Source organism: Streptomyces sp. NPDC005141 (genome assembly GCF_053599975.1).
Genome location: NZ_JBSFYW010000031.1, coordinates 1 through 57671, shown reverse-complemented (window position 1 = coordinate 57671; position 57671 = coordinate 1). Strand labels below are relative to the sequence as shown.

Genomic DNA, 57671 nt, shown 5'->3' with positions numbered 1-57671 from the left:
CCCTTCCTGCTGAAGGCGATCCTGGACACCGCGATCCCCGAAGGCCGTACGGGCCTGCTGACCCTGCTCGCCCTCGGCATGATCCTGAGCGCCGTCCTGAGCGGCGTCTTCGGCGTCCTGCAGACCTTGATCTCCACGACCGTCGGCCAGCGCGTGATGCACGATCTGCGCACAGCGGTCTACGGCCGCCTTCAGCGCATGTCGCTGGCCTTCTTCACCAGGACGCGCACGGGCGAGGTGCAGTCGCGCATCGCCAACGACATCGGCGGCATGCAGGCGACCGTCACCTCCACCGCCACCTCGCTGGTCTCCAACCTCACCAGTGTGGTCGCCACGATCGTCGCGATGGTGGCCCTGGACTGGCGCCTGACCGTCGTCTCCCTGCTCCTGCTGCCGGTGTTCGTGTGGATCAGCCGCCGGGTCGGCAACGAGCGCAGGAAGATCACCACCCAGCGCCAGAAGCAGATGGCGGCGATGGCCGCCACCGTCACCGAATCGCTCTCCGTCAGCGGCATCCTGCTCGGGCGCACCATGGGCCGGGCCGACTCGCTCACGAAGTCCTTCGCCGAGGAGTCCGAGGGCCTGGTCGACCTCGAAGTGAGGTCGAACATGGCGGGGCGCTGGCGCATGTCCGTCATCGGCATCGTCATGGCCGGCATGCCCGCCGTCATCTACTGGACCGCGGGTGTCGCCCTCCAGCTCGGCGGCCCCTCCATCTCGATCGGCACGCTCGTCGCCTTCGTCTCGCTCCAGCAGGGCCTGTTCCGTCCGACGGTCAGCCTGCTGTCCACCGGTGTGCAGATCCAGACCTCGCTCGCGCTGTTCCAGCGCATCTTCGAGTACCTCGACCTGCCCATCGACATCACCGAGCCCGAAAGCCCCGTCCACCTCGACCAGGTCAAGGGTGAGATCCGCTTCGAGGACGTCGAGTTCCGCTACGACGACAAGGGCGCCCCGATCCTCGACGGCATCGACATCACCGTCCCGGCCGGCGGCAGCCTCGCCGTCGTGGGACCGACCGGCTCCGGCAAGTCCACACTCAGCTATCTGGTGCCGCGGCTGTACGACGTCACGGGCGGGCGCGTGACCCTCGACGGGGTCGACGTCCGCGACCTCGACTTCGACACCCTCGCGCGCGCGGTCGGCGTCGTCTCCCAGGAGACGTACCTCTTCCACGCCTCGGTCGCCGAGAACCTGCGCTTCGCCAAGCCGGACGCCACCGACGAGGAGCTGCACGCGGCGGCGCGGGCGGCCCAGATCCACGACCACATCACGTCGCTGCCCGACGGGTACGACACGGTCGTCGGCGAGCGCGGCCACCGGTTCTCCGGCGGTGAGAAGCAGCGCCTGGCCATCGCCCGCACGATCCTGCGCGACCCGCCCGTGCTCATCCTCGACGAGGCGACCAGCGCCCTGGACACCCGTACGGAGCACGCCGTCCAGGAGGCCATCGACGCCCTGTCGGCCAACCGCACCACGCTCACCATCGCGCACCGGCTGTCCACGATCCGGGGCGCCGACCAGATCGTGGTCCTCGATTCGGGCCGCGCGGTCGAGCGCGGCACGCACGAGGAACTGCTGACGCGGGAGGGGCGCTACGCCGCTCTGGTGCACCGGGACGCCCAACTGGAGCCGACAAGATGACGATATGCCGGGTTTGTAGGCTTTAGCGCGTTACCGTGCCCGTTATGCAGATGAACACTCCGCCACGGAGCACGATTCGACTGACGCGCCGGGGCCGGGTCGCCCTCATCACGACCGGAGCCGTCGTGGCGGCCACCGCCGTGGCGGTGCCGCTGCTGAGCATGGGAATCGAGGACGCGCCCCCGACGTCGCTCGTCATTCCGGAGGGCTGGCGCTCCGGCCAGGTCTACGCGGCCGTCGACAAGGCTCTCCGGGTGCCCGCGGGCACCACCAAGAAGTCCGTCGTCAAAGCCGGCCTCAAGCTCCCGAACGACGCCCGGGGCAACCCCGAGGGCTACCTCTTCCCGGCGACGTATCCGCTCGGCGAGAAGACGACCCCGGAGTCGCTCCTGTCGTTCATGGTCGGCACCGCGAACAAGAAGTTCAACGGAGCGCCGATCGCGGCGGGCGCGCAGCGCAACGCGATGAACGTCTATCAGGCGGTGACCATCGCGAGCATCGTGCAGGCGGAGGCGGCGACCAAGGCGGACATGGGCAAGGTGGCCCGGGTCGTCTTCAACCGCCTGGAGCGCGGTATGCCGTTGCAGATGGACTCCACCATCAACTATGCGCTGAACCGCTCCACCCTGAGGACCAGCCAGGCCGACACGAGGCTCAACAGCCCCTACAACTCGTACCAGCGCATGGGCCTGCCGCCCACACCGATCGCCAATCCCGGTGAGGAGGCGATGCGTGTCGCGATCAATCCGCCCCCGGGCGACTGGCTGTACTTCGTCACGGTCAAGCCGGGCGACACGCGCTTCACGGCCAGCTACGAGGAGCACCAGCGCAACGTCGCCGAGTTCAACCGGTACCACCGGAGCGGGTCTCCCACGGCAGCCACTCCCACGGCGGCCGCTCCCACCGCAGTCACTCCCACGGCGGCCGCTCCCACCGCAGTCACTCCTACGGCGGCCGTTCCGACCGTAGCCGCTCCGACCGCAGCTGCTCCGACCGCAGCTGCTCCGACCGCAGCCCCTTCCACGGCAGCCGCTCCTACCGCAGTCACTCCTACGGCGGCCGCTCCCACCGCAGTCACTCCTACGGCGGCCGCTCCCACCGCAGTCACTCCTACGGCGGCCGCTCCCACCGCAGCCTCTCCCGCGAGTTGAACGCCGGGCAGGGGCATCACGCGGCGATCGGCGCGTCCGCCAGCAGCCGCCTGATCTCCTGTACGGCCGCACGTCCGGCCCGGTTGGCGCCGATGGTGCTCGCCGACGGCCCGTAGCCCACCAGGTGGATCCGCGGGTCGGCGACCACGCGCGTCCCCTCGACGCGGATGCCACCGCCCCGCTCGCGCAGCCGCAGCGGCGCCAGATGGTCGATGGCGGCCCGGAAACCGGTCGCCCACAGGATCACGTCGGCGTCCAGGCGCCGCCCGTCCGCCCACTCCACGCCGTCCGGGGTGATCCGGTCGAACATCGGCCGCCGCTCCAGCACGCCGTCGGCCAGCGCCTGCCGGATCGTGTCGTTCAGCGGCAGCCCGGTGACCGAGACGACACTCCGGGGCGGAAGCCCCTGGCGGACCCGTTCCTCGACGAGCGCGACGGCGGCCCGGCCGAACTCCTCGGTGAAGGGGCCCTCGCGGAACACCGGGGCGCTTCGCGTGACCCAGGTGGTCGCGGAGGCGTGGGCGGCGATCTCCATCAGATGCTGGGTGCCGGAAGCGCCGCCGCCCACGACGACCACGCGCTGCCCGGCGAACTCCTCGGGGCCCGGGTACTGAGCCGTGTGCAACTGCCGTCCGCGGAAGGTCTCCTGGCCCGGATAGCGCGGCCAGAACGGGCGGTCCCAGGTGCCCGTCGCGTTGATCAGCGCCCGGGTCGACCACGTACCGTCGCCGGTCTCCACGAGCAGCCGTCCGCCGGGTCCCTGCCGGACGGCGCTGACATCGACCGGCCTGCGTACCCGCAGGTCGAAGGCGCGCTCGTAGGCGGCGAAGTACTCCGAGACGACCTCGGAGGACGGTCGGGCCGGGTCGGCGCCCGTGAGTTCCATGCCGGGCAGGGAGTGCATCCCATGCACCTTGCCGTACGTCAGCGACGGCCAGCGGAACTGCCAGGCGCCGCCGGGGCGCGGCGCGTGGTCGAGGACGACGAAGTCCCGTCCGGGCTCGAAGCCGGTGCGCCGCAGGTGAAAGGCGCCGGCCAGACCGGCCTGTCCGGCCCCGATGACGACCACATCGACCTCACGCGCGCGTACCCCTGTGTCGTTCACGCTTCTACCAACCGGACCGGTCTCCGGGATCTTCCCGCCGGGCACCCGACTGTGAGCCACCCGACGGGCCCACGTCGGCCGCCGCCCGCGACCGGCCGACCCCGCCGTCGATGTCTCCGCCGGTCAGGAGCACGACTGTCACCGCCGGTCAGGATCACGCCCTGCTGCGCCCGTGGGACCTGTGAGATGTAGGGGTCCCACAGCCTCCGCGCGGCGCCCTGGATCCCGTGCGGAATCCGTCGTATGGGAGAGGATTGAGGCATGTCCGATGCCTTCACCACGCACGTCCTGAACATCTCCTCCGGTTCGTCGGAGGCGGTCGTCGACCTCACCCGCGACTGCGAGGCCTTCCTGCGTGAGGTCGCGGCGGGCCGCGACGGTCTCCTGAACATCTTCGTACCCCACGCCACCGCCGGAATCGCCATCATCGAAACGGGCGCGGGCAGCGACGACGACCTCCTCACCGCGCTGCACTCCCTGCTCCCCGCGGACGACCGCTGGCAACACCGTCACGGCAGCCCCGGTCACGGCCGTGACCACGTCCTCCCCGCCATCGTCCCGCCGCACGCGACCCTGCCGGTGGTCGACGGGAGCCTGGAGCTGGGGACGTGGCAGTCGGTGTGCCTAGTGGACACGAACCGGGACAACCCCCACCGCGAGGTCCGCTTGTCGTTTCTCGGCTAGTCCGGGCGCGACCGGGACCGCGGGGCCGGTTCCGGCTTGGCCGGTTCCCGGTTTCAGGCCGGCTTGCGCCACACGGAGATGTGCTGTGCGGAGTCCTGGGTGAACGGTGCCCCGTTCCAGTCCGCAACGCGCCGTTCCAGTTCGAGCCCCGCGATCCGTGCCATCAGGTCGAGTTCCGCCGGCCACGCGTACCGGTGCCGGGAGGCGTCGCGGCGATAGCGCCCGTCGTCGCCGTCGCGGGTGAGGTGATGCGAGACGAGGATCTGCTCGACCAGGTCGAAGGTGTCGAAGCCGAGGTGCCGTTCGGAGACGTCGAACGGCACCGCGACCTGCCCGGGAGGCAGGAACCGCAGCGGCGGAACACCCAGCTCGACGACGAACCGGCCGCCCGGCGTCAGATGGCGCGCGGCGTTGCGGAAGCACTCGACCTGTTCGTCCTGCGTGAGCAGGTTCGTGATCGTGTTGTAGACGAGATAGACCAGGGCGAACTCGCCGGGGACGACGGTCGTGGCCATGTCCCCGATGGCGACCGGGAGCGTGTTCTCGTCCAGCTTCTGCCGCAGGACCGCGGCCATGTGCTCGGAGAGTTCGATGCCTGCGACCTGCACGCCGCGTTCGCGCAGCGGGACGCCCACGCGTCCGGTTCCGATCGCGAACTCAAGTGCCCTGCCGTCTCCGGCGAGTTCGGCGAGAAAGGCGAGAGCTGGTCCGAGAGCGGCGGCCGAGGAGTTTTCGCTCTCCTCGGCGTCGTAGCGGTCGGCGGTCGCACGGGTCCACAACTCGCTGCTCGTCATGGGAGGCCACTCTGGCGGGCGCGGCGGGCACTGTCGACGCATGTACGCTCCGGCTCAGAGCACATGTCGCCACCGGCACGCCGATCAGGGGAGGGGCGGCCCTCCGGCTGATGGTGGCTCCGTACGGCTACTTCGCCGGGATCTTCTGCTCGAACCAGACGACCTTGCCGCTGCTCAGCCTCGTCGCGCCCCAGCGCAGGGCGAGTTGATTGACCAGGAACAGGCCACGGCCGCCCTCGTCCCCGGGGTCGGCGTGGCGCATCCTGGGCACCTGGGGCGAGTCGTCGGTCACCTCGCAGCGGAGCACATCGGTGCGCAGCAGCCGCAGCGAGAGGGGCCGCGAGGCGAAGCGCACGGCGTTCGTCACGACCTCGCTGACCATGAGTTCCGTCGGGTCGATCAGGGACTCGAGACCCCAGCGGCGCAGGGCCCTGCGGGTCAGCCTGCGAGCCTGTCCCGCGGTCATCGGGTGCGGCGCGAGGTACCAGTACCCGACACTGTCGGGCGGGAAGCCCTCGAACCGGGCGGCGAGCAGGGCGATGTCGTCGTCCCGGGTGCCCGGGGTCAGGGTGCCCAGTACGTGATCGCACAGCACTTCCAGCGAGGCGAGCCCCCGGGCGGTGCCCTGGAGCCGGACCCGCAGCGCCTCGACACCGCTTCCGATGTCCGTGTCGCGGGACTCGACGAGTCCGTCGGTGTACAGGACCAGGGTCGCCCCGGTGGGCGCGGCCATCTCCACCGATTCGAAGACGACGCCGCCGACGCCGATCGGAGCACCGGGCGGGACGGCCAGGACCTCGGCGCGGCCGTCCTCGTACAGCAGCACCGCGGGCGGGTGACCCGCGTTCGCCATCAGCAGGCGGTGGGATATCGGGTCGTAGATCGCGTACAGGCAGGTCGCGATGTGGTCGCTGCCCAGCCGCTGGGCCTGCTCGTCGAGGTGGTGCAGGACCTCGTCGGGCGGCAGATCGAGTCCGGCGAGGGTCTGCACGATGGTACGCAGCTGGCCCATGATCGCGGCGGAGGTCATCGAGTGGCCCATGACGTCGCCGACGATCAGTGCGACGCGGTTGCCGGGGAGCGGGATCGCGTCGTACCAGTCGCCGCCGACCTGGGCGGTCTTCGAGGCGGGCAGGTAGCGGCTGGCGAGCCGGATGCCGGTGGGCTCGGGCAGCGACGACGGGAGCATGGTGTGCTGGAGGGTGTCCGCCACGGCGGCCTCGTGGCCGTACATCACGGCCTTCTGGACCCCGAGCGCGGTGTGCGTCGCGAGCTGTGAGGCGACCAGCAGGTCGTCGCCGGTGAAGACGGGGCGGTCCGTCCCGCGGAGCAGGACGACCGTGCCCATGACGTGATGGCGGCCCTGCAACGGAGCGATGATCAGGCGGTGGCCCGGCGGCGGCTTCACCGGTGGGTCCGTCCCCTCTCCGAGCAGTTCGGCGACGGCGGGCGCGTTGCCCGGCGCGTCACCGAACGCGGGACGCCCGTCCCGCAGCAGTTGCGCGAGCCGGCCGCTGCCGGCCGGTTCGACCCGCTCGGCGACGTCGGGGAGCGGGGGAGCGGGCGGAGACCCGTCGGCCGGCGGCGCAGGCGTGGAGGCCCGGTCCGCGCTGTGCAGCTGGAGGACGATGGGCGCCACCGACTGCTCCGTGCCCAGCGGCAGCGGATCGTCGAGGTGGATGAATATCGCGTCCGCGAACGCGGGCACGGCCGCCTGCCGCAGTTCCCGGAGCGTCTCGTCCAGATCCATCCCGCGGGCGATCCGGCGCGTCGCGACATCGAGGTACCGAAGGCGGTCGGTCTGCGGCACGGCGCCGTCGGTCACCGCGGCAGGTGCGGCGAGGCCCTGCGGCGGGGTGTCCTCGTGGGGGGTGTGGTGCTCGGTCACGCGTTCTGTCCCGTCCAGTGGGTGGCGCGGTCCACGGCTCGGACCGGGCCTCCTCAGTCACACCGTTTGCAGCAGAGGAAGACCTGTTCCTCGGGCGGGACGTCGGCCACCGCGGGGGCGTACGTGTACGAGGTCTCCTTCACGATCTCGAAGCCCGCCGCCTCGATGATCTTGTGCAGGTCCTCCCGCAGATAGCCGGAGACCCTGATCGTGTTCCCGAGGAACGGGATCGAGAAGTTGTCCACATCGGCCTCGACCATCGAGAGGACGAACAGGCCGTCGGGAGCGAGCAGATGACGGACTGTCCGCAGGGCGAGGGGAATCTCCGCGCGCGGCAGCATCAGCAGCGAGAAGAAGGCGGCGACGGCGTCGAAGCGGCCGAGGTCGCTCGGGCCTCCCGGCCGCAGGTCGGCGAGGTCCAGCTGATGGAACGTCGCGTCCGGGACGTATTCGCGCGCGAGCTTCACCATGCCGCCGGAGAGGTCGACGCCGACGACCTCGAACCCGGCGTCCGTCATCTGGCGCGAGGTCGGCACCCCCGTGCCGCAGCCGAGGTCCAGGACCCGTGATCCCTCGGCCAGTGATCCGATCAGCCACTCGCCCGCGGCCACCTGGCCCTCCTTGTGCGGGAAGGCCTCGTCGTAGCGGTCGCCGATGGCGTCGAAGGCCTCGGCCTGGCCGCTGCGATCGAGCCGGACGCTCTCGTAATCAGTCCCGTGATTGCTGTTGATCACGAAAGGAACCTTTCATGGGGCCTGTCGGATTATTCCATAATGCGGATGAAAGCGACCATGACGGGATCTCCGAGCCTTATCGGTCGCTCAGGAGACGTCAATTCGAGACGATAGTCGTTCAGGGTTCGGCGAGATGCCCAAGTGTCCGAAATTGCTCGGTCGGCGGGAGGGCGCCGGTCCCGGCGTCCGGCCGTGACCGGCGCCCGAACTCGCCCTAGCTGCAGGGATGTTGGCGCATCAGGTCGGTGATGACACGACCGGAATCCGTCCCACCGGCACAGGTGGCCGGAGCGGGCCATGAGGACAACTCGCGCCCATGATCGGGGAAACAGTGAAGTGGCTGTCCCCTGAGCGGAGTTGGAGCCCGGACGGCAACGCGCCCGGCTCTCCGCCTCGGGTCCGCACACGATGTACGCGCCAGGGGGACGACGACCACCGCCCCGCCCGGCACACATCCCCACCCCGGTCCTGACAGGGCAGGCCGGCCCGCCTCGCCGTACCGGAACGCCGCATTCGTGGAAGGATCGTGTTCAGTCCCGGGTCCGAGCCAGGAAGGGCCCGCCACGGTCCCGCCCGCCGAAGGCCCGGGCCTTCGGTACGTGCTCGCGTGGACCCGGAGGTTGCTGTGGCAGTACACCGCGTCGGACTGGTCGTCCACCAGGGGCGGACCGCGGCCCGCGACGTCGCCCGCGCCGTACATACCTGGTGCGACGCGCGAGGCATCCGCTGCACCGAGATCGACGTCTGGGCCAAGGACCAGCGGCGTCGCGGCGGGCGTGCGGAAGCGGAAGCGGCCGGCAACCCGGACCTCGTCGTGACGCTCGGCGGAGACGGCACCTTCCTGCGCGGTGCCCGGATCGCCGTCAAGAGCGGCGCCAACGTGCTGGGCGTCGACCTCGGCAAGGTCGGATTCCTCACCGAGGTACCGGCCGCCGACGTCACGCGGGCGTTGCAGACGGTCCACGACGGACATGCCGCCGTCGAGGAACGCATGACGCTGACCATGCGCGCCTCCCGTGCCCTGGAGATCCCCGAGGGCATGGAGGCACTGCTCCAGTACGGACGGGGTGCCGGGCTGCCGCCGCCGCAGGTCAGAGCAGAGACGACGGAGGGGGACGGCTGGGGGGTGGCCCTGGACGTCACGGCTCTGAACGACATCGTCCTGGAGAAGCTGGCCCGGGACCGCCAGGTCAGCGTCGGCGTCTACCTCGCCGGACGGCTGCTCGCCTCCTACTCCGCCGACGCCTTCGCCGTCGCCACCCCCACCGGGTCGACCGCCTACAGCTTCGCCGCCGGCGGTCCCGTGCTCTCCCCGCACATGGACGCCGTCGTCTTCACGCCGATCGCGCCGCACATGACCTTCAACCGCAGCGTGGTCGCCGCGCCGGACGAGCCCGTCGCCCTGCGGGTGCTGCCCCACTCCGGCCAGGCCGCCGTCAGCATCGACGGCCAGCTGCGCGGCGTACTCGACCCCGGCGACTGGATCGGTGTCTTCCGGGCTCCGCAGCGGGTGTGCCTCATCCGGCTGGGGCCCACCGACTTCTACGGCCGGCTGCGTGACCGCTTCCGCCTCACCGACGCCCCCGCCACGGCCGCCGACGGCGAACCCGCCCCCTTCTTCCGCCCCGACACCCCGATCCCACCCGACCTCGCCGAGCTACGCCTGCCGCCTCCTTCGGCGGCTCGCTGACGGTGCGGGGCCGCAACCCGCGCGGGCCCGCACCGCTCGCGCCCGGCTGCCGACGTCGGGCCCGGTCGCGTGGGAGTTCGGGGTTTCCGGGAGATCGTGTCGATCCAGGAGTGTTCCGTTCGACGCACGGGTGAGAGCGGTAACCACGAACCCGAGGAGCACGGTCATGCCCGAGCTGCGCGTACACAACATCACGGTCTCGGTGGACGGCTACGCGGCCGGTCCTCATCAGCGTCTGGAGCACCCGCTCGGCGATGGCGCGGCCGGCTCGTCCGTCGCCGGCCGACTCGCGCGACCGGCCCGTGCGTCGCTGGCCGACCCGCGCGCCCGACTCGTGTGTCGCTGACCGACCCGCGCGACCGGCTCGTCCGTCGCCGGCCGACCTGCATGCCCCGCAGGCCCCGCTGCTCCGTGGCCGATCGTCATGGGGGCGGCCCGCGTCCCTCCCGTGAACCCGCGCCCGTGGGTCGGCCTCGTCGTGCGAGCCGCCTGGGCCTCGCCGGCCGCGGGCGGAGCCGCAAAGGTCTTGCCGCCGGTCCGGCCGACGTGGCTGTCACGGCCGACGCGGAGGTGCTCCGGTTCAGGAGCGCGCGACCGCGCCCGCCAGCCAGTCGTACGCCGCGTGTGCCGTGAACTCGGCCTGGCCGCCTCGCAGGAGCAGATCGGCCCGTGCGAAGGCGGGGTCGTCGGCCTGCGCGGCGACATAGGGGACGGCGATACAGCGCATGCCGGCAGCGTGTGCGGCGGCGGCGCCCGGTGCGGCGTCCTCCAGGACCACGCAGTCCGCCGGGGTGGCGCCCAGCCGTCGCGCCGCCTCGAGGAACACGTCGGGGGCCGGCTTGCCGTGCGCCACCTCATCGGCCGACACGACGGTCGTGAGCCGGGAGGCGAGGCCCGTCCCGGCGAGGATCGCTTCGATGGCCTCGGGCGAGGAACCGGAGGCCACGGCCATCGGGACCTCGGCGGCGGCCAGCAGCTCCACGAACGTCCGCATCTCCGGGTACACCGGCGTCGAGGCGCGGGCCAGCGCCAGATAGCGGCGGTTCTTCTCGGCGAGCAGGGCGTCGAGCGGGGCCGTCAGACCGTAACGCTCCTTCCAGAGCGCGATCGTCTCCTGCGTGCTGATGCCGACGTACCGCTCATGCTCGGCCCAGGTGAAGTCGGTGACGCCCTGCGCGGCGAGTGTCCGGCGCCCCGCTTCGAAGTAGTTCGGTTCGCTGTCCACGAGCGTTCCGTCGAGGTCGAAGATGACCGAGGTGTCGCCGAGAGTGCCCATGCGACAAGGATGCCCGGGGAGATGCGGCCCGGCTGCGCAGCGCACAGCCGTGCTCCCCGCGGTCCTCACCGTGACCACCGTGACCCTCCAGAACGCGCCCGCGGGTGCCGGACGTCCCGTGGTGGCCGGGTCAGTTCTTCGCGGCCAGCCCGATCGACTCCACCAGCGGCAGCAATCGATGAGGGACGCGCTCGCGCAGCGTCACCTCGGTGCGGGTGCGGACCACGCCGGGCAGGCTGATCAGTGCCTGGATCACATCCTCGAGGTGGGCGTTGTCACGCGCCGCGACCCGGGTGATCAGGTCGCCGCCGCCGGTGATCGAGAACGCCTCGATGATCTCCGGTACGGCGGCGAGCGCGTCGCCGACTTCGTCGAGATGGCCCTGTGTGACCTCGATGTGCACGAAGGCGAGCACGGGGTGACCGAGGGCGGCGGGGGACAGCGACGGGCCCGTCCCGGTGATCACTCCGTCCCGCTCCAGCCGGTCGAGGCGGGCCTGGAGCGTGCCGCGGGCGACTCCGAGGATGCGGGCGTATTCGCGGATGCTGGTGCGCGGCTGCTCCAGGAGCAGCCGCAGGATGCGGGTGTCGAGCTCGTCCACGGCCATGGTCCGTTGGCCTCCCTGTGGCCGACAATGATCATCTTCAACTGTACCAATGGCCCAGCCGAAATCGTGTCGGTTGAGCCAGTTCCGGGCTGCCGCTTACCTTGTGGGTATCGATGGCGCTGCGCAGCGCCGGACGGCAAGGACGCCGTACCGGACCCGCGGCGCCTTTCGCATGTGCGCTGCGCATGCCGAACCTGTACTGACGTGCGAAATGGGGGCGGGCCGCCGACGGTGAAGAAGATGTTCATGGCTCCGGATCCGGGACTGTTCCGGCTGCGGGTCTCGCTCCGGGCGGTCCTCGGCATCGGCCTGGCGGTGACCCTGTGCGAACTGGCCGGGCTCTCCCTCCCCGCGTCGATCACCGGCGGGCTCGCGGCGCTCCTCGCCCTGTTCACCGTCGGCGACCCGACGGTGCGCGGCCAGGCCGGAACCACCGCGCTGCTGCCCGTCGTCGGCTTCCCGGTCCTGGCGGTCGCGACGGCCCTGCACGGGGTGCCGACACTGCGGGACGCGACCTGGCTCGCCGTGGTCTTCTGCGGGGTGTACGCCCGCCGCTTCGGCCCGCGCGGGCACGCGCTCGGCATCTTCGCGTTCATGATGTTCTTCACCACCCAGTTCCTGCACGCCGTGCCCGGCCAGCTCCCGCAGCTGTACGCCGCCGTCGCACTGTCGCTCGCGGCGTCCTCGGCCGTGCGATTCGGCGCCTGGTGCGTCGAGCGGCGCAGCCCCCTGCCCGCCGCGCCGCGGCCGCTGGACGGACGGGGGCTGGCGCGCCCCGCCACCCGCCAGGCCTTCCAGGCCACCGCGGCCTGCGCCTTCGCGCTCACCGCGGGCCAGCTGCTGTCGCACGACCGCTGGTACTGGGCCGTCGGCACCGCGTGGTGGATCTTCGTGAACACGGCCTCGCGCGGCGAGACGCTCGTCCGCGGCTTCCGGCGCGTGCTCGGCACGCTCACCGGGATCGTCGCCGGGCTCCTGGTCGCCGTACCGCTGCACGGCGCCCCGGCGCCCACCGCCGCCCTCGTCGCGGTGTGCGTCTTCGGGATCTTCTACACGGCCGCGCCCTCGTACAGCTGGATGATGTTCTTCGTCACCGTCATGGCGGGATCGCTCTACGGGCTGCTCGGCGTGCTGCACCCGGGACTGCTGGCTCTGCGGCTCGCCGAGACCGCTGTCGGCGCGCTCGGCGCCGCGCTCGCGGTCGCGCTGGTCCTGCCCATCACCACGCACACGGTCACCGACCGGTGGATCGAGCGCGCCCTGCACGCGGTGCACGGCTGCACCGCGGCGGCGGCCCGGCGCCTGGCGGGCGACGCCCAGGCGGACCCGGCGCCGCGCGCGGGGGAGCTTGAAGCACTTCTGGGGCGCGTGCGGATGGCCCTCGCGCCCCTGGTGCATCCGCTCAACCCGATGCGGGAACGCAAGAAGAGGGCCCGCGCGATCCTCGCCCTGCTCGACGACTGCGCGCGCGAGGTGCGGGGTCTCGCCGCTGTCGCCGCCGACCCGGAGGCCTCGCACGACGCCCGCCTCACGGCGGCCTGCCGACGTGTCGAGACGGCGATGGAGTCCCTGGTCGGCGCCGTACCGGGAGGTGCCGTGACGGCTCACCACGGCGCCCCGGGTCACCACCCCGGTGCCGAGCAGGCGCTCGTCCACCTGCACGGCCTGGAACGGGCGCTCGTCGAACTGGCGACACCGCTGCGCGGCTCGCAGGTCATCGCCGCCTGAGATCTCCCGGGCCGCTTCCCGAGGCGTCGGACCGCTGTCCGTTCCCCTCCGCGGCATTCCTGTGCCCGTGGACACCGGCGCCCGGAATGAGGCAGATTTACCGGCCATCCACAGGGTGGATCACCGCACCCGCCGGGTAACTCCGCGGCTATCGGACGCACGGACTCCGCGGACCCGGGCGGGAGCGGCCGCGGGCGGAACTCTTGGGGGCGGCACCATGCGCGACTTCCCGCGCAGAACCACGGACGAAGAGCGCACCACCGGCACCGCGGACCTGGCGCACCCGGCCCCCGGAGGCACCGGCCCGGGCGGCTGGCTGGACCGGATACGGCACGGTGACGAGTACGGCGGCGAAGATCCGGAACGGCGGCGCAGACGCCCGCTGGACGGCCTCGCGGCGGCTCCCGCCGCCGACGGCCCGGCGTACGCCCGCGAAGCTCGTGGCGGCCCCGGTACGGACGCCACGGAGCCTCACGACCCGTACGCGCCCGGCGCCCCGGCGGACCGCTACGGGGACCCCGCGCGGTCGCGTTCACCGCACGAGGTCCCGGAGACCCGCCGGACGGACGACCTGTCCCTGTCCGCGCCTCCGGCCGCCGCCCGTCCCGGGGAGGCCGCCGCGGAGCTCCGCGCCCTCTCCGCGCGGGTCGACGCCATGGCGCGGCTGCGATCCGACCGGGGCGCCACCCCGATCCCGGGACTCCGGGGACGGCTGACCGCCGGGGGACCCGCCGCCGAGGCCCCGACCCGTCCCTCCCCGGACGCCGGCCGGACCGGGCCGGACCCGCGGGCCGACGTCCGGCGGGCCGGTCCCGCCCGGAACGACCCGGGCTCGGCCCCACCCCGACGCGTTCCGGAAGCGAGCACCCCTGACGTCCTCGGCGCCGCCGCCGAGTTCATCACGCTCCACCACATCGAGGAGCGCCTGGGGAATCCGGCCCGGCGGATCGCCGCCGTCCGCGCGGAGATCGCGGACACGGGCACGTACCGGCACACCACGCGGGAACTCGTCTTCGGCGCGCGGGTCGCCTGGCGCAACGCCAACCGCTGCATCGGCCGGCTGTACTGGCACTCGCTGAGCGTGCGCGACCGCCGGGACGTGCGGGACGCGGAGGAGGTCGCCGAAGCGTCGGCGGACCACTTGCGGGAGGCCACGCGGGACGGCCGGATCCGGGCGCTCATCACGGTCTTCGCGCCGGACACGCCGCAGCGCCCCGGCCCCAGGATCTGGAACGAACAGCTCATCCGGTACGCGGGCCACGTACGCCCCGACGGCGGTGTGACCGGTGACCCGCGCAACGTCGGCCTCACCGCGGCCGCCCGCGGGCTCGGCTGGCCGGGCGGCCCCGGAACCCCCTTCGACGTGCTGCCGCTGGTGATCGAGGACGCCGGCGCCGGGCCGCGCTGGTTCGCGCTCCCCGAGGACGCGGTGCTCGAGGTCGAGCTGACGCACCCCGATCACCCCTGGTGGCACGCGCTCGGGCTGCGCTGGCACGCGGTTCCCGCGCTCGCCAACATGTGCCTGGAGATCGGCGGCGTCTGCTACCCGGCCGCACCCTTCAACGGCTGGTACATGGGTACGGAGATCGGCGCCCGCAACCTCGCCGACACCGACCGCTACGACCTCCTGCCGTTCATCGCCGAACGCCTCGGGTTCGACACCAGCTCCGACCGCTCCCTCTGGAAGGACCGCGCTCTCGTCGAGCTCAACCGCTCCGTCCTGCACTCCTTCGACCGCGCGGGCGTCACCGTCACCGACCATCACACCGAGTCCCGGCGCTTCCTGACACATCTGGGACGCGAGGAGAGCAAGGGCCGCCGGGTGGGCGCCGACTGGTCGTGGATCGTGCCCCCGATCTCCGGCAGCGCCACGCCGGTCTTCCACCGCACCTTCGAGACCGTCGAACGCACTCCGGCGTACGTCCACCACCCGGAGGCCCTCGACCGGGCGCGGGGCGTGGCACCGCTCTGACACGCCGATCCGGCCGCCGCCCGGCGCACCGGTCTGGTCTAGACCGCAGCTCCCCGGCTGCTACCGTCGCCCCCGAGGACGCGGGACCGAGAGGGGACAGCAGTGACAGACGGCGCCAGGCGGCAACAGCGGGCCTTCATCGGCTCGTTCACAGCGGCGGGAGGCCTCGGCGTCCTCACCGCGACGGTGGACCCGGGCAGCGGCGCGCTCACCGTCCTGAGCGCGGTCGACGGCGTCCCCGACCCCTCGTACCTCGCGCTGTCGCCCGCACGCGACGTCCTGTACGCGGTCAGCGAGACGGCCGAGGGCGCGGTGGCCGCCTACCGCGTGCACGCCGACAAGCCGGAGCTGACCGGTCCGCCGATCCGGACCGGCGGCAGCGGCCCCACCCACCTCAGCGTCTTCGACGGACACGTCCTGACCGCCAACTACGGCTCCGGCAGCGTCACCGCCGTGCCGATCCGTCCCGGCGGCGGACTGGCGGGCGCCGCCTCCAGCGTGCTCCAGCACACCGGTTCCGGCCCCCACACACCGCGGCAACAGGGCCCGCACGCCCACCAGGTGCAGCCCGACCCGACCGGCCGCTGGGCGGTGAGCGTCGACCTCGGCACGGACTCCGTCCGGGTGTGCGCCCTCGACGGCGGAACGCTCACTCTGCACCGTGAGATCGCCCTGCGCCCCGGCTCCGGGCCGCGCCATCTCGTCTTCCACCCGCGCGGCGAGCACGCCTACGTCCTCAACGAACTCGCCCCGACCGTCACCGTGTGCCGCTGGGACGCCGCCGAGGGCTCGCTGCGGCCCGTCGGGGAGACGCCCGTGCTGTCCGGAGTCCCGGACGGTGACGCGTACCCCTCGGGCATCGTCGTCTCACCCGACGGCCGCTTCGTGTGGACCGCCACCCGGGGTCAGGACGTCGTCTCCGTGCTCACGCCCGACGCGGTGGGCGAGGGGCTCAGGCTCGTCGCCACGGTGCCCTGCGGCGGCGTCTGGCCCCGCGCGCTGGCCCTCGACCCCTCGGGCCGCTTCCTGTACGCGGCGAACGAGCGCTCCGGCGACGTGACCTGGTTCACCGTCAACCCGGACACGGGCGTGCCGCGCCGCGGCGGCTCGGTCGAGGCGCCCGCGGCGTCCTGCGTGGTCTTCGGCTGACCCGGCAGGGACGTTCGGCGGGGTGGGCCCCCGCGCGGCCGGATGCGCCTCGCTCCACGGGAAAGGGCCCCCTCCTGCCACAGGAGCGGGCCCTTCTTTCGTTGTACGGGCGTTCGGGTCGTTCGGGTGGTGCGGGCGTACCGGCCGGCTAGAAGGCCGGCGCCCCCTGGGTCTGCGGCGGCGCGATGCCCAGCGCCGACGTGTACTGGGCCAGCGCGAGCTTGCCGATCGCCGGGTACGGGCCGAGCGCCTCGGCGGCGCTGCAGCCGGCCTCCTTGGCGGCCGCGTCGAGCAGGCCCGCGTCGAGCTCCGGACCGATCAGGTACGGGGCGAGCGCGAGCTGCTGCGAACCGGAGCCGCGCAGCTGCTCGGCGATGGCCGCGATGGAGCCCTCCGCGTCGAGCGCCGCCGCCATGACCGGCACGGCGAGCCGCGCGGCGAGCAGCATGCCGGTGATCCCGGCCGCCTGCACGGCCTCCTCGCCGCCGACGGTGGCGAGCACGATGCCGTCCGCGGCGGTCGCCACGGTGAACAGCCGGGCGCGGTCCGCGCGGGCCAGACCGGCCTCGGACAGGCGCACGTGCAGGGCCTCGGCGAGCAGCGGGTGCGGGCCGAGGACATCGGTCAGTTCGGCCGCGACGCGGCTGTCCATGACCGCCTGGCGGACCCGGCGCAGCAGCGCGTTGTCCGGACCGGCGAGCAGCGGGACCACGATGCCGACCGGGCCGTCGGGCTCGGCCACGTCGGAACCGGCGGCACGGGCCTGCTCGAAGCGCGCGATGCGCTCTTCGGCGGCGTGGGTCAGCACGGACTGCAGCGTGGGGAACTCGTCGTCCCCGTCCAGGTACCCGATGCGGGCGTCGAGGCCGGGGAGCTCGGAGCGCGCGATGCTCACGACCTCCTCGGCGAGGCTGCGCGTTGCGGCGCTGGGAGTGCCCGGCACCGCGAGGACGAGCGCGGGCGCGCCCTCGGGAGCCGCCAGGGGTTCCGGACGGCGGTGCCGCCCGGGCTGGCGGGGTCGCGGCATTCGTACTGGCAGGCCGGACGCGGGCCCAGTGGGGGAGCTCATGGCGCCGCATGTTACTGGCTTCCTGGGCTCCCCTGTTCGGGGAGGGTGCAGGTGAGCGGTATCCGTCCGCTTTTGTCTGATGAGTTACGTACGGATCAGAAGTGGTCAGTACTCGTGCACTTGTCGGGACTACGGCGAATTCCGGCCATCGATTCCCGGATACGGCTTTTCGGTCACCACGTACAACATCCGCCCGTCCCGGGGCAGTGCGAGCCGGCCGTGCGCCAGGTCGGCGGCGATCCGGAGCGCGCCGTCGAGCGGGTCGCCCGCCGCCGGCACCTGCCGGGCGTGCGGCAGCCGCTCGGCCAACTCCTCGCGCAGGGGTACGAGGAGCGGGTCGCCCATCTTGAACAGGCCCCCGGTGAGGGCGAGATGGGGCTCGCCCTCGACCGGGCAGGCCGCCGCGGCCGACTCGGCCATGTGCCGGGCGGCGGCCCGCAGGATGTCCGCCGCCACCGGATCGCTCCCGGCACGGGAGGCCACCTCCGGAGCGAAGGAGGCGAGCACGGCGGGCCGGTCGGTGCGCGGGTACAACCGGCCCGGCAGTCCCGGCATCGGCCCGAACATCTCCTCCGCCCGCGCCAGCAGCGCCGCCGAGCCGCCCGCGCGGCCGTCGAACGCCCGCAGGGCCGCCTCCAGGCCCGCACGGCCGATCCACGCGCCGCCGCCGCAGTCGCCGAGCAGATGGCCCCACCCGTCGGCCCTGCGCCACGACGCGAGGTCGGTACCGATCGCGATCAGGCCGGTGCCCGCGGCGATCACCGCGCCGGCCCGCGGACCGAGGGCGCCCGTGTACGCGGTCACCGCGTCGGCCGCCAGAGCGAGCCGCCGTACCGCGAGTTCACGCTCCAGCGCCGCCGGCAGCTCGGCCCGCAGTTCGTCACCGAGCGTGGCCAGGCCGGCCGCGCCGACGGCGACGGCACCGAGCTGCTCGACGCCTGCCCCGGTCATCAATCGCCGTGCCATCGGCAGGAGTTGCTCCAGCAGATGCCCGGCCGAGATCCCGCGTGGACCGGTACGGACCGGCTCCTTGGAGGTCAGAGGGTCACTGAGCGGCGTCGGGGGACCGGATGGCGCCGAACCCTGTCGTACGGGGGAGCCGGCGTGGCCCGCCACCCCGTGCGCGGCGAGAGTCACGCGCAGTCCCGAACCTCCGGAGTCCACGGCCAGCACCGCGGACGGGGCCGAACCGCCCTGCAGCGCGCCGTGGACGCCGTCGCGGGTCACGGCAGGCGCCAGTCCACCGGCTCGGCTCCCTGCCTGGCCAGCAGGTCGTTGGCGCGACTGAAGGGGCGCGAACCGAAGAAGCCGCCGTCGGCCGATCTGGGCGAAGGGTGCGCGGACTCGACCGACGGAAGATCGCCGAGCAGAGGGCGCAGATTGCGCGCGGGGCGACCCCACAGGATCGACACCAGCGGTCGGCCGCGGGCGGCCAGCGCGCGTATCGCCTGTTCCGTGACCTCCTCCCAGCCCTTGCCCTGGTGTGCGCCGGGCCTGCGTGGTGCCGTGGTGAGCGTCTTGTTGAGCAACAGCACGCCCTGCTCGGTCCAGGGGGTGAGGTCACCGGTCGACGGCTGGGGTGCCCCGAGGTCGCTGTTCAGCTCGCGGAAGATGTTGATCAGGCTGGGCGGCAGCGGACGTACCTCCGGGGCCACCGAGAACGACAGCCCCACCGCGTGTCCCGGTGTCGGATAGGGGTCCTGCCCGACGATGAGGACGCGTACCTCGTCGAAGGGCTGCTGGAAGGCTCGCAGGACGTTCGCCCCGGCCGGTAGGTAGGTGCGTCCCGCGGCGATCTCCGCGCGCAGGAAGTCGCCCATCTCGGCGATCCGTCCGGCCACGGGGTCGAGGGCTTTCGCCCAGCCCGGTTCGACGATCTCATGCAACGGTCGTGGTGCCACGGGCGTCACCCTACTGCCGTACACACGGCGGAGATCAAACCGGTGTCCGCCGCGCGACCGGGGATGACCGATTCCTTGTCGAATCGGGCGCCCCCGGTACAAGGCGCCTGTCGCGGTGGGCCGTTGGATCCTCCAGGGCCTCAGGCCACGACCGCCGCGCGGACGCACAGGACGTCCGGCAGGTGCGAGGCGAGCTGCCGCCAGCTGTCGCCGTCGTCCGCCGACGCGTACACCTCCCCGTTGCGATTGCCGAAGTAGACGCCCGCGGGGTCCGCGCCGTCCGTGCACAGCGCGTCGCGCAGCACCGTGCCGTAGTGGTCCTCCGAGGGCAGTCCCGCCGTCAGCGGCTCCCAGCTCTTGCCGGCGTCCGCCGTACGGAAGACGCGGCACCGCCGGTCGGCCGGAACCCGGTCCGAGTCCGCGGTGATCGGGAAGACGTAGGCCGTGTCGCCGCGGTGCGGATGCGCCGCCGCCGCGAACCCGAAGGTGGACGGCAGGCCCGCACCGATGTCGGTCCACTGCCCGCCCGCGTCGTCACTGCGGTACACACCCCAGTGGTTCTGCAGATAGAGCCGGTCGGGGTTGGCCGAGTCGCGCGCGACCTTGTGCACGCACTGCCCGAACTCCGGGTTCGGATCCGGCAGGAACACCGCGGAGACACCGGAGTTGGCGGGCTCCCAGCTCGCGCCGCCGTCGCCGGTGCGGAAGACGCCCGCCGTGGAGACGGCGACCGTCACGGCCCGCGGGTCGCGCTCGTCGGTGAGGATGGTGTGCAGCCCCTCACCGCCTCCGCCCGGGACCCACTTCGAGCGGGTGGGGTGTTCCCACAGGGGACGGACGAGCTCGAATGACTCGCCCCGGTCCTCCGAGCGGTACAACGCGGCCGGCTCCGTCCCCGCGTACACGACGTCCGGTTCGGCGGCCGCCGGGTGCAACTGCCACACCCGCTCCAGCGAGGCTCCCGTGTCCTGGGGGAATTTGACGGCGGGCCGCGCCGGTTCGGTCCACGTCAGGCCCAGGTCGTCGGAGTGGAAGACGGACGGGCCCCAGTGCGCGCTGTCCCCGCCGGCCAGCAGTCGCGGGCGGTCGCCCCGGGTGTCGATCGCGACCGAGTACACGGCCTGTGCGTTGAAGTACGGATGGTCGTCGAACTGCCAGGCGCCGGCGCGCCGTCGCCCGATGAAGAGGCCCTTGCGGGTGCCTACGGTGAGCAGTACCTCGGCCATGACAGGCCACCTCCGCGACGTCGTTGTCTGCGATACGGGCCAGTCTGCACCCCGGCACTGACAGTCACCTCCGGGACGCGTGTCTCCGCAGTTCGGACGGGTCGCCCCGGCCGCCGGCAGGGGTTCACGGCGCCTGCCGCCGGGCGGGCCGCGCGGCACCGTGGCCCCTGGGCCGGACGAGCCGACGGGCACGGCGTGAGCATCGCGCGGGGCGGGCGCGTAAGGGAGGGAGATGTGGCGTGTCCGTGCGGTGGTGAGGAGGATGCCTCGATGGCGGCATTCCGTGGTCCGAAGGTCTGGCTGTGGCGGTGGCGGCGCAACCCGCTGCGGCGGCGCGGCGATGCCCTGGAGGCCTGGATCATGCTCGCGGCCTGGGCGCTCACCGTGCTCGGCGGAGCGGTCACGGGCCTGGCGGCCGCCCAGGCCGTGGAGCACGGTCTCGCCCTGGAGCGCGCGGAGTGGCACGCCGTTCCCGCCCGGCTGACCGAGGACGCGCCGGACATGAGCGAGACCGAGTCCGGCGCCCGCGTCGTGTGGGCGAAGGTGCGCTGGACCGCGCCGGACGGCACCCACCGCTCGGGCCAGGTACGCGTCTACGCGGGCACCCCGGCGGGCACCCCCGTCACGGTGTGGACCGACCCCGACGGACGCCTGGTGACCCGACCCACCACCGCCGCCCAGGCCCGGCTGCGCGCCTCCCTGGTCGGTGTCCTGGCGGGTGTGGGCGCGGCGGGCCTCCCCTTCGGCGTCGGTCGGCTCCTCCGCGGCCGCCTGGAACGGCAGCGCATGGAGCAGTGGGACGAGGAGTGGGAGCGGGTCGGACCCCTGTGGGGGCGCATGGCGAGCTGAGCGGGCGGTTCAGGACGCGGCGTCCAGGGCCGCACGGCAGTCGCGCAGGAGCCGTTCGTCCTCCAGCACGTCGTGGCTGCCGTGGCCGCCGGAACGGGCACGGTGCCGCCGAGGCGAGGCGAGTTCCGTGCGGACCAGATCGTGGACGGGCGCGCCGGCGCCGCCCATCCGGACCAGACACGCGGCGATGGTGCCCCGGATGTACGGGTTCTGGCGCCAGGCGGCACGGAACACCGGCAGGACGGGTTCCGGATCACCGGAGATGTCCCACAGGGCGCACGCGGCGGCCGTCCGCTCCCACACCTCGGCGGAAGCGGCCAGACCACGCAGTCCGGGGAGCGCGGGTGCGGCGGACGTCCCCATGCGGCCGAGGGCCTCGGCCGCCACCCGGGGACCACCGGTGTCCCTCTCCGAGGCCAGCGCCCGCAACAGTGGGGGCAGGACCGCCTCGGCGTCCGCCTCCACGGACCAGAGCGCTCCGGCCGCCGCCGCGGCGCTCTCGCCGGTCAGCAACTCCCGCAGCGCCGGTATCGCCTCGTGCGCTCCCGCCCCGAACGCGCCGAGCGCCCCGGCCAGTGCCTTCACCAGTGCGTCCCGGAGCCGCAGTTCGCGTGGTGTGCCGCGCAGCAGCCGCAGCACCTCCGGCACGGCGGCGGCGTACCGCAGAGTGCCGAGCCCGTACAGCAGGGGCGCGGCCCGGCTGTACGTCTCCGGGCTGTCGAGGGGAACCTCGCCCAGCCGGTCCCGCAGCAGTGGGGCAAGGGGTGCCGCGGCCGGGCCCAGATGGCCGATCGTGTACCCGGTCTCATTCGGTACGACCGGGTGGCGCAGGACCTCCGCGAGGGCCGGCACCGCCCTTGCGTCGCCGGACCTGGCCAGGGCCTTGAGCGGACGGCCCAGCGTCGCCGTACCGCACCCCCAGGAATCCGGGCCCGACTCCACGAGGGTGGCGAGCCGGTCGGCCGCCGGCGCCGCGAGGGTGAAGAGGAACTCCAGGACGGACACCGCGGCGTAGCGCAACTGCTCCTCGTCCGAACCGAGTTGCTCACCGATCAACGCGACCGGCTCCTCGTACGCGGCACGCCACTCGCGGAACAGTCCCGCCGACATCCACACGGCATTGCACCGGTCGGCCGTGTCCTGGCTGCCCAACTGTCCCTCGAGCAGGGCGATCCGGTCCGCGGTGCGGGTGCCCAGCGCCTTGTGGAGCGTCCGGAGGAGCTGCGCGCCCTCCTCGTCGGCGGGGCGCATGCGGCGCAGCCGGCCGATGAGGGTGTCGGTGGATGTCCGGGTGGGCTCGACGGACCGCCGGAACCGCTGTGACCTGGTGTGGAGCAGGGCGATGACGGTGGGCACGAGGTCGGCGGGCAGTCGGTCGGGGGCGCACGAGGCGAGCTGTCCCAGCGCCGCGAGCCGCAGCCCCGGTTCGTGCGGGGTGACGCACAGCGACACCAGACAGTCCACCGCCGGGGCCGCGGACCCGGCGTGGAGCCGGGAGAACAGCCCGAGGCTCTCGACCAGTGCCAGCCGGACGCCCTCCTCCGGCTCGTCCGCCAGCCGCTCCCTCAACAGGGCCAGTACGCGCGGCGGTTGGTCGTGGAAGCGGACGAGCGCCGACGGCACGGCGCGGCGCACCTCCGCGTCCCCGTCCGCGACGAGGTCCAGGAAGACCCGGGAACCCGCGCGGATCGCGGCGCGCGCCGTCGCGTGGTTGTCGTCCTCGTGGTCCTCGTCGTCCTCGCCCGGTACGTCGTCCTCGCCCCGCTCACCGAAATCGTCCCCGGCGCCCGCTCCACCGATGCTGGCCAGCAACTCCACGATGCCTGCCCTGTCGGGGAGTTCCCTCTGTCCGGCGAGGGAGAAGAGGAAGGGGACGGACGCCAGCGTCGAGTCGTAGACATCGCCCTGGTGGTGCACGGCCCCGTACATCCCGTCGAGCGCGGTCTCCCGCTCCTGGGGGCGCGGCGAGGCGAGTCCCCGCAGGAGCTCCGGCACGTCCGCGGCGCTTCCGTAGGCATGCTCCATCGAGGCCCAGTCGACCTCGTCGATCCCCCTGAACACGGTGTCCTCCCCAGGCGTACGGCCATTGATCGTGAGTGTGCACCACGGCACTGACAGTGACGCCCCACAGTGGCCGCGTCGATGGCGACAACCCAGCCAACTACGGCGCGAACGGCCGCTTTACGACGGTCGGAGGGGGTGATGCGGCCGAGACGGCCCGGCGGAGGAGGGGAAATCCCGGAAACGGCCGCCGGACACCTTCCTGGAGGCCCGGCGAGCCCGATGGCCGGAACCTGCCCGGACTCGCGTGCGCGCGACTGTGGGTACCCGTGTCCATCTGGGTGACTGTGTGTACCCATGTCCATCTGTGTGTACGGGTGCGTGCCCGAAGGCCGGTGTCCGCCGCGGTACCTAAGGGCGCGGCGCGGACGAGGCGGGGTGAGCGTGCCGCGCGCCGGGCGCCGCCAGCGGCGGCGCCGGGGGCCGCCGAGGCGGGTGCGCCGGGCGGCGTGAGGCGAACCGGGGCAGGGCCGGCGGTGCGAGGAAGCCCTCCGCGCGGGCCGCGGCGATGCCGATGCGGGGAAGGTCGGCGCTCTTCTCGAAGAGGAGGTAGCGGGGTTCCCAGACCGGCCGGTACTTGGCGTTGGCCCGGTACAGGGATTCGAGCTGCCACCAGCGGGAGAGGAACGTCAGCACCGAGCACCACAGGCGCAGTACCGGACCCGCGCCCAGCCGGCCGCCGCGTTCGAAGACGGACCGGAACATCGCAAAGTTCAGGGACACCCGCTCGACGCCGAACTCCTCCGCGCGCAGCAGCAGTTCGATCACCATGGACTCCATGAGCCCGTTCTCGGAGCTCCGGTCGCGGCGCATCAGGTCCAGCGACAGTCCCCGCTCGCCCCACGGAACGAAACTCAGCAGAGCCCGGAGTTCCCCTTCGCTGTCGTGGCACTCCAGCATCACGCACCGTCCGTCGGCCGGGTCTCCCAGCCGGCCGAGTGCCATGGAGAAGCCCCGCTCGGTCTCACTGCCGCGCCACTGGTCCGCCTTGTCCGTCAGGGCGGCCGTCTCGGCGTCGGGGATGTCCTCGTGCCGCCGTACGCGGACGGTGTGACCGGCGCGCCGGATCCGGTTGTGCGCCTGCCGGACGCCCCGCATGGCGCGCCCCTCCAGGGTGAAGTCGGACCGGTCCACGACCGCTTCGTCGCCGATCTCCAGGGCGTCCAGGCCGTGCCGGGCGTAGACGGTCCCGGCCTCCTCGCTCGCGCCCATCACCGCGGGCGTCCACGCGTGGCGCCGGGCCTCGCGCAGCCAGGCCTCGATCGCGCCGGGCCACGCCTCCGGGTCACCGATCGGGTCGCCGCAGGCGAGCGTCACACCGCTGCCCACGCCGTACGCGACCGCCGCCTTGCCGCTGGGGGACCAGATGACCGCCTTGTCGCGGCGCAGCGCGAAGTAGCCCAGCGAGTCGCGTTCGCCGTGCCGGGCCAGCAGCGCCCGCAGCCGCGTCTCGTCCTCCGTGCCGAGGAGTTCGAGGCCGCGCGGGGAGCGGAAGCAGACATGGAGCACCAGCAGGAAGGTGGCGGCGATCAGGGCGTTGATCAGGACGTCCACCCAACGGGGCGCGGCGACGCCGTCGAAGCGGTCGGCGAGCGCGCCGACGCTGATTCCGCGCAGCAGGGTGTACGCGATCCGGTCGCTCAGCGGGCTTCCCGGTACCCGGTCCGTGGCGCTGACGAGCAGCGTGCCGAGGGTGGCGCAGACCAGCAGCCCGCCGGTGCCGACGGCCAGCGCGAGCCGGGGATTCGAGCGGTCCCCGACAGCGTGGAACTCCTTGCGCCCCACCAGCAGGGCGGCCACGAAGAGAGCGGTGAGCAGGGCCGAGAGCCAGTTGAACCAGTGCCGTTGGTAGCGGTCCTGGGTCAGCGCCACGGTGTAGAGCGCGAGGAGCGGCCCGGCCAGCAGCAGGTTGAAGATCCACGCGGCCCGTTTGCGGCGCCGCATCACCAGCGCGAGGAAGAGGGCCAGCGCCGCCGAGACCAGACCGGCGGTGGCCAGATACGGGGTGAAGTACTCGCCCGCGTTGTGCTCGTGCACCTCTTCGCGGAACGGCAGCGAGAGCACGGCGGCGAGGTTGAGCAAGGCGAGCAGCCGCAGGTACCAGACGGTGCACGCGGCCGCTCGTGGCCGGATTCCGGAGCCCGCTCGTCCGGCCGGGGCCACCCGGCGTGAGCCGGCGTTCCGCTGCGCCGGGATGAGCGCTGACTGTTGTACGGACACCGTGGAGCATCACCTTGGGGAGGGGCCGGGAACCGGTGGGGGAGGGAAGCCGGAACCCCTACATGTTGTAGGGAAGAGTGGGGCTGTCGCCAGCCGGAACGGGTGTGGAGCGGTAAGGAGGTGGTGAGAATCAGGGCTCGCCGGTCGGCGTCGCGCCGGTCCGGGAGGGCCTGCTCCGCGTCGGCGGGGTGCCCAGACCTGTCGCGGACGCGGCATGACGTCGGTCGGCCGGCATGCGGAACGGCATCGACCGGCGGGACCGCGGAACGGTGTCGAACCGCCGGGATGCCACCGTCGCGACGGGCGGGCCGGACTCCTTCAGGGGTGAGGCGGTTTCCTCAACGGCCGCCACAAGCCAGGCGGATTCCTCAACGGCCGCCCGAGGTGTGCCGGTTGCGACCGGTGTTGCCGAGATGCCCGCTGGGGCGAGGCTCCTCGCTCTCACCGAGCGAGCGGTCGCGTGTGGTCATCCGCCACAGGAGGTCTCCCAGTGCCGCGCCCGCCGAAACCAGGGCCGTGATCACCCCGGCCATGGTCAGTCCGTCACCGAGGTGCGGGCGCCCGTGCAGGGCGTGCAGATCGAACCCGCACAGGTGGTACACGCCCAACGCGGCGATCCCGAGACTCGGTACGAGCAGCGCCGGCACGGACGCCGGTCCGCGTCCCGGGCGCCCGACGTCACGTTCCCTCACGGACTCTCCCCCTGTAGGACGCTCAACGCGGTGACCCTACGGCACGTAGGGTCACCTTGTTCCGGCCGTGCTCCCGCCGTGTTCCGACCGGTACCCCGGGCGGCGCCCACCACACGGCTTCGGGCGCCTCCGGGCCCGTCGTGATACGGATCACGGGTGCGCCGCCGACCGGACACGCGGCTGATTTCCGTACCTGTCCCTGACGTCCGGACCACGGATGCGAGGATGAGGGCCGTCATGACTGCTGGGTGGTGTACTCGCACGGTGCGGGCCGCGATGTTCGCGGCCGTCTGTGTAGTGCTCGCCGCCCTCGGCCACCTGATGATGTCCGGCTCTCCGGTCGCCTGGTGGGCGATGGCCTGTGCGGGAGCGGTCACGGCCGGCGCGGGCTGGTGCCTGGCCGGCCGCGAGCGTGGACTACCGCTCATCGTGTCCGTCGTGGTGCTCGCTCAGGGTGTGCTCCATACGGCGTTCTCGATCGCGCAGTCGCTCGCCGCGGACGCACAGGCGGACCTGGGTCCGGCTTCCGGACCGGGCCGCCCCGGCGCGGATGCCATGGACGGCATGAGCGGCATGCCGATGGGCGCCCTGGGGCACGACATGGGTTCCCTCCATATGGGTTCTGTGCACATGGCTTCCATGGACATGGGCTCTGCGGACATGGGTCCTGTAGACATGGGCTCGATGGGCGCCATGGATATGGGGTACATCGGGTCCGGCGCCCTGGCCCACCTGCTCCCCATGGGGCATGAGGCGGGCTCCCCTTCCTCGTTCGGCATGCTCGCCGCCCATGTGCTCGCGGCGCTGCTGTGCGGGCTCTGGCTCGCGTACGGTGAGCGCGCCGTGTTCCGTACGCTGCGGGCGCTGGCCGGCCGACTGGCCGCGCCTCTGCGGCTGTTGCTGGCCCTGCCGACGCCGCCGCACCGGCCGAGGGTCCGCGCGCGCCGAGCTTCCTCGGACCGTGCTCCGCGCCGTCTCCTTCTCGTTCACGCGATCACTTCACGGGGCCCGCCCCTGGGGACCGCTGTCGCCTGAGACAGCCGGTTCCCCGGAGCGCCTCCCGCGTGCTCCGGGCATCGGCCGTACCTCCCTACGGCCGTCCCCCCCCCCCGCCACCGGACCCTGTGGCCTCGCGCCGGTCCGGATCACGGATGACCCGAGAAGGACACCTGGTGATCACTCCTGTCCTGCCTGTTTCGCGCCACGGAGGCGAGAAACGGGACAAAGGCAACAGAACGCTGGCGGCCGACGAGTCGATAACCGCCTGGGCGCTGGCCGCCCGGGCCGGTGACCCGGCCGCCGTCGACCGTTTCGTCCGCGCGCTGCACCGCGATGTGGTGCGCTTCGTCGCCCACCTGTCCGCCGATCCGCAGGCCGCCGACGACCTCGCGCAGGACACCTTCCTGCGGGCGCTCGGCAGCCTGCACCGGTTCGAGGGGCGCTCCTCGGCCCGGGCCTGGCTGCTGTCCATCGCCCGCCGCGCGGTGATCGACAGCCTTCGGCACGCCGCTGCCCGGCCGCGGTCGAGCGACGCCGCGGACTGGCAGGGCGCGGTGGAGCGCGCGCAGCCGCGTGGTCTGCCCGGCTTCGAAGAGGGCATCGCGCTGCTCGACCTGCTGGCCGCGCTTCCCGAGGACCGGCGCGAGGCGTTCGTCCTCACCCAGGTGATGGGCCTGCCCTATGCCGAGGCCGCGTTGGTCAGCGACTGCCCGGTCGGAACGGTCCGCTCCCGCGTGGCGCGTGCCCGATCGACCCTGATCGCGCTGCTCGCCGAGGCGGAGGCCCGGGCCGAGGCGGAGGCCGAGGCGACGATCACGCGGGTCGCCGCCTGACACGCGGGGGGCCGGTGTCCGCTGTGATCGACGGAGACCGGCCCCCCCGGGGGAGTCCCGACGCACCGGAAACGGAAGGGAGTTCACTCCGTCTCCCACCGTGGGCGGGAGACGGAGGCCGGCCTCGGTCCCGGCTGCCGGAACCCCGGCCCGGCACCGTCGTGCCTTGCGCCTAGACGGACCGGCGGTACTGCTCCGGTACGTGGACCTCGGCCCCGAGCTCGCGCGCCGCGAGGCGGGCGAAGGACGGGTTGCGCAGCAACTCGCGGCCCAGCAGCACCGCGTCGGCCTCGCCGTTGGCGATGATCTTCTCTGCCTGCTCTGCCTCGGTGATGAGACCGACGGCGGCGACGGGCAGCGAGGTCTCCCTCTTCACCCGGGTGGCGAACGGGACCTGGTAGCCGGGCCCGACAGGGATGTGCCGGCCGCCCGGGACGTTCCCGCCCGTGGAGACATCGAGCAGGTCCACGCCGTGCTCGTGCAGTCGGGCCGCGAAGCGGACGGTGTCGTCGGCGCTCCAGCCCGCGTTCTCCAGCCAGTCGGTGGCGGAAACGCGGAAGAAGAGCGGCTTGTCGTCCGGCCAGACCTCCCGTACGGCGTCGACGACTTCGAGGGCGAACCGCGTGCGGTTCTCGTACGAGCCGCCGTAGGCGTCGGTGCGGTGGTTGGAGTGCGGGGAGAGGAACTCGTTGATGAGGTAGCCGTGGGCGCCGTGGATCTCGACGATCTCGAAACCGGCGGCCAGTGCGCGACGGGCCGCGTCCGCGAACTGCCCCACGATCTCCTGGATACCGGCGACCGTCAGCTCGTCGGGAACCGGGTGCGTGTCGTCGAAGGGGAGCGCACTCGGGGCGACCGCCCGCCAGCCGTACGCGTCCGGGCCGACGGGTCCGCCGCCCTTCCAGGGGCGGTCGGTCGAGGACTTGCGTCCACCGTGCCCGAGTTGGACGGCCGGAACCGTGCCCTGCGCGGTGAGGAAGCGTGTGATGCGGCGGAACGCCTCGACCTGGGTGTCGTTCCAGATGCCCAGGTCGTACGGGGAGATCCGGCCCTCGGGCGAGACGGCGGTCGCCTCGACGATGATCAGTCCCGTTCCGCCGGTGGCGCGGGCCGCGTAGTGGGCGAAGTGCCAGTCGTGCGGGGCGCCCTCCGAGGGGCCCTCGGGTGCGGCCGAGTACTGGCACATCGGGGGCATCCACACCCGGTTGGGGATGGTGACGTCGCGCAGGACGTAGGGCTCGAAGAGCGCGCTCACGGCCGACTCCATTCGTCGCGGGACCGGGGTACGCCTCGTACGATAAGCATCGTAGTACGGCGAGTGTCAAACTACGACAGGTCTCGTACAATGCAGGCGTCGTGTGAAGTCCCCGGACGAAGACGCAGGTCCCCGGAGAAGTGGAGCCGCCGTGACGACCGCCGCTACCAGTGGCCGTGATCTGCCGCATCCCGTGCGCGAGGAGATCCGGCTGGAGTCGGTGCTGCACGCGCTGTCCGACCCGATGCGGCTCCAGATCGTGCGCGAGCTGGCCGCCGGCGGTGTCGAGCTCTCCTGTTCGGACTTCGTTCTGCCGGTCACCAAGTCCACGACGACGCACCACTTCCGGGTGCTCCGTGAGAGCGGGGTGATCCGGCAGGTCTACCGCGGCACCGCGAAGCTCAACGGTCTGCGCACGGACGACCTCGACGCCCTGTTCCCCGGCCTCCTCGACCGTGTCCTGGAGGCGGCCACCCGGCAGGCCGGGCGCCCCACGCCGTGACGGGGCCGCGACACATGACGGGCCGCGACAGCCGCCGGTGATGTTCCCGGCCGTCGGGTGAGGGGGCGTACGGGCCGGTGGGAGAACCATCGGGGCCGACGAAATCGCCGTAGGGGAGTGCCGCTGCCTTGCGAGGATCCCGCCCGTCGATGGCGGACGGCAGGAGCGAAGGGGGAAACGCCCACCCCTTGCCACTCTCAACTTATAGCGCGCCAGGGGGCTTGCGGCAAGGCCCGGGTCATGCCGCACAATCACCCGCCGAGGCCACAACCTGCGGAAATGGGAGATTCATCAAGTGCGTGTGCAGTTGTCGGTTCACAGGTCGTGCGGTGATGGCGCACCGGTAGGGGGAATGGCGCTGCGGTCGCTGACATCCGGCGGCGAGGTGCCGGTGGGCGCGCCGACTGCCTTCGCGGGCACGACCCCGGATCGGAGCTGGTGACATGAACCCCCTGACCACCAGTGCGTTCTGCCTTCCCGGCCATCTCGATCCCAAGGCCGACCCGGCGCTGATCGCCGGTGACGAGCGGCACTTCGCGGCCATCGCGGAGAGCCTCGAGCAGGCGATCGGCGAACTGTCCGACCGTCTCGACGCCGAGCGGCGGGCGCCCGGCGGCATCGGCCGTGAGGCGATGGAGCGGGACGCGGAGATCCACCGGCTGACCGGTCGTCTGCGCGCCTTGCGCCGCTTCGGTCTCGACCTGTGCCTCGGACACATCGTCGGCGCGGACAACCCCGAGCCCGTGTACATCGGACGACTCGGCCTCACCGGCAGCGACGGCCGCCGGCTGCTGACCGACTGGCGCTCTCCCGCGGCTGAGCCGTTCTTCGCCGCGACCCACGCCAACCCGATGGGTCTGGCGAGCCGCCGCAGGTATCGCTGGACCCGTGGCCGGATCAGCGACTACTGGGACGAAGTGTTCACCGCCGACGGGCTGGAACAGCACGCGGCGCTCGACGATCAGTCCGCCTTCATCGCCAGTCTGGGTGGCAACCGGTCGGCCCGGATGCGAGACGTGCTCGCCACCATCCAGTCCGACCAGGACGCCATCATCCGGGCGGGATCCCGCGGCGCGCTCGTCGTCGACGGCGGTCCGGGCACGGGCAAGACGGTCGTCGCCCTGCACCGCTCCGCCTACCTCCTGTACTCCGACCCGCGCCTCGGCCACCGTCGCGGCGGCGTGCTGTTCGTCGGCCCGCACCAGCCCTATCTGGCGTACGTCGCGGACGTCCTCCCCAGCCTCGGAGAGGAAGGTGTGCAGACCTGCACCCTGCGGGACCTCGTCGCCGAGGGAGCCGGGGCGACGATCGAGCCGGACCCGGACGTGGCCCGCCTGAAGTCGTCCGTGAACATGGTGAAGGCGATCGAGAAGGCCGTCAGGTTCTACGAGGATCCGCCCGCCCAGGGGATGTCCGTCACCACTCCCTGGTCCGACGTCCGGCTGAGCGCCGACGACTGGGCCGAGGCGTTCGAAGCGGCGGAGCCGGGCATCCCGCACAACGAAGCGCGCGACCTGATCTGGGAGGCGCTGCTCACGATCCTGATGGACAAGCACGACGGCGACGTCCCGCCCGACCTGTTCCGCAGGTCGCTGCTGCACGACCGGGAGCTGGTCGGGACCCTCGACCGCGCGTGGCCGCTTCTCGAGGCGACCGACCTCGTCGGAGACCTGTGGTCGGTACCCGCCTACCTGCGGATGTGCGCTCCCTGGCTCGGCCCCGACGACGTTCGCCGGCTTCAGCGCCCGGACGCCCAGGCCTGGACGGTGTCCGACCTGCCGCTCCTGGACGCGGCGCGGCAGCGGCTCGGCGACCCGGAGGCGGCACTGCGCAAGCGCCGGCACGAAGCCTCCGTCGCCGCCGAACGCGAGCGCATGGCCGGCGTCATCGACAACGTCCTCGCCGCCGATGACGACGGTGAGGGCGCCGTGACGATGCTGCGCGGACGGGACCTGCGGGACACCCTGATCGACGAGACCGGGCTGCCAGCCGCCGAACCGGACCTGCTCGCCGGTCCGTTCGCCCATGTCGTCGTGGACGAGGCTCAGGAACTGACCGACGCGGAGTGGCAGATGCTGCTGCTCCGCTGCCCGTCCCGGAGCTTCACCATCGTCGGGGACCGCGCCCAGGCCAGGCACGGCTTCACCGAGTCGTGGCAGGAACGGCTCGGGCGGATCGGGCTCGACCGGATCGACGTGTCCTCCCTGACCATCAACTACCGGACGCCGGAGGAGGTCATGGCGGAGGCGGAGTCGGTGATCCGTGCCGCGCTCCCGGACGCCAACGTGCCGACCTCCGTCCGCAGCGCCGGCGTCCCCGTCGTCCACGGAGCGGTCGCGGATCTGCACTCGATCGTCGGCAGCTGGCTCCTCGCGCATGCCGAGGGGATCGCCTGCGTCATCGGCGATCCCACATTCCGGTCGACGCCCCGTGTCCGGTCGCTGACCCCGGAGCTGTCGAAGGGGCTCGAGTTCGACCTGGTCGTCCTCGTCGACCCGGAGGAGTTCGGCGAAGGCGTCGAAGGAGCGGTCGACCGCTATGTCGCGATGACCAGGGCGACCCGGCAACTCGTCGTCCTCACGAGTTCCTGACGTCGACGGCACGGCGTGGTCCGCCGCCCGAGCTCGAGGCCCGCGCCCTGCGCCGGCCTCGTCGCTCGTGTCCAGGGCGCACCGGCTGCCTGCCTTGCCAGGGCATATCCGCAAAGTCCCGTCGTCCGCCCGAAGGGCAGACGAGACTCCGCGGAGACGGCCTAGGACCCCGCCGTGCCCGCCGCAGTCCACAGTGCGTCCCAGTCGGGAAGCTTGACCACGCCGCGGCCCAGCTCGGCTCCGAGGTCCGCCTCGGCCCGTTCGATCGCCTGCCATCCGGCCCATTCGACCGGTCGTACCCCGTCGGCCCGCAGTGCCGCGAGCGGATCCTCGGCGACCTCTCGTCGTACGAGCGCGGGGGCGTCCTCCAGCAGGGAGGTCACCGTCTCCTTGGCGCACGGGCGATTGGTTCCGATGACCCCGGTCGGGCCCCGCTTGATCCAGCCCGCCACGTACTCGCCCGGCGCCACCACGCCGTCCCGCAGGACCCGTCCCGCCAGCTGTGGCACCGTGCCGCGGCCGGGGTCGAACGGCAGCCCGTCCAGCGGCACCCCGCGATAGCCGACCGAACGCAGCACCAACTGGGCCTCGATCTCCTCGAATCGCCCGGTCCCCGTCACCCCGCCCGCCCCGTCCGACGCCGTCCGCTCGAAGCGCACCGCGCCCACGCGCCCCCCGTCGGCGAGGAGTTCGACGGGGCGCAGGAAGAAGCGCGGTCGGATGAGGCGCGGGCGGCCCAGTGGCGCGGCCGCCGCCCATCCCCGGAGCACCTCCACGTTGCGGCGCTGCGCGGCGGGCAGCCCCGACGGATCGAGGTAGGCCGGATCGAGAGCCAACTCCGCCTGATCCACGAGGATTTCGGCCTCCGGCAAAGAGCCCAGCTCGCGCAGCTCCTTGGTGGTGAAGCGGGCCTGCGACGGTCCGCGCCGACCGACCATGCTGATCTCGGTGACCTCGCTCGCGGCCAGTGCGTCGAGCGCCGCCTGCGGTATGTCGGTGGGGCTCAGCTCGGGCGCGCCGCGGGCCAGGATCCGGGTCACGTCGACGGCGACGTTCCCGATGCCGATGACCACGGCCGAGCGCGCTCCGCGCACGAATCCATCGGCCACCGAGTCGGGATGCGCGCTGTACCAGGACACGAACTCGGTCGCCGACCAGCTGCCGGGCAGGTCCTCGCCGGGCACGCCGAGATGACGGTCGGTGGCGGCGCCCACGCAGTACACGACCGCGTGGTACAGCTCCCGCAGTCGCGCCACCGGCACCCCGCCCGGGCCCACCTGGACACCGCCGAGGAACCGCACCCGCTCGTCCTCCAGGACGGTCCGCAGATTGTTCTGGAGCGACTTGATCTTCTCGTGGTCGGGTGCCACGCCGTAGCGCACCAGGCCGTACGGGCAGGGCAGCCGGTCCAGGACGTCGACCCGGATGTCGGGCGGCCCGTTCCGCTGGACAAGACCCTGCGCGCTGTAGACCCCACTGGGCCCCGAGCCGACGACGGCGACATGCAGCACTGCGGAACTCCTTACCCGAGGGATCAGGAAGATCGCTGACAGGACATCGCTGGTGCTTCCAGGATCGCACCACCGGTGCTCCGCTGACAGGGTGCGGTGCGTGGTGTCTGCGCGCGTGTCCGGTCGTGTCGAATGTGATCATGCGGTTACGTTCCGTATGTGCTAGAAGCATCGTTTCTTAATCTGTCCGACCGCTGCCGCGCGGACGGCGCGGTGTCCGTGCGGCCGGCCTGGGAAGTGCGGGAGTCCGAGGCGGCCGCCACGTCCTGGTTCGACGTCCGGCTGGCCTTCACCGACGGTGCCCGGGTCGACCTGCTCGCCGTGCTGTCGGAGGCGGGCCTGTCGATCGAGGACGTACGCGCCGAGCCGCCCCTCTCGCTGGACGACCTCGCGGCGGTCGCCGACTGGATCGAGGATCCGCTGTTCGAGGCGTGCGGGAGCGGCCTCGGCCCCGACCTGGATCGGGAAGGTCAGGCGCGTCGCGCCCGGCCCGCCTGGCCGCGCGGGGTCGAGGGCCGCCTGCTGGTCGCGCGGGAGTACCGGGCGGCGCAGGAGGACGGCGAGGACCCGGTGCTCGCCGTCATGGGCGCCACCGGCCACAGCCGCCGCAAGTCCCTGAGGCTGATCGCGGGGGCGCGCGACGCCGGGCTCCTGACGCCCCGGCACGCCCGCCGCTGACACCGTCGACGGGCGTGCCCCTCAGGACATCTCGCGCATCCTGGTGATCTCGCTCGTCTGCTGTGCGATCACGTCGTCGGCCATCTCCTCGATCTGGATGTTGTTGCCCTGGGCCTTCACATCCGTGGCCATGGTGATCGCCCCCTCGTGATGGGTGATCATCAGCTTGAGGAAGAGCCGGTCGAACGCCTTCCCCTTCGCCGCTCGTAACTCCTTGAGCCGGGTCTTCGTCGCCATCCCGGGCATGGTGGCGTGCTCGTGCTCCTTGGCGGTCCCGGCGTCGTCGTGCGCCTCGAGCCAGCTCTTCATGGTGGTGATCTCCGGGCCCTGGGCGGCCGCGATCCGTGCGGCGATCCGCTTCACGTCGCCCGACTTCGCCCGGTCCGGGGCGAGTTCGGTCATCTCCAGGGCCTGGGTGTGATGGGTGATCATCATCCGCGCGTAGGCGAGGTCTGCCGAATTGGGGGAGTCGTCGTCCGTACGCCGCTCGGCCGCGTCCTTGGCGGAGAGTGTTTCGGCCGCTTCTCCGGGCTTGCCGGGCGCGATCACCGAAGGCCCGCCCGTCGCGGCGGACTCGGCCCGGGAGCCGGAGTCGCAGCCCGCCAGCGCGAGCAAGGCGACGGCCAGCGAGGCCGTGACCAGGGACGTACGGGACGTATGACCAGCGAGCACAACGGCCTCCTGCGGCACACGAATCGGCGGACATCTCAAGGGTGTTGATAACCCTCCTGGCACTTGTCCGAACGTGACTGATCAAAAAACGTTCGTTGCGGCTACGTTGCCATCTGTTGATCTGCCCATGGTGCGGACGATACTTCAGGGGTCCGTGAACCGTTCAACTGCGAACGGCTACAAGGGAGAACACAGTGACCCTGTTGAACAACCCCCGAACGCGGCGCAGACGACTGGGAGTTGCCGTAGCCGCGGCCGGACTTCTGGCCGCGCTCTTAACGGGCGGCCCGGCGGCCGCCATCCCCGACCCCGGGGACGGGCCCAGCGCGCAGCAGCAGATCTCCAAGAGTGACGCGGCCGAGGCGAGGGCGGCGATCGCGAGCGGCGAGATACCCGGGAAGGACGAGGTCGTCCACTCCGAGAACATCGAGCACCTCGCCAACATCCCCAAGGAGGCCTTCACCGGCCTCAATTCGGACCTGGCCTTCCAGGGCCGGTACGCCTTCGCCGGCAACTACGACGGCTTCCGCATCTTCGACATCAGCGACCCGAAGGCCCCGAAGACCGTCGCGCAGGTGCTCTGCCCCGGCTCGCAGAACGACATCACCGTCTCCGGCGACCTGCTCTTCCTGTCCACCGACTCCTCGCGCAGCGACAACTCCTGCGCCAGCACCTCGCAGCCCGCGACGGAGAAGTCGTCGTGGGAGGGCATGAAGATCTTCGACATCAGTGACAAGGCGAACCCGAAGTACGTCGCCGCCGTCGAGACGTCCTGCGGCTCGCACACCCACTCGCTGGTGCCCGAGCGCAGGAACGTCTACATCTACGTCTCCTCGTACTCGCCGAGCGCCACCTTCCCCGACTGCCAGCCCCCGCACGACGGCATCTCGGTCATCAAGGTCCCGCGCAAGGCCCCCGAGAAGGCGGCCGTGGTGAGCTTCCCCGTGCTCTTCCCGGGCGAGGGCCCCGACGGCGGCGGGAACCCGGGCGGGCCCACCAACCCGGGCGTCTCCAAGACCACCGGCTGCCACGACATCACGGTCCTGCCGTCGAAGGACCTGGCCGCGGGCGCCTGCATGGGCGACGGCATCCTGTTCTCCATCAAGGACCCGGAGCACCCCAAGGTCATCGACCAGGTCGAGGACAACGTGAACTTCGCGTTCTGGCACTCGGCGACCTTCAACCAGAAGGCCGACAAGGTCGTGTTCACGGATGAGCTGGGCGGCGGCGGCGCGGCCACCTGCAACGCGGCGATCGGTCCCGACCGCGGTGCCGACGGCATCTACGACATCGTCGGCAGGGGCGACCACCGCAAGCTCGTCTTCAAGAGCTACTACAAGATTCCCCGCCACCAGGCCGACACCGAGAACTGCGTGGCACACAACGGCTCGCTGATCCCCGTCAGGGGCAAGGACCTCATGGTCCAGGCCTGGTATCAGGGCGGCGTCTCCGTCTGGGACTTCACCGACTCCGCGAACCCCAAGGAGATCGCCTACTTCGAGCGCGGCCCGCTGTCCACCGAAACCCTTCAGGTCGGCGGATCCTGGTCGGCGTACTACTACAACGGCTACATCTACTCGAACGACATCGCCAAGGGCTTCGACGTCCTGAAGCTCAGCGACCGGCGCACGGATCCGGCCAAGAAGGTCCACCTGCGTGAGCTCAACGTCCAGACGCAGCCGGACTACTTCGACTGACCCTCCTGCGGCCCCGGTTCGGTCGCGAAGAAGCGGGACAGGTCCGTCTCGCGTGTGCCGCCGGACGCCTCGGTGTCCGGCGGCACCCCCATCTCCCAGTCCAGCCGGTAGCGCTTGAACAGCTCGGCCCGCAGTACCGGAACCTTCATCGGCACCCCCGGGACCAGGGCCGCGTACACCGCGCCCATGAGCAGCGCGCGCAGCATCGGGTAGTCGCTCGTGACCTGCTGCGATCCGTACCGTGCGACGGTGTCTCCGAGCAGCTCGGAGAGCCGCCGCTGCTCGGGGCACTGGACGAAGCCCTCGGCCTGGAGCAGTCCGGCCATGTGCTGTCGCATCAGCACCGGCTGATCCTGGGTGAGGCCCAGGATCGCGTCGATGGCGCGCGCCATCCGCTCCCTGCCGTCCTCGGTACGCGGCTCGCGTTCGAGGGCCTCCTCCAGCGTGCGGTGCATCAGCCGGTGCACCGCGGACTGCAGGAGCTGTCGTTTGCCGGGGAAGTAGTACGACACGAGTCCGCGCGCCGATCCCGCGCGATCCGCGATGTCCCCGAGCGTCGTGGCGTCGTAGCCGCGCTCGCTCACCAGCTCCACCGCGGCCTGCAGCAACCGTTCCCGGGAACGCCGCCGCAACTCTTCATTGACCGATGCGCTTCGCGGGGACATGCTGTAACTCCTGCGTTGACTGGCTGCCAGCCAACTATACTCAACGCGTCCGGACCAAGACCCTCCGCGGGTCGGTTCCGGGCTGCCGCCGACCTGGGGCGACGCGGGGGATCGCCTCAGGTCGGACGCGCGGCAGCGCGCGTCCGAGGGGCGCCGTGCGATCGCCCGCCGGCCACCGGGTCATGAACCGGCCTCCTGCTCCGTGCCCGTCTCTCCGTGAGGCGGGCACTGGTACGTCGCGAGGTGGACGCGCCACCAACTGGTGACCATGTACCAGCCGACCGACCAGCTCAGCAGCACGTTGCCGACGAGGGTTTCCCGGTCGTGGCTGCGAGCCGTGTTGTACAGGGCGGCGGCGGTGACGTACGTGAGCAGGCTGGCGAGGAGAATCCAGAAAGCTGTCTTCATTGCGGACCTCGGAGGTGTGCGGCGGGGGCGCCAACTTAGCCATGGCCAACGCATTTGGGACCCATTGCGCTTTCTTGGTTTCCTCTTGACCGGACCGGGTCGCTTGGGACCGAAAGCCATCCGTTCCGCGGCGAGATGCCTGGCACGTTGTGATCTCGGAGCGCGAACAGCCGTTCCCGGGCTGACGTGGGCGTTCGTATGCCGACCTCGCGTGCCGGAGCGGCGCGGAAGCTCGCCCCGGATCAGGCCCACGGACGCGCGGACGGTCGCCCGGGGTCCCTCTCCATCACTCGCAGAGGCCCCGAGTCCTCTTTAGAGTGGCCTGGAGCCCCGAGGAGGATGACGGACATGGATCAAGAGCAGATCCTGACCAGGATCACGGCGATGGTGGACGACGAGCGGCGGCTGCGCGACGCGCTGGCGACCGGGCAGATCGACGGCGCCACGGAGCAGGCGCGGCTCGGACAACTGGAGCGCGATCTCGACCAGTGCTGGGACCTGCTGCGCCAGCGGCGCGCGAAGTCCGAGTTCGGCGAGAACCCGGACGAGGCACAGGTGCGTCCGTCGTCGCAGGTCGAGGGCTACCAGAGCTGACGCCGGGCGTCTCCCGGCCCGCGTGTCTCAAGGTCCGCCCGGTGTGCCGCCGGGGTGCCCGCAGCCGGTGCGGAGCCGGGGGGCGGGCTGCCGCGCGCCCGGCGACCATGCGAGTCCTTCATCGGCGAAGGCGTCCGCACCCGGGTGTCGTACCTGGCGAAGCCCAGCGGCTGTCCGCCCTCTCCTGAGACCCCGGCCCGGCGTGTCAGCCCGCCAGGTCGAGTACCGGCCGCAGGCCGTCCGGGCGATCCACCACCGGCAGATGGTCCACGAAGTGCACCGCGCAACCCAGGGCCGCCGCACCGCCGTCCGCCCGCCGGTCGTCGCCGACCATCAGAGTGTCCTCCGGAGCGATGCCGAGTCCGGCGCAGGCGATCGCGAAGAGCCGCGGATCCGGCTTCTGGATGCCGTGCTCGTAGGACAGGACGTACGGACCGACGTACGGGTCGAGACCGTGGTCGCGGAAGACGGGCCGCAGGTCCCAGCCGATATTACTGATCACCCCTACCGCGAGGCCCCGCTCGCGCAGCGCGCCGAGCACCTCGGCGGCATCGGGATAGGGCTTCCAGGCGGCGGGCGTCATATGGCGGTCGTAGAGCGCGTCGTGCAGACCGGGATCGGGCAGCGACACCTGCCGGGAGAGACCGGTGAACGCCGCTCTGTGCTCCTCGGCGCTCCGGTCGCGGACCTCCCACGGCGCCGCGAGATGCGCCGGCACCGGCCGTCCCGGGTGGGCGCCGCCCGGGAGGGCGCCCGCAGACTCCAGCTCCCGCGCCTTCTGGGCCAACTCCGGCTCCGGGAGCGCGTGACCGGTCTCCGCGAGCACCGCGCGCAGCCATGCCTCGGTGGGCTCGACGCGGAAGAGGGTTCCGGAGAAGTCGAAGAGCACGCCCTTGATCGCCATGAGGGCAATCCTTCGCGGCGCGGCTGGTGCCGGTCAAGGCGGCCTCGGACGCCCCACCGCTCGTACGTCGCCACCGACAGGGCGACGATCAGGGCACCGACGAGCCGGCCGCCCAGGACGTCGGACACCCGGTGGACGCCGAGCCGTCAGGATCCGGAATGCGTGTGTGACGCCGGCGGCGTCGACCGCCCATAGGTGCGTGGTCCGGGCGATGTCACCGTCGAGGCTGATCAGCGGGTCCCAGGAGAACGCGACGAGCAGGAGGAGGGCGACGGCGGCGAGGGCCGGCGCGGCCGCACCGAGCACCGCTGTGCGGGCGCCCGGCGCGAGGGAGTTCGCCCAAGGATCCTCGCCGACCCGGTACGCGCGAGGCCGATTGCCGCCGCGCAGAGGCTCGCGCACGGCGAGGGCCACGCACCCGCGGCCGCCGTCGCACGGCCCCGACCCGCCCACCGGGGCGCAGGCACCCTGACGCCGACCGGCCGACGGCTAACCCAGCGCCCGCAACCCCGGCGCGAACGCCACCAGGACCGGAACCACCGGCACCAGCGTGGCAGCCGCCGTCAGTTGCAGCCGACGAGCCGCGGTGAGCCGGTGCCGGGGAGTGAGGAGTCGGTCGACCCGCTGCGGGACATGCGCGCCCGGGGTCGGGCAGGGCCCGAACACGCCCCGGTCCTCGTTGAGTTCGACCAGCGCGAGAGCGATCGTGAGCCGGCCGAAGCGGTGCGACGCCATGTCATCGGCGGCGAGTTCGACCAGCCGGTGCATCTCGTCGCGGAACGCGGCGAAGACGGGCACCTGCGGAAATCCGTTGGCCAGCGCGGCCGAGCAGTGCAAGAGCCAGTCGTGCCGGGCCCGGGCGTGCCCCTGCTCATGGGCGAGCACGGCGTCCAGTCGGCGTCCCTTGAGACGCCGCAACGCGGCTGTGGTGATGACCAGTTGGGGAGCCGCGCCGGGCAGCCACCAGGCGTCGGGACGTTCCCCCTCGAGGACGACGAGACGGTCGGATCCGGGCTCCTCGCCGGGCAACAGCGGGGAGCGCAGCAGGAGTTCGGACCGGCGCTGCCGACGGCGCAGCCGTGCCCTGGTGATCTCGCGGGCCAGCATCGCCGCTGTCCAGGCGCCACCGCACGCGAGCGCCACGGCGGTGGTCGCGGCCCAGGGGCTTCCCGCGCTCAGCGCGTAGGCGTCCACGACCGACGCCGGTGCCCCGCCGAAGACATGGCCGCGCACGACCGCCCAGGCGGCGGACGCGCTGAGCGTCATCGACAGGGCGCAGCACAGCAGAACGCCCGCCACCACGCATTGCCACACCCACAGGGCGACCACCGGTTCCCGGTCCGGCCAGTCCGCCCCGGCGAGCAGTCGCGGAGCGACCACGGCGGCCAGGGCGCCGAGCAGCAACAGTGCCGCGGGGACCATCATGGGCGAAGCCTATGAGCGGGGCGTCGCCGCTGGATACGGGCAGCGACGCCAAGTGACGTACGCCACGGTTTCCTGTCAGAGCGTGACCAGCATCGCCAGCATCGAGATTCCCATCGACAGGCGGCAGGCCTGGGAGAGTTCGGGGCGGTCGCCCCAGCCGACGGTGCGCGGTCCCCCGCCCGAGGCGACGGCCCCCGACGCACCGGCCAGGGGCAGGAGGCGGACGCCCGAGCGGAGTACGTAGCCGGTGAAGTAGAGCAGGAGCACTCCGGTGAGGACGGGGACCCCGGCGCTGCCGTGGACGTGGTGCGCCGGGGAGGCGGTCATCACGGCCGCCATGTAGACCATCGCGAAGGCGCCCATCAGATGGTGCAGGTGGTGCCGGCTGCCGCGGGCCGCCCAGAGCGCGCGCAGCGCGGTGAGGCCGAAGGCGACCGCGCAGGTGAGCCAGACCCAGCGCGGTGGGGACGCCACGGCCGCCGGTACGGCCATCGCGGCCATGCCGAACCCCATGAGCGCCTCGCCGCCCGCGGTGCGGCGCTGTTCCTCGACCGGGCTGCGCATCCGTAGCAGGCAGTAGGCCCCGGTCGCCGCGCACAGCGCGACGAGCAGCCAGCCGGGCGAAGCCGGTCCGTGCACCGCGTACCTCCCCGTTCGACGATGTCGGTCACGCGATGCCGGGCGGGCGGTGCGGGGCGGGCGGTGCCGGACATCGACCAGTCGGTCAGGGCATGCCCCGGGCGGCCGGTGCGCATACGAGCGCAAGGGTGTACGCGGGGGAGCGTGCGGGAGTGCACCGCAGGTGGGAGCGGCGGCAAGAGAAATGCTTTACAGGTAAAACACCTGCTAAGGTCATAGGTATGAGCAGTGCGACCCGTCCCGTCCCTTCGCGTGCCCGCCGCCTTCCGCTGGCCGGTGTGCTGCGCCTCGGCAGGCCCTCCGACATCTGGTTCAAGCCCGCCCTGAGCGTCGTCGTCGCGGTCGCCCCGCCGAATCTGACGCTGCTGGTGCTCGGGCGCCTGGACCTGGCGATGTACACCATGGCCGGGTCGCTCTGCGCGCTCTACGCCCACAACCGCCCGTACGCCGCCCGGGCCCGAGCCCTCGCCTGGGTGGTGGTCGGGATGCTCGCCGGGCTCGGCGTCGCCCTGGTCGCGGCCTCGCTCACCACGAGCGCCGTCGTGCTGGTCACCGTCGGCGCGCTGCTGGCCGCGGCCCAGAAGGTCCTGTGCGACGCCACCCGGATCGGCCCGCCCGGGCACGTCGTCCTCGCCTTCATCTCCTCGGCGTCCCTGTTCGTGCCGCAGAGCCTCGGCCAGGTGCCGGGCCACCTCGCGCTGGGCGCGGCGGCGGGCGCCTGGGCGTGGATCGTGGGGATGGCCCCCGGCCTCGTCCGCCCGCACGGTCCGGAGCGCCGTGCCACCGCACACGCGCTGAACGCCGCGGCGGTGTCCGCCGGGGCGTCGGACGACCTCCGGGCCCGCGCCGCCGCGGCCGCCGCCGTGCACGCCGCCTGGCAGTCGCTGTTGTCCACGGGAGCCCGCTCCGCGCCCCGGCGCGCCCTCGAGCGACTCGTCGTACGGGCCGAGGTCGCGATCGCCGCACCCTCCGAAACGGACCCCGAGCGGTTGCGCGGCTGGGCCCGCGACCTGGCCGGCACCGGGCCCGTCCCGCGCCCCGACGACCTCGGGGACGCCGCGGACGAACTGCTCGGCGTCGATGCCGCGCTCGCCTCCACGGAACCGTCGCTGCTCCGCCGCCTCGGCCCGCTCGCCCCCATCGCCCTGCGCACCGCGCTCGGCTGCGCCCTCGCCGGATACGTCTCGCTCGCACTCGGCGTCGGCCGCCCCTACTGGGCGCTGGTCACCGCAGCCTCCCTCTATCAGGCCAACGTCACCCTGACCTGGAGCCGGGGTGTCCAGCGCGTGGTGGGCAACCTCCTCGGCGTGCTGGCCTTCGCCGCCCTCGCCCCGCTCGCCCATGTCGGCCAGGCGGCCCTCGTCCTGTGCTGCCTCGCCCTGAACTTCGGCGCCGAGGCGCTGATCGGCCGCAACTACTGGCTCGGCAGCGTCTGTGTCACCCCCATGGCCCTGCTGATCACCGAGTTCGCGCGCTCCCAGCAGCCCGGAGAACTGATCACCGACCGGGTCCTGGACACCCTCGTGGGCGCGCTGGTCGGCTTCGCCGCCGCCATCGCCGTCACCAACCGGCGGGCCGGCGACCGCATCGAACGCGCGCTGTCCGCGGTGGAGCGCGCCCGGGAACACGCCGTCGGACTGCTGGCCGAGGAGCGCCCGGAGCCCGGCGCCCTGGAGTCCGCCCGCCGCGGTCTCTCCGCCGCCGTCGTGGACCTGCGGTCCGCCGCGGACGCCGCGGCCGGCGAATGGTGGCAACGCGCCTTGCCGGAGGAGCGGGTGATGCGGGCCGAGCAGGCCGGACACCGTACGCTCGCGGCGACGGTACGACGCCAGGGACTGGCCTGCTGGGAGGGCGCACGGGCATGACGACAGCGGACGGGCGGAGCGCGGCGGACGGCGACCCGGCGACGGACCCGGCGGTGCCCGCCGACACGGTGGCGGCCGTGGTGCGTCAGTGGGAGACCGTACGGCCGGATCTCGACACCGGGCCCATGGAGGTCATCGGGCGGGTCAACCGCTGTGCCGCGCTCCTTCAGCAGGCCGAGGACGCACCCCTGCGGCGGGCCGGGCTCACCCGCCCCGAGTTCGACGTGCTCGGGACGCTGCGCCGCACCGGCCACGAGCTGACCCCGAGCGAGATCGCCCGCGAGACCTTCTCCTCGGGTGCGGCCGTCACCAAGCGGCTCAAGCAGCTGACCGAGAGCGGTCTGGTCGAGCGGCGCGGTGACACCCGTGACCGCCGGGTCGCCCACGTCCGGCTGACCGACGCGGGACGCGAACTGGTCGACGATGTCCTCCCCGATCAACTCGCCTACGAGACGAAGGTGCTGTCCGGGGTCGACCGCGACCGGCAGCGCGAACTGGCCGGACTCCTGGGCGAGTTGCTCGGGCAGCTGGAAGGCCGGCTGAGACTGCCGCGCGCCTGACGCCACTCCGACGGCGGCGCGTCCCCTCGTGCGTGCCGTCCCGCACCTTTCCCGCCGTCTTCGCCGCCATCCGGGCCCCGGTCGACCGCTGACACGCGTCGCGATCCCTCCTGCGTTCGGCCGCATCGGTCCGGCTGTACGGGCGAGGTACGAAATATCGAACCTCGGCATCCTGGGGGGCGCCCTGGCCCCTCGCCTGCGAGCGGGCGGTCCGGGGCCGCGCCGACACCCGGGTCCGGCTGACCGCTGGCCGGCACACCATCACGCTCGCCGCCCAGGACCCCGACCTCGGGGCGACCAGAGGCGACGCGAGCCTCGACAGGATCGAACTGGCGCTGCGCGACGAGCACGTGGACGCACCCGCGCTGTACGAGCCGCGTACGCGGTCGGCGGCGCGCGGGTGGGTCACGCGCACCGGGGAGCCGGCGGACCCGGTGCCGCCGTACTCCCGGCCGGCGGCACCGCCGCGTTCTGGGTGCACGCCGACCATGACGGCGAGGCGACCGTGACGGTCGGTCAACTGGACGGAGGAAAGGGCGCCTTGACCGTCAATGGCGAGAACCTGGGGAGTCTGGTTCCACGCTTTCTGCGACCTCACCGTCCCGGTGACCCTGCACCCGGGCCCCAACACCCTCACCTTCACCGCCGAGGCCCTGCCCAACCGCGACGGCACCCGTCCCCACCCCGACCAGCACCGCAGCGCCCACGCCCCCGTCATCGACCAGGTGACGGTGACAACGGTCGCCTGACGTCCGTTCGGCACACCTTCCCCGACAGCGGCTCGCGCGTCAGTCGTCCTCGGCCGACGCGTAGATCCCGAAGGCCGCGCCCTGCAGATCCCGCGCGACGGCGATGCGTCGGCCGTGGGGTTGTGACATGGGTTCCATCAGCAGGTGGCCGTCGGCCATGAGGACCGCTTTCACCGTGGCGTCCACGTCCTCGACGGCGAAATAGGGCAGCCAGTGCGAGGGGACCTCGTGCGGGAAGTTCTCGTCCATGGTGACCATGCCGCCGAAGTCGGCTCCGTCGATTCCCCACTGCGGGTAGCTCTCCGACGCTCTCACGGTCCAGCCGAACACCGTCGTGTAGAACTCCGTCACCCTGTCCGGTGCCCGGGTCAGGAGCTCCACCCAGCCGAGCGCGCCCGGCGCGTTGAACAGCCCCGCACCGGGAAACGCCCGTGCCTGCCACATCTGGAATGCGGCGCCGCCCGGGTCGAAGGCGACCGCGAGCCTGCCCACGTCGAGCACGTCCATCGGGGCGAGGACGATCGTTCCGCCGGCGGCCCGCACGGCTTCCGCGGCCGCGTCCGCGTCGTCGACGGCGAACGACACGTTCCAGGCGACGGGCTGGGATTCCTGGTAGAGCGGGGAGATCGCCGCGACGGCAGCGTCCCCGATGTGCGCGACCGTGTACCCGCCCGCCTCCTGACGCGGGTCCGTCTCCGGGCGCCAGCCGAACAGATCGGCGTAGAAGCCCTTGGCGCTCTCCAGATCGCTGGTGCCGAGCTCCGTCCAGCAGGGTCCGCCGGTCACCGGCCTGTCGAGCTTCATGAGGTTCCTTCCGCAGCGAGCCCCCTCAGCACGCTAAGCCCGCCATGGAGCACCGGCCAACCGGGCGCCGCGTCCGGCAGGCGGACACCGCCGGCCCGGCGCCGTGCTGGACACCGTATAGGCCCCATATAGCGACCGAACCCACGCTCGACTCACTCGAACGAATGAGGGGGCTCGGACATGGGGCGGGACGGCAGCGCGACACGAGTGGCGGTGGTGACCGGCGGGTCGCGGGGCATCGGACGCTCGGTCGCCGTACGGCTGGCACAGGACGGTTTCGACGTGGCGATCTGCTACCGGTCGGACGACGCGGCGGCGCAGCTCGTGCGGAAGGAGATCGAGGACGGGGGCGGCAGGGCGCTGGCCCGCAGGGTCGACGTCGCCGTCCGCGAGGAGGTGCAGGAATTCGTGTCCGCCGTGGAGACGGAGCTCGGCACTCCCGACGCGGTCGTCACCTCGGCGGGCATCACCCGGGACCGGCCCCTCGCTCTCATGGGGGACGAGGACTGGCACTCGGTCCTGAGTACCAATCTGAGCGGCACCTACCATCTGCTGCGCTCGGTGATCCGGCCGATGATCCGCGAGCGCGCCGGAGCCGTCGTCACCCTCTCCTCGGTCGCCGGGGTGGCGGGCAACGCGGGCCAGGCCAACTACTCCGCGTCCAAGGCGGGGATCATCGGCCTCACCCAGTCGCTGGCCAAGGAGGCCGGACGCTACGGGATACGGGCCAACGCCGTCGCACCCGGTTTCATCGAGACCGAGATGGTCGCGGGGCTGCCCGACAGCGTCGTCGAGGGAGCGCTCACCCGCATCCCGCTCGGGCGGTTCGGACAGCCGCGCGAGGTCGCCGACCTGGTCTCCTTCCTGGTCTCCCCGAAGGCCGCCTACATCACCGGACAGGTGCTGCGCGTCGACGGGGGCATGGCGCTGTGACCTCCGACGGCCTGTGGTTCCGCCGCTATCCGGCGGCGCGTTCTCCGCGCGTCCGCCTGGTGTGTCTTCCGCACGCCGGGGGGAACGCGCAGCTCTTCCACGGCTGGCCGCACCGGCTGCCCGGTGACGTCGAACTGCTCGCCGTGCGCTACCCCGGGCGCCAGGAGCGGATGGCCGAGCCGTGCGCCACGTCGATGGAGGAGCTCGCCGACCCGATCACCGCGGCCCTCGCCGGACACCGGGACGTGCCGCTCGCGCTGTTCGGGCACAGCATGGGCGCCGCCGTGGCCTACGAGGTCGCGGCCCGCCTGGAGAAGACCGGACCCGGGCCCCGACACGTGTTCCTCTCCGCGCGCAACGCCCCGCACCGCGCGCCCCGCACCGCCCTGCACCGCGCGGCCGACGACGTGCTGCTCGCCTCCGTGCGGCGGCTCGGCACCCTCGGTGGCGACCCCTACGGCATCCCCGAACTGCGCGACCTGCTGCTGCCCGTGCTGCGCGACGACTACCGCCTCATCGAGACCTACGCACCGAGGAATCCGCCCATGCTCCGGGCCCCGGTCACCGCGTACGTCGGTGCCGCCGACCCGGGCTGCGACGTCCGACGCGTCGGTGCCTGGGCCGACCTGACCACCGGCGGTTTCGACCTGCGGACCTTCCCCGGCGACCACTTCTATCTGGCCCCGGGGGAGGCCGAGCTGACCGCGGACATCGCCGCGCGGCTCGCCGCACCGCCGCAAGGGCTCACCGCATCCGCCAGCCAGGCCGCACGACCGGCGGCCACGACCGCGAGGACAGCTCCATGACCAACACCGAGACCTGGGCACCGCTGGAGATCACGGCCGAGGACGGTGGCGGCGCCGACGAACTGCTCGCCCGGCTCGACACCCTGGACCCCGGCCCGGACGACCTCCTGGTCCGTGAGAAGGGCCTGGTCATCCGAGGCTTCGGCATCACGCCCGAGACGCTCGACACGGCGTTCGACCGGCTGCTGCCGCACCGCCTGGCGTACGTCCACGGCAACTCGCCGCGCACCAAGGTCGGCGGAAACGTGTACACGTCGACGGAGTACCCGCGGGAGTACACCATCTCGATGCACAACGAGATGAGCTACGCGCACGCCTGGCCCACCCGGCTCGCCTTCTACTGCGAGGTGACGCCCGGCGGCGGTGGCGCGACCCCCGTCTCCGACGCCGCCCGCTGGCTGGCCGCGCTCGACGACGAGGTCCGCGAGGCCTTCGCGGGCGGCGTGCGCTACCTGCAGAACCTGCACGACGGGTACGGCCTCGGAAAGAGCTGGCAGGACACCTTCGAGACCAAGGAACGCGACGATGTCGAGGAGTTCCTGTCCGGCACCGGCGCCGAGTGGACCTGGCGCCGTGACGGCAGCCTGCGCGTCGAGTCGGTCCGCCCGTCCACCACCCGGCACCCGGTGACCGGCGCCGAGGTCTGGTTCAACCAGGCCGACCAGTGGCACCCGGCCGGGCTCGGCGACGACACCGCCGCCGAACTCGCCGCGATCCTCCCCGAGGACGAGCTGCCGCAGATGGTGAGGTTCGCCGACGGGAGCCCCATCCCCGCCGCGTACGTCACCCAGATCCGGGACCGGGGTCTGGCCGTCGCCGTCGACGTCGACTGGCACCGCGGTGACCTGCTGCTCATCGACAACGTCCTGCTGGCGCACGGACGGCGGCCGTTCACCGGCGACCGCCGGGTCCTCGTCGCGATGTCCGACTGAGCCGGGGGACGACGACATGACGACCCCGGACCAGAAACCGCTGCCCGGCTGGGCCGGCACCGGTACCGCACCCGCGCTGTACAGCGCCGCGGACGACGGCGCGTCCGTCCTCGACGACATCCGCCGGCACCGCGCCGAGCTTCGGCAGTCCCTGACCCTGCGGGGCGCGCTCCTGCTGCGGGGCTACGCCGTCGGCGGAGTCGACGGCTTCGACGCCGTCGTACGCGCCTTCTCCGGAACCCCGCCCCTGGCCTACGCGGAGCGCTCCTCACCCCGCAGCACCATCAAGGGCCAGGTCTACACCTCGACCGACTACCCGCCGGCCGAGGAGATCTTCCTGCACAACGAGAACTCCTACCAGGCCGTTTGGCCCGGCACCCTCTACTTCTACTGCGCGGAACCGCCCGTCACCCAGGGCGCGACCCCGCTCGCCGACACCCGGCGGGTGCTGGCGGGCCTCGACGCCGAGGTGCGCGAGGAGTTCGAGCGGCGCGGCTGGCAGGTCGTGCGCAACTTCCACACCGGCTTCGGCGTGCCCTGGCAGGAGGCGTTCAACACCACCGACCCGGACGCCGTGATCGCGTACTGCAAGGAGCGGGACATCGTCGCCGAGTGGCGGCCCGACGGCGGGCTGCGCACCACCGCGCACCGCGCTGCCGTGCACCGCCACCCCGTGACCGGCGAACACGTCTGGTTCAACCACGCCACCTTCTTCCACGTCACCACGGTCGCCGCCGAGGTGGGAGCGGGCCTGCGGGCGATCTTCCCCGACGAGGACCTGCCCACGAACACGTACTACGGCGACGGGGGAGCCGTCCCGGACGAGGTGACGGACCATCTGCGCGCCGTCTACCGGGCCAACTCCGTGCGCTTCGACTGGCAGCGCGACGACGTGCTGATCGTCGACAACATGCTCACCGCGCACGCGCGCGAGCCGTTCACCGGGCCCCGGCGGATCGCCGTGGCCATGGCCGAGCCGTCCGACACCCCGTCGGACGAGGGGAGTTGAGGACGCCATGTCACAACCCGAGGTGAGGAAAGCTCCGTTGGACACCTATCTGACCCCGCCGACCCACGGGTCCCGGATCACCGGCATCGCCGCCTACCGGCCCGCGCGGCTGCTCTCCAACGAGGAACTGTCCCCGCGGACGACGGTCTCCCCGGAGTGGATCGAGCAGCGCACCGGCATCAAGACCCGGCACCACGCGGGCGAGGCCGAGGACCTGGTCACCATGTCCGTCGCCGCGGGCGAGAAGGCCCTCGTGATGGCCGACATCGACCCGCACGAGGTCGACCTGACCGTCGTCGCCACCGCGACCCGCAAGCGTCGTATGCCCGGCATCGCCCCGGAAGTGGCCAGCCGTATCGGACTGCCCAACTCGGGTGCCTACGACCTGAACGCGGTGTGTGCGGGCTTCACCTACGCGACGGCGATGGCCTCCAACGCGGTGCGGCTCGGTGAGGCGCGGCACGTCCTGGTGGTCGGCGCCGAACGCACCAGCGACTGGATCGACCCGAACGACCCCGACACGTTCGTCATCTTCGGTGACGGCGCCGGCGCCGCCGTCGTCTCGCGCTCCGACCGCACCGGCATAGGCCCCGCCGTATGGGGGAGCGACGGCGCCCGGCACAGCGTCCTCGGTCTGACCGAGCGGGCCGACGGACGCGAGTACGTCGCCATGAACGGCCCCCTCGTCTACAAGTGGTCGACGGCCACCATGCCCGACGTCGCCCACCGGGCCTGCGCGGCCGCCGGGATCACCATGGCCGACATCGACTGGTTCGTGCCCCACCAGGCCAACAACCGCATCATCAAGACCCTCACCCGCGAGCTGGAACTGCCGCCCGAGCGCGTCGTCAACGACGTCGTCGACACCGGCAACACCTCCGCCGCCTCGGTGCCGCTCGCGCTCAGCCGCCTCTACGAGAGCGGCCGCTCCACGCCGGGCGAGCACGTCCTGCTGCTCGGCTTCGGCGCCGGACTCACCTACGCCGGACAAGTCGTCCGCATGCCCTGACCGGGCCCCTTCTCCAGCGCATCCGGCACCACCGCACTCCTTCACAGAGACGGAAACTCACATGACCACGCACGAGCCCACCACCGATGTCCTGACCGCCGAGGTCATCGCACTCGTCAAGCGCACCGCCCCCGACCTGGAGGGCGACATCGACGCCGACTCCAGCTTCGAGGAGATGGGCATGGACTCGCTCACCCGGGTCGACCTGCTGGCCGCCGTCGAGAAGACCTACAGCCTCTCGGTACCGGACGAGACGGTCGCCGACCTGCTGCGGGTGCGTGACGTCGTCGCCTTCCTCGCCACGGCGAAGGCAGAGGTCTGACAGTGACACTCGACCACGGGGGGTCGGCGATGGAATCCGTCCACGGAGCGCCGACGGCCGAACCCGCCCTCGACACCCAACTCCCGCTGTCCGTGGGGCAGGAGGGCCTCTGGCTCCTCCAGCGCCTGACCCCCGACAGCGCGACGTACAACCTCGCCGGCGGCGCCCGGATGACGCCCGCGCCGGATCCCGCGATCCTCGCCCGCGCCGTACGTGCGCTGACGGATCGTCACTCCATGCTGCGCTCCCTCTACACGGAGACCGACGGCCAGCCCTGCCGTGTCGTCCAGGAGGTAGGCACCCTGGGCGAACTGACGGTCCATGAGATCCCGGACGCCTCGGACGAGGAACTCGACGAGCTGGTGAAGGCCCAGGTGCGACGGCCGTTCCGGCTGGACACCGAGGGCCCCTTCCGCGCCGTGATGCTGCGCCGGCGCGGCGACGCGGTGGTACTCGTCCTCACCCACCACATCGCGACCGACGCGTTCTCGCAGTGGCTCCTGTGGCGCGACCTTCTCCAGGCCTACGAGGCCTTCGCGACCGGCGCCGGGCAACCCGGCTGGGAACCCCTTCCCGTCACCTACGACGACTCCGTGGAACGGGAGCAACTGCTCCTCGAGTCCTCGCGGGGCAAGCGCCAGGCGGAGTTCTGGCAGGAGGAGGCCGCCGGCGCCCGCGCCGCCGAACTCCCCACCGACCGGCCCCGCCCCGCCGTCTCCTCGCAGTCGGGCGCGAGCCTGCTGCGCCGGCTGCCCGACCGGCTCTCCGACAAGGTGCTGCGCACCGCCGCGAGCCGCGGGGTCTCCCCGTTCGCCCTCACCCTCGGCGCCTTCCAGGCACTGCTGCACCGATGGGGCGGCCAGCGCGACTTCCTGCTCGCCTGCCCCGCGTCCACCCGGCGCTCCTCCGCGGCCCAGGTCGTGGGCTACTACGTCAACCCGGTGCTCATCCGCGCCCGGTTCGACCGGCAGACCACGCTCGCGGACGCGATGGCCCAGGCCGCCGACCGGGTCCGGCAGGCCACCGCCCGCGTCTCCTACCCGTACCCGCTGGTCGCCCGTGACGCCGGCACGGCGGGTCCGCTGTACCGGATCTCCGTGACGATGGTCTCCACCGACCGGTTCGGATCCGGCATGGGCGGCGCCGCCTCGGGCGAGCCGATGAACGTGGCCGGCATCGAGACGACGTACATGGAGATCCCGCATCTGGAAGGCCAGTGCGACCTCTCGCTGGAGATCACCCGCGATGTGTACGGCCTGACGGTGGCCCTGCGCTACGACACCGATCTCTTCGAACAGGCCACGGTGGAGCGACTGTTCGACCTCTTCGTCCGGTTCGTCGAGGCGGCCGCGGACGACCCCGACCAGCGCGTCTCCCGCATCCCGCTGACCGACGACGCCGAACGCCGGGCCCTGCTCGCCCTCGGCGGCTCCGGCGGCTCTTCGTGAACGACCGCGCGGGGCACCGGCAGACCCGCCCCGCACGGCACCCCGCGACCGACCACGACCCCGGCAGGAGTCCGCGGCCATGACGCCACGACCGGTGCTCGACGGCATCCTCGACGCCATCGGTGACACACATCTGGTGGAGCTCGGCGGCCTGCTGCCCCGCTTCCCCTCCCGAGTCCTCGCCAAGCTCGAAGGGTTCAACCCCGGCGGCAGCGTCAAGGACCGGTCCGCGCTGTCCATGCTGCTCGGCAGGATCCGGGGCGGCGAACTGATCCCCGGCCGGTCCACGGTCGTGGAGTCCAGCTCCGGCAACCTGGCCATCGGGATCGCCCAGATCTGCCGCTACTACGGGATCGACTTCATCTGTGTCGTCGACCCCAAGACCACCCGGCAGAACCTGGCGATCCTGCGCGCCTACCAGGTCACCGTCGACATGGTCACCGAACCCGACCCGGACACCGGCGCCTACCTCCCGGCCCGGCTCGCCCGGGTCCGGGAACTGGTGGCCGCGACACCCGGCGCCTACTGGCCCAACCAGTACGCCAATCCGCTCAACCCAAAGGCCCACACCCGCACCATGCGGGAGATCGCCGGGGCACTCGACGACCGGGTCGACTACCTGTTCTGCGCCACCGGCACCGGCGGCACCCTGCGCGGCTGCGCCGAGTACATCCGCGACCGCGGCCTGTCCACGACGCTGGTCGGCGTGGACGCCCTCGGCAGCGTGCTGTTCGGCGGACCGCCGGGGCCCCGGCTGCTGCCCGGACACGGCGCGGCGGTCCGTCCCGCGCTCTTCGACCCGACGCTCGCCGACGAGGTGGTGCTGGTCTCCGACCTGGACTGCGTCGTCGGCTGCCGGACCCTGACCCAGCGCGAGGCCATCCTCGCCGGCGGCTCGTCCGGGGCCGTCACGGCCGCGCTCCGCAGGTTCGCGGACCGCATCCCGGCCGGCAGCACCTGCGTGCTGATCTTCCCGGACCGCGGCGACCGCTACCTCGACACGATCTACGACGACGAATGGGTGCGCCGCCAGTTCGGCGAGGTGAGCCACCTGTGGAAGGAACCGGAGCACACCATGGCGGTGGGAACATGCTGATCATCGGCCACCAGACGGTCGCGGGGCTCCTCCAGGACCGCGAGAAGGAGGTCATCGACCTCGTCGCCGACGCCTACCGGCGCCACGACGAGGGCCGCACCAGCGTGCCGCACTCCGTCTTCCTGCGCTTCCCCGACCGGCCCCGGGACCGGATCATCGGCCTGCCCGGCTACCTCGGCGGCAGTGCGGGGGAGCGGGGTGCCGGCGCGGACGAAGGCGACGACGGGATCGCCGGCATGAAGTGGATCGCCTCCTTCCCCGGCAACATCGCCGACGGAGTCCAGCGGGCCAGCGCCGCCATCCTGCTCAACTCGCTGCGCAACGGGCAGCCCGAGGCGCTCATCGAAGGCTCCCTGATCTCCGCCCAGCGCACCGCCGCCTCGGCGGCCGTCGGAGCCCGCTTGCTGCTCGGCGGACGCAGGCCCTCCGGGATCACACTCATCGGCTGCGGAGTCATCAACCGAGAGGTACTGCGCTTCCTCGGCGTCGAACATCCCGGACTCGACCGGCTCACCGTGTACGACACCGACCCCGAGCGCGCCCGGAGGTTCACCGAGGACAACGCGCGGCTGCTGCCGTCCGCCGCCGTCCGCCACTGCGACTCGCTCGACGACGCGCTGGCCGCCCACGACCTGGTGTCCATCGCCACCACCGCCGCGACCCCGCACACCGGACTCGACGCCTGCCCGCCCGGCACGGTGGTGCTGCACGTCTCACTGCGGGACCTGACCACGCACGCCGTGCTCCAGGCCCACAACGTCGTCGACGACCCGGACCACGTCTGCCGCGAGAACACCTCGGTACACCTCGCCGAACTCGCCACCGGTGGACGGGAGTTCATCGACGCCAGTATCGGCGCGCTGCTGCGCGGCACCGCGCGACTCGACCCGCGGCCGGGCAGGCCCCTCGTCTACTCGCCGTTCGGGCTCGGCGTCCTCGACCTCGCGCTCGCCCGCTTCGTACGGGACCGGGCCCGCGCCGGAGGTCTGGGCACCGACGTGACGGACTTCCTGCCGGCCCCCGCCGCGTAGCCGCCGGCACCCGCCGCACCCGCCCTCCGCCGTACGGGCCCCTGCCCTGCAGGGCCGCCGCACCGCCGCACGTGCGTTCACCTTCCCTGGAGAAGAGATGACTGTCCCGCTGCACGAACTCATCGCCCATCAGGCCGTGTCGACTCCGCTCGCCGTCGCGGTCGACGGCGCCCAGGGGCCGCTGAGCTACGAAGCGCTCGACCGGCGCGCCAACCGCGTCGCGCGGCTGCTCACGGCCCGTGGCATCGGCGCCGAGGACCGGGTCGTCGTCTGCCTGCCGCGCGGTCACGACCTGGTCGCGGCACTGCTCGGTGTCTGGAAGGCGGGCGCGGCCTATGTGCCGCTGGACGCCGGGCATCCGCAGGAACGTACGGCCTGGGTGGTCGCGGACAGCGGCGCGGGCGCCGTCGTCACGACCGCGGCCGATGCCGGGTCGTTCGAGAAGCTCCTGCCCGGTGGCGTGGTGACCCTGGACTCCGAGACCCTCGACGAACTCCCCGACACGGCACCCCCGTCGGAGGTGACCGCGGACCACGCCGCCTACCTCACCTACACCTCGGGCTCGACCGGCCGCCCCAAGGGCGTGCTCGTGCAGCACGGCGGCATCGCGGGGCGCGTCGCCTGGTCGCTGGACAACCAGGGGCTGACGGCGACGGACCGGGTGCTCCAGAAGACCGTGCTGACCTTCGACGCCGCCGGCTGGGAGCTGTTCACCCCGCTCGCCGCGGGCGCCACCGTCGTCATGGCGCCGCCGGGTGCCGAAGCCGACCCGGCGCTGCTCGTGGCGACGGTCGCCGACGCGGGGGTGACCGTCCTCCAGGGCGTGCCGTCCGTGCTGCGGCTCCTGGTCGCCGAGCCCCGCTGGGCGGACTGCGCGGACCTGCGCCTGGTGTGCTCGGCCGGCGAGCCGCTGGACGCCGGACTGTGCCGCCGCCTCGCGGAACCGGGCGGTGCCCGGGTCTGGAACACCTACGGGCCCACCGAGTGCTCCATCGATGTCACGGCCCAGCTCTTCGACCCCGAGCGGCACACCGAGGCGGTCCCCATCGGACGCCCGATGGACCACATGCGGGTGTACGTCCTCGACGCCGAGTTCGACCCGGTGCCGATCGGTGTCGTGGGGGAGCTGTACGCGGCGGGCGAGGGCACGGCGCGCGGCTACGCGGGCCGCCCGGGACAGACCGCCGAGCGCTTCCTGCCCGACCCGCACGGCACCCCCGGCAGCCGGATGTACCGCACCGGGGACCTGGTGCGCTGGCGTTCCGACGGTGCCCTGGACTTCCTCGGCCGCGCCGACCAGCAGGTCAAGGTCAACGGAGTCCGGATCGAACCGGCCGAGGTGGAGGCCGCGTTGAACGCCCACCCGGACGTACTGGGGGCGATCGTCGACGCCCGGATCGCGGGCGACACCAAGCGGCTCGTCGCCTATGTGACGGCCGGGCGCCGCATACCCAGGGACGAACTGCGCACCTTCCTGCGCGGCCGGCTGCCCGAGCCGATGATCCCCTCGGTCTTCGTCCCGCTGGACGCCTTCCCGCTGACCAGCAGTGGAAAGGTGGACCGGGGAGCCCTGCCCGACCCGGTCCAGGAGCAGGCACGCAGCGCCGAGTACGTCGCCCCGCGCACCCCCGCCGAACGGCTCGTCGCCCAAGTGTGGGAGCAGCTTCTCCAGGTCGAACAGGTCGGCGCGCACGACGACTTCTTCGCCCTCGGCGGCTCCTCCCTCGTTCTCACCCGGCTCGCCGACGCTCTGCGCAAGGCGTCCGGGGACGACATCCAACTCCGGGGCCTGTTCGGCGCGTTCACCGTCGAGGCGCAGGCGAGGCTCCTGGAGGAGGCACGGCCCGCGGTGCCCGGTGTGACCCCGGTCGGCCGGGACCGGCCGCTGCCCCTCTCCTCCGGGCAGCACCGGCTGTGGTTCCTGGACCGTATGCACCCGGGCAGCCCCGAGTGGGTGGCACCCTTCTTCCTCCGGCTGCCGGCGGGTACCACCCGCGACACCGTGCAGGCCGCGCTCGACGCCCTTGAAGCCCGCCACGAGTCCCTGCGCACCCGTTATCCGGTCGAGGGTGAGGAACCCCGTCAGGTGGTCGTCGCGCCGGGGACGGTCGAACTGCGTGTCGAGGACGCCTCGGAAGCGCAATTGGAGCGGTTGTTCGGCGAGCAGTTCGGCCGCGGCTTCGACCTCACCGACGGCCCGCTGTGGCGGGCGTTGCTGGTCCGGGTGCCCAAGGGCGGCCCGGTCCTGCTGGTGACGACCCATCACATCGCCACGGACGGCTGGTCCACCGTCCTCCTCGACCGCGAACTGCGCGAACTGTGCGCAGCGGCGCACGAGAACCGTTCACCTCGGCTCGACGAACTCCTCGTGCAGTACGCCGACTTCGCGGCCTGGCAGTCGGCACACTCCGACGACATCGCGTCGTCGCGGGAGCTGGACCACTGGAAGCAGGCCCTCGACGGCCTGCCCGAACTCCGGCTCCCCACCGACCGGCCCCGGCCCGCCCGGCGCGACGCGCACGGCTCGGGCGTCCGCTTCTCCGTGCCCGCCTCGCTCGCCGACGCCCTCACCGGGATCGGGCGCCGGCACGGTGCCACTCCCTATGTGACCCTGCTCGCCGCCTTCGGCGCGCTGCTCGGTCGCTACAGTGGCCAGGACGACTTCGGTATCGGCAGCCCGGTCACCGGCCGCACGCGCCCCGAGACCCAGAACACCGTCGGCTTCTTCCTCAACTCCCTGGTGATGCGCTGCGATCTGACCGGCGACCCGACCTTCGCCGAACTCCTCCAGCGCGTCCGCGGCACGGTCATGGCCGGCTTCGCCCACCAGGAACTGCCCTTCGAGCGCCTGGTGGACGAACTCCAGCCCACCCGTGACCTGTCCCGCACCCCGCTCTACCAGGTCGCCTTCGACCTCCAGGACGACGGCGCCACCTCCGTGGCCGCCGACGACGTCCTCATGGACGCCTTCCAGGGCGCCTGGCGTGTGGCCAAGACCGACCTGACCCTCTTCGTCTGGCGCCAGTCCGACGGCTCCCTGATCGGTGCCTTCGAATACGCCACCTCGCTCTTCGACCACGACACCGTCGAGCGTCTCGCCCACCACTTCGTGCAACTCCTCGAAGCCGTCGCGGCGAACGTGGACACCTCCCTGTCCGCCGTCGACATCACCTCCGTCCAGGAACGCCGACTCCTCAAGGCCTGGAACGACACGGTGGTGTCGGTGGGTGAGGTGTCGGTGCCGGAGTTGATCGCGGAGCGTGCGGCGGTGTCGCCGGGTGCGGTGGCGGTGGA

At 72.4% G+C, this 57671-nt stretch carries 50 protein-coding genes and 1 pseudogene (1 of these 51 running past the window's edge); 29 read left to right on the top strand and 22 right to left on the bottom strand.

The features are described 5' to 3' along the window. Window positions 1-1644: the 3' portion of an ABC transporter ATP-binding protein gene (locus ACWD68_RS23755; protein WP_451808446.1), read on the top strand. Its footprint begins 156 nt before the window's first position; the window shows 1644 of its 1800 coding nt (coding positions 157-1800); the start codon falls outside the window, past its left edge; it ends in the stop codon at window positions 1642-1644. 44 nt (window positions 1645-1688) lie between these two features. Then, a pseudogene (gene mltG, locus ACWD68_RS23750) lies at window positions 1689-2522 on the top strand (endolytic transglycosylase MltG); the annotation flags it as partial. 289 nt (window positions 2523-2811) lie between these two features. Here the strand turns inward: mltG and ACWD68_RS23745 are convergent. After that, a complete protein-coding gene (locus tag ACWD68_RS23745; protein WP_451808445.1) occupies window positions 2812-3900 on the bottom strand; it encodes an NAD(P)-binding domain-containing protein in 1089 nt (362 codons plus the stop codon). A gap of 261 nt (window positions 3901-4161) precedes the next feature. On the opposite strand from ACWD68_RS23745, the gene ACWD68_RS23740 reads away from it, so the two are divergent. Further along, window positions 4162-4584: a secondary thiamine-phosphate synthase enzyme YjbQ gene (locus ACWD68_RS23740; protein WP_451808444.1), complete on the top strand. Its 423-nt coding sequence runs from the start codon at window positions 4162-4164 to the stop codon at window positions 4582-4584. A 53-nt stretch (window positions 4585-4637) separates the two neighbouring features. Here the strand turns inward: ACWD68_RS23740 and ACWD68_RS23735 are convergent, their stop codons facing one another. The 3 genes from ACWD68_RS23735 to ACWD68_RS23725 all read right to left on the bottom strand — a co-directional run bounded on the left by ACWD68_RS23735 (window position 4638) and on the right by ACWD68_RS23725 (window position 8000). Continuing rightward, on the bottom strand, window positions 4638-5378 hold the full coding sequence (locus ACWD68_RS23735; protein WP_451808443.1) for a class I SAM-dependent DNA methyltransferase: 741 nt from the start codon (window positions 5376-5378) through the stop codon (window positions 4638-4640). Between the two features lie 127 nt (window positions 5379-5505). Next, window positions 5506-7266 (bottom strand): SpoIIE family protein phosphatase, encoded by a 1761-nt coding sequence (locus ACWD68_RS23730; RefSeq protein ID WP_451808442.1) that lies wholly within the window; start codon window positions 7264-7266, stop codon window positions 5506-5508. 53 nt (window positions 7267-7319) lie between these two features. After that, window positions 7320-8000: a class I SAM-dependent DNA methyltransferase gene (locus ACWD68_RS23725; protein WP_451808441.1), complete on the bottom strand. Its 681-nt coding sequence runs from the start codon at window positions 7998-8000 to the stop codon at window positions 7320-7322. A gap of 625 nt (window positions 8001-8625) precedes the next feature. On the opposite strand from ACWD68_RS23725, the gene ACWD68_RS23720 reads away from it, so the two are divergent. Beyond that, window positions 8626-9690, top strand: coding sequence for an NAD(+)/NADH kinase (locus ACWD68_RS23720; RefSeq protein ID WP_451808440.1), 1065 nt, complete (start codon window positions 8626-8628; stop codon window positions 9688-9690). A gap of 166 nt (window positions 9691-9856) precedes the next feature. Then, a complete protein-coding gene (locus ACWD68_RS23715; RefSeq protein WP_451808439.1) occupies window positions 9857-10036 on the top strand; it encodes a hypothetical protein in 180 nt (59 codons plus the stop codon). Window positions 10037-10270: 234 nt separating this feature from the next. Here ACWD68_RS23715 and ACWD68_RS23710 read toward each other — a convergent pair whose 3' ends face one another. Together ACWD68_RS23710 and ACWD68_RS23705 are read right to left on the bottom strand one after the other, a co-directional pair. Then, window positions 10271-10966, bottom strand: a complete 696-nt coding sequence (locus ACWD68_RS23710; RefSeq protein ID WP_451808438.1) for an HAD family hydrolase — start codon at window positions 10964-10966, stop codon at window positions 10271-10273. A gap of 130 nt (window positions 10967-11096) precedes the next feature. Further along, a complete protein-coding gene (locus tag ACWD68_RS23705; protein WP_451808437.1) occupies window positions 11097-11573 on the bottom strand; it encodes an Lrp/AsnC family transcriptional regulator in 477 nt (158 codons plus the stop codon). A gap of 240 nt (window positions 11574-11813) precedes the next feature. Between ACWD68_RS23705 and ACWD68_RS23700 the strand changes: the two genes are divergently transcribed. The 3 genes from ACWD68_RS23700 to ACWD68_RS23690 all read left to right on the top strand — a co-directional run bounded on the left by ACWD68_RS23700 (window position 11814) and on the right by ACWD68_RS23690 (window position 16422). After that, window positions 11814-13301 (top strand): FUSC family protein, encoded by a 1488-nt coding sequence (locus tag ACWD68_RS23700; RefSeq protein ID WP_451808436.1) that lies wholly within the window; start codon window positions 11814-11816, stop codon window positions 13299-13301. A 712-nt stretch (window positions 13302-14013) separates the two neighbouring features. After that, on the top strand, window positions 14014-15273 hold the full coding sequence (locus ACWD68_RS23695) for a nitric oxide synthase oxygenase (protein ID WP_451808480.1): 1260 nt from the start codon (window positions 14014-14016) through the stop codon (window positions 15271-15273). Between the two features lie 102 nt (window positions 15274-15375). Beyond that, a complete protein-coding gene (locus tag ACWD68_RS23690; protein ID WP_451808435.1) occupies window positions 15376-16422 on the top strand; it encodes a lactonase family protein in 1047 nt (348 codons plus the stop codon). A 148-nt stretch (window positions 16423-16570) separates the two neighbouring features. Here ACWD68_RS23690 and ACWD68_RS23685 read toward each other — a convergent pair whose 3' ends face one another. From ACWD68_RS23685 to ACWD68_RS23670, 4 genes are all read right to left on the bottom strand, one after another. Continuing rightward, window positions 16571-17491 (bottom strand): sirohydrochlorin chelatase, encoded by a 921-nt coding sequence (locus ACWD68_RS23685; RefSeq protein ID WP_451808434.1) that lies wholly within the window; start codon window positions 17489-17491, stop codon window positions 16571-16573. Window positions 17492-17620: 129 nt separating this feature from the next. Beyond that, window positions 17621-18718 (bottom strand): N-acetylglucosamine kinase, encoded by a 1098-nt coding sequence (locus ACWD68_RS23680; protein WP_451808433.1) that lies wholly within the window; start codon window positions 18716-18718, stop codon window positions 17621-17623. Beyond that, window positions 18715-19392, bottom strand: coding sequence for a uracil-DNA glycosylase (locus tag ACWD68_RS23675; protein ID WP_451808432.1), 678 nt, complete (start codon window positions 19390-19392; stop codon window positions 18715-18717). The genes ACWD68_RS23680 and ACWD68_RS23675 overlap by 4 nt, the downstream gene beginning before the upstream one ends. 140 nt (window positions 19393-19532) lie before the next feature. Further along, window positions 19533-20618 carry a WD40/YVTN/BNR-like repeat-containing protein gene (locus ACWD68_RS23670; protein ID WP_451808431.1) on the bottom strand — a complete coding sequence of 362 codons (1086 nt, stop codon included), beginning with the start codon at window positions 20616-20618 and terminating at the stop codon, window positions 19533-19535. Window positions 20619-20888: 270 nt separating this feature from the next. On the opposite strand from ACWD68_RS23670, the gene ACWD68_RS23665 reads away from it, so the two are divergent. Continuing rightward, on the top strand, window positions 20889-21467 hold the full coding sequence (locus tag ACWD68_RS23665) for an Rv1733c family protein (protein ID WP_451808430.1): 579 nt from the start codon (window positions 20889-20891) through the stop codon (window positions 21465-21467). 9 nt (window positions 21468-21476) lie between these two features. On the opposite strand, the gene ACWD68_RS23660 is transcribed toward ACWD68_RS23665, so the two are convergent. From ACWD68_RS23660 to ACWD68_RS23650, 3 genes are all read right to left on the bottom strand, one after another. Next, on the bottom strand, window positions 21477-23528 hold the full coding sequence (locus ACWD68_RS23660; RefSeq protein ID WP_451808429.1) for a HEAT repeat domain-containing protein: 2052 nt from the start codon (window positions 23526-23528) through the stop codon (window positions 21477-21479). A 351-nt stretch (window positions 23529-23879) separates the two neighbouring features. Continuing rightward, entirely contained in the window at window positions 23880-25748 is a 1869-nt protein-coding gene (locus ACWD68_RS23655; protein WP_451808428.1) for a phosphatidylglycerol lysyltransferase domain-containing protein, read from the bottom strand. A gap of 368 nt (window positions 25749-26116) precedes the next feature. After that, window positions 26117-26440 carry a hypothetical protein gene (locus tag ACWD68_RS23650; protein WP_451808427.1) on the bottom strand — a complete coding sequence of 108 codons (324 nt, stop codon included), beginning with the start codon at window positions 26438-26440 and terminating at the stop codon, window positions 26117-26119. A gap of 237 nt (window positions 26441-26677) precedes the next feature. On the opposite strand from ACWD68_RS23650, the gene ACWD68_RS23645 reads away from it, so the two are divergent. Then, window positions 26678-27475, top strand: coding sequence for a hypothetical protein (locus ACWD68_RS23645; RefSeq protein ID WP_451808426.1), 798 nt, complete (start codon window positions 26678-26680; stop codon window positions 27473-27475). Window positions 27476-27612: 137 nt separating this feature from the next. After that, window positions 27613-28272 carry a sigma-70 family RNA polymerase sigma factor gene (locus ACWD68_RS23640; RefSeq protein WP_451808425.1) on the top strand — a complete coding sequence of 220 codons (660 nt, stop codon included), beginning with the start codon at window positions 27613-27615 and terminating at the stop codon, window positions 28270-28272. A 172-nt stretch (window positions 28273-28444) separates the two neighbouring features. On the opposite strand, the gene ACWD68_RS23635 is transcribed toward ACWD68_RS23640, so the two are convergent. Next, entirely contained in the window at window positions 28445-29527 is a 1083-nt protein-coding gene (locus ACWD68_RS23635) for an NADH:flavin oxidoreductase/NADH oxidase (RefSeq protein ID WP_451808424.1), read from the bottom strand. A gap of 151 nt (window positions 29528-29678) precedes the next feature. Here ACWD68_RS23635 and ACWD68_RS23630 point away from each other — a divergent pair, with 151 nt between their 5' ends. Both ACWD68_RS23630 and helR read left to right on the top strand, forming a co-directional pair. Continuing rightward, window positions 29679-30029, top strand: coding sequence for an ArsR/SmtB family transcription factor (locus tag ACWD68_RS23630; RefSeq protein WP_356463075.1), 351 nt, complete (start codon window positions 29679-29681; stop codon window positions 30027-30029). A 443-nt stretch (window positions 30030-30472) separates the two neighbouring features. Next, on the top strand, window positions 30473-32620 hold the full coding sequence (helR, locus tag ACWD68_RS23625) for an RNA polymerase recycling motor ATPase HelR (protein ID WP_451808423.1): 2148 nt from the start codon (window positions 30473-30475) through the stop codon (window positions 32618-32620). Between the two features lie 161 nt (window positions 32621-32781). Here helR and ACWD68_RS23620 read toward each other — a convergent pair whose 3' ends face one another. Beyond that, window positions 32782-34131, bottom strand: a complete 1350-nt coding sequence (locus tag ACWD68_RS23620) for an FAD-dependent oxidoreductase (RefSeq protein ID WP_451808422.1) — start codon at window positions 34129-34131, stop codon at window positions 32782-32784. Between the two features lie 213 nt (window positions 34132-34344). Between ACWD68_RS23620 and ACWD68_RS23615 the strand changes: the two genes are divergently transcribed. Then, window positions 34345-34809, top strand: a complete 465-nt coding sequence (locus tag ACWD68_RS23615; RefSeq protein WP_451808421.1) for a DUF6214 family protein — start codon at window positions 34345-34347, stop codon at window positions 34807-34809. A gap of 21 nt (window positions 34810-34830) precedes the next feature. Here ACWD68_RS23615 and ACWD68_RS23610 read toward each other — a convergent pair whose 3' ends face one another. Beyond that, window positions 34831-35481, bottom strand: a complete 651-nt coding sequence (locus tag ACWD68_RS23610) for a DUF305 domain-containing protein (RefSeq protein ID WP_451808420.1) — start codon at window positions 35479-35481, stop codon at window positions 34831-34833. Between the two features lie 194 nt (window positions 35482-35675). Here ACWD68_RS23610 and ACWD68_RS23605 point away from each other — a divergent pair, with 194 nt between their 5' ends. Further along, the gene (locus tag ACWD68_RS23605; RefSeq protein ID WP_451808419.1) at window positions 35676-37178 is read left to right on the top strand and encodes an LVIVD repeat-containing protein; all 1503 of its coding nucleotides are present in this window, start codon (window positions 35676-35678) and stop codon (window positions 37176-37178) included. Here ACWD68_RS23605 and ACWD68_RS23600 read toward each other — a convergent pair. Together ACWD68_RS23600 and ACWD68_RS23595 are read right to left on the bottom strand one after the other, a co-directional pair. Continuing rightward, window positions 37166-37843 carry a TetR/AcrR family transcriptional regulator gene (locus ACWD68_RS23600; RefSeq protein WP_451808418.1) on the bottom strand — a complete coding sequence of 226 codons (678 nt, stop codon included), beginning with the start codon at window positions 37841-37843 and terminating at the stop codon, window positions 37166-37168. The genes ACWD68_RS23605 and ACWD68_RS23600 overlap by 13 nt on opposite strands. A gap of 180 nt (window positions 37844-38023) precedes the next feature. Then, window positions 38024-38251, bottom strand: coding sequence for a hypothetical protein (locus tag ACWD68_RS23595; protein ID WP_451808417.1), 228 nt, complete (start codon window positions 38249-38251; stop codon window positions 38024-38026). Between the two features lie 348 nt (window positions 38252-38599). Here ACWD68_RS23595 and ACWD68_RS23590 point away from each other — a divergent pair, with 348 nt between their 5' ends. Next, window positions 38600-38845, top strand: coding sequence for a DUF2630 family protein (locus tag ACWD68_RS23590; protein ID WP_451808416.1), 246 nt, complete (start codon window positions 38600-38602; stop codon window positions 38843-38845). 205 nt (window positions 38846-39050) lie between these two features. Here the strand turns inward: ACWD68_RS23590 and ACWD68_RS23585 are convergent, their stop codons facing one another. The 3 genes from ACWD68_RS23585 to ACWD68_RS23575 all read right to left on the bottom strand — a co-directional run bounded on the left by ACWD68_RS23585 (window position 39051) and on the right by ACWD68_RS23575 (window position 41813). Then, window positions 39051-39749, bottom strand: coding sequence for an HAD family hydrolase (locus ACWD68_RS23585; RefSeq protein WP_451808415.1), 699 nt, complete (start codon window positions 39747-39749; stop codon window positions 39051-39053). 489 nt (window positions 39750-40238) lie between these two features. Next, entirely contained in the window at window positions 40239-41174 is a 936-nt protein-coding gene (locus tag ACWD68_RS23580) for a M56 family metallopeptidase (protein ID WP_451808414.1), read from the bottom strand. A gap of 75 nt (window positions 41175-41249) precedes the next feature. Next, complete coding sequence (locus ACWD68_RS23575; protein ID WP_451808413.1) at window positions 41250-41813, bottom strand: DUF5134 domain-containing protein; 564 nt, start codon at window positions 41811-41813, stop codon at window positions 41250-41252. 221 nt (window positions 41814-42034) lie between these two features. On the opposite strand from ACWD68_RS23575, the gene ACWD68_RS23570 reads away from it, so the two are divergent. The 3 genes from ACWD68_RS23570 to ACWD68_RS23560 all read left to right on the top strand — a co-directional run bounded on the left by ACWD68_RS23570 (window position 42035) and on the right by ACWD68_RS23560 (window position 44987). Continuing rightward, window positions 42035-43678, top strand: coding sequence for an FUSC family protein (locus tag ACWD68_RS23570; RefSeq protein ID WP_451808412.1), 1644 nt, complete (start codon window positions 42035-42037; stop codon window positions 43676-43678). Beyond that, a complete protein-coding gene (locus tag ACWD68_RS23565) occupies window positions 43675-44238 on the top strand; it encodes a MarR family winged helix-turn-helix transcriptional regulator (protein WP_451808411.1) in 564 nt (187 codons plus the stop codon). The genes ACWD68_RS23570 and ACWD68_RS23565 overlap by 4 nt, the downstream gene beginning before the upstream one ends. Window positions 44239-44789: 551 nt before the next feature. Next, a complete protein-coding gene (locus tag ACWD68_RS23560; protein ID WP_451808410.1) occupies window positions 44790-44987 on the top strand; it encodes a hypothetical protein in 198 nt (65 codons plus the stop codon). A 39-nt stretch (window positions 44988-45026) separates the two neighbouring features. Here ACWD68_RS23560 and ACWD68_RS23555 read toward each other — a convergent pair whose 3' ends face one another. Beyond that, window positions 45027-45791 carry a VOC family protein gene (locus ACWD68_RS23555; RefSeq protein ID WP_451808409.1) on the bottom strand — a complete coding sequence of 255 codons (765 nt, stop codon included), beginning with the start codon at window positions 45789-45791 and terminating at the stop codon, window positions 45027-45029. Window positions 45792-45971: 180 nt separating this feature from the next. On the opposite strand from ACWD68_RS23555, the gene fabG reads away from it, so the two are divergent. The 10 genes from fabG to ACWD68_RS23505 form a co-directional block, all read left to right on the top strand. Continuing rightward, a complete protein-coding gene (gene fabG / locus ACWD68_RS23550) occupies window positions 45972-46724 on the top strand; it encodes a 3-oxoacyl-[acyl-carrier-protein] reductase (protein WP_451808408.1) in 753 nt (250 codons plus the stop codon). Continuing rightward, window positions 46721-47530 carry a thioesterase II family protein gene (locus ACWD68_RS23545; RefSeq protein WP_451808407.1) on the top strand — a complete coding sequence of 270 codons (810 nt, stop codon included), beginning with the start codon at window positions 46721-46723 and terminating at the stop codon, window positions 47528-47530. The genes fabG and ACWD68_RS23545 overlap by 4 nt, the downstream gene beginning before the upstream one ends. After that, window positions 47527-48462, top strand: coding sequence for a TauD/TfdA family dioxygenase (locus ACWD68_RS23540; RefSeq protein WP_451808406.1), 936 nt, complete (start codon window positions 47527-47529; stop codon window positions 48460-48462). The genes ACWD68_RS23545 and ACWD68_RS23540 overlap by 4 nt, the downstream gene beginning before the upstream one ends. 16 nt (window positions 48463-48478) lie before the next feature. Continuing rightward, on the top strand, window positions 48479-49471 hold the full coding sequence (locus ACWD68_RS23535) for a TauD/TfdA family dioxygenase (RefSeq protein WP_451808405.1): 993 nt from the start codon (window positions 48479-48481) through the stop codon (window positions 49469-49471). Window positions 49472-49508: 37 nt separating this feature from the next. Then, a complete protein-coding gene (locus tag ACWD68_RS23530; protein WP_451808404.1) occupies window positions 49509-50480 on the top strand; it encodes a beta-ketoacyl-ACP synthase III in 972 nt (323 codons plus the stop codon). A 61-nt stretch (window positions 50481-50541) separates the two neighbouring features. Then, on the top strand, window positions 50542-50802 hold the full coding sequence (locus ACWD68_RS23525) for an acyl carrier protein (RefSeq protein ID WP_266755827.1): 261 nt from the start codon (window positions 50542-50544) through the stop codon (window positions 50800-50802). A gap of 29 nt (window positions 50803-50831) precedes the next feature. Next, window positions 50832-52250 (top strand): condensation domain-containing protein, encoded by a 1419-nt coding sequence (locus ACWD68_RS23520; protein ID WP_451808403.1) that lies wholly within the window; start codon window positions 50832-50834, stop codon window positions 52248-52250. A gap of 79 nt (window positions 52251-52329) precedes the next feature. After that, window positions 52330-53346, top strand: a complete 1017-nt coding sequence (gene sbnA, locus ACWD68_RS23515; protein ID WP_451808402.1) for a 2,3-diaminopropionate biosynthesis protein SbnA — start codon at window positions 52330-52332, stop codon at window positions 53344-53346. Next, window positions 53340-54377, top strand: coding sequence for a 2,3-diaminopropionate biosynthesis protein SbnB (sbnB, locus tag ACWD68_RS23510; protein WP_451808401.1), 1038 nt, complete (start codon window positions 53340-53342; stop codon window positions 54375-54377). The genes sbnA and sbnB overlap by 7 nt, the downstream gene beginning before the upstream one ends. A 97-nt stretch (window positions 54378-54474) precedes the next feature. Beyond that, the coding region (locus ACWD68_RS23505) for an amino acid adenylation domain-containing protein (RefSeq protein WP_451808400.1) at window positions 54475-57671 on the top strand (3197 nt) is incomplete at its 3' end.

Bases quoted from the DNA above. Each gene is read 5' to 3' on its own strand.
- ACWD68_RS23740 (WP_451808444.1), top strand. From the start codon at position 4,162: ATGTCCGATGCCTTCACCACGCACGTCCTGAACATCTCCTCCGGTTCG.
- ACWD68_RS23735 (WP_451808443.1), bottom strand. From the start codon at position 5,378: ATGACGAGCAGCGAGTTGTGGACCCGTGCGACCGCCGACCGCTACGAC.
- ACWD68_RS23715 (WP_451808439.1), top strand. From the start codon at position 9,857: ATGCCCGAGCTGCGCGTACACAACATCACGGTCTCGGTGGACGGCTAC.
- ACWD68_RS23710 (WP_451808438.1), bottom strand. From the start codon at position 10,966: ATGGGCACTCTCGGCGACACCTCGGTCATCTTCGACCTCGACGGAACG.
- ACWD68_RS23705 (WP_451808437.1), bottom strand. From the start codon at position 11,573: ATGGCCGTGGACGAGCTCGACACCCGCATCCTGCGGCTGCTCCTGGAG.
- ACWD68_RS23700 (WP_451808436.1), top strand. From the start codon at position 11,814: ATGTTCATGGCTCCGGATCCGGGACTGTTCCGGCTGCGGGTCTCGCTC.
- ACWD68_RS23685 (WP_451808434.1), bottom strand. From the start codon at position 17,491: ATGAGCTCCCCCACTGGGCCCGCGTCCGGCCTGCCAGTACGAATGCCG.
- ACWD68_RS23670 (WP_451808431.1), bottom strand. From the start codon at position 20,618: ATGGCCGAGGTACTGCTCACCGTAGGCACCCGCAAGGGCCTCTTCATC.
- ACWD68_RS23665 (WP_451808430.1), top strand. From the start codon at position 20,889: ATGGCGGCATTCCGTGGTCCGAAGGTCTGGCTGTGGCGGTGGCGGCGC.
- ACWD68_RS23645 (WP_451808426.1), top strand. From the start codon at position 26,678: ATGACTGCTGGGTGGTGTACTCGCACGGTGCGGGCCGCGATGTTCGCG.
- helR (WP_451808423.1), top strand. From the start codon at position 30,473: ATGAACCCCCTGACCACCAGTGCGTTCTGCCTTCCCGGCCATCTCGAT.
- ACWD68_RS23600 (WP_451808418.1), bottom strand. From the start codon at position 37,843: ATGTCCCCGCGAAGCGCATCGGTCAATGAAGAGTTGCGGCGGCGTTCC.
- ACWD68_RS23595 (WP_451808417.1), bottom strand. From the start codon at position 38,251: ATGAAGACAGCTTTCTGGATTCTCCTCGCCAGCCTGCTCACGTACGTC.
- ACWD68_RS23590 (WP_451808416.1), top strand. From the start codon at position 38,600: ATGGATCAAGAGCAGATCCTGACCAGGATCACGGCGATGGTGGACGAC.
- ACWD68_RS23585 (WP_451808415.1), bottom strand. From the start codon at position 39,749: ATGGCGATCAAGGGCGTGCTCTTCGACTTCTCCGGAACCCTCTTCCGC.
- ACWD68_RS23580 (WP_451808414.1), bottom strand. From the start codon at position 41,174: ATGATGGTCCCCGCGGCACTGTTGCTGCTCGGCGCCCTGGCCGCCGTG.
- ACWD68_RS23570 (WP_451808412.1), top strand. From the start codon at position 42,035: ATGAGCAGTGCGACCCGTCCCGTCCCTTCGCGTGCCCGCCGCCTTCCG.
- ACWD68_RS23565 (WP_451808411.1), top strand. From the start codon at position 43,675: ATGACGACAGCGGACGGGCGGAGCGCGGCGGACGGCGACCCGGCGACG.
- ACWD68_RS23560 (WP_451808410.1), top strand. From the start codon at position 44,790: ATGGCGAGAACCTGGGGAGTCTGGTTCCACGCTTTCTGCGACCTCACC.
- ACWD68_RS23555 (WP_451808409.1), bottom strand. From the start codon at position 45,791: ATGAAGCTCGACAGGCCGGTGACCGGCGGACCCTGCTGGACGGAGCTC.
- fabG (WP_451808408.1), top strand. From the start codon at position 45,972: ATGGGGCGGGACGGCAGCGCGACACGAGTGGCGGTGGTGACCGGCGGG.
- ACWD68_RS23540 (WP_451808406.1), top strand. From the start codon at position 47,527: ATGACCAACACCGAGACCTGGGCACCGCTGGAGATCACGGCCGAGGAC.
- ACWD68_RS23535 (WP_451808405.1), top strand. From the start codon at position 48,479: ATGACGACCCCGGACCAGAAACCGCTGCCCGGCTGGGCCGGCACCGGT.
- ACWD68_RS23525 (WP_266755827.1), top strand. From the start codon at position 50,542: ATGACCACGCACGAGCCCACCACCGATGTCCTGACCGCCGAGGTCATC.
- ACWD68_RS23520 (WP_451808403.1), top strand. From the start codon at position 50,832: ATGGAATCCGTCCACGGAGCGCCGACGGCCGAACCCGCCCTCGACACC.
- sbnA (WP_451808402.1), top strand. From the start codon at position 52,330: ATGACGCCACGACCGGTGCTCGACGGCATCCTCGACGCCATCGGTGAC.
- sbnB (WP_451808401.1), top strand. From the start codon at position 53,340: ATGCTGATCATCGGCCACCAGACGGTCGCGGGGCTCCTCCAGGACCGC.